Here is a 55,986-nt window from a genome sequence, read left to right on the forward strand (position 1 = left end):
ATCCGGCGACGACCGCACCCCCGGCGGATTTGTTCTGCTGGATGCGGATTCGAATCCGGTCGCGCGCACGATGGATCAGGATCCGCCCGTGCTTGCCTTTCCGAAAGACGGCAACCGTCGGCGGATTGCAACCGCGCCCGCGTTCCGGTCGGCTGACGGTCAGGCGATGGTCGCCTTCCGTGCACCGGTGATGCCATCCGAGGGCGTTACCTCCGACCCGATCGGATATGTCGTCGGCATCCGCGCGCTGGACGCGCGGTTCTTCGATCTGCTGCGCCAGCCCGGCGACCTCGCCGGTGATGCCGCCGTGCTTCTGCTGCAGGGGATCGGCGACAGCGTCGTACAGGTCGATACCGGCCTGAGCGAGATCGGCACGCCGCGCAAGTCGGTCACGCAACTCGCCGGACGTGCGGGCGGATTCGGAGAATTCACCGGGCCTGCGGGCAAGCGTGTGCTTGCCGTCAGCCGTGTTCTGAATGACCCGGAGTGGACGCTGATTCGGATGATCGGGCGCAATGAAGCGCTTTCCGGCGGCGAGCGGCGGATCTGGCTGATGGCTGGCGTGCTTCTGCTCGCTGTCCTGCTGGGTGCCGCAGCCGTCGTCGCGGTCTGGAAGCATGCGATCAGCGACCGACTGGCCAGTGCGGCCTCCGACCTGTCGGTCGCGCTGCGGGAATCCGACCGGCTGAGTCATCTGCTGCAGCGTCTGACCGATGCGGTGCCCAACGGTATTCTCGCCGTCGACCCGTCCGACCGCATTCTGTTCGGAAACCGGGCGGCCCTGAAGGCAACCGGTCTGGACGCTGACGAGGCGGAGGGAAAGGACCTGATCGGCGTGTTCGGGCCCGGACGCGCCGGCCCGTTGCTGACCGCCAACGACGAGGCCCGCCAGACCCGCGAGACCATCAAGCACCTGGACGACCGTCATGAAACGGACGGCCGCCATGTCGTGCTCAGATCGCATGTACCACTGGATGGCGATAGCGTGCTGCTGGTCTCCGAAGACATGACCGAGGTGGTCGTCGAGCGTGAGGCGCGCTCGGCCCAGCTTGATTCGCTGGTGAATGTGCTGGTCGACCTGATCGACGCCCGCGACACCTATGCGGCCCATCACTCCCGCCGTGTCGCGACGCTGTCGCGCGCCATGGCGGAGCAGATGCGACTCGATTCAACCGAGGTCATGGCCGCCGAGACCGCGGCGCGGCTGATGAACCTCGGCAAGCTTCGGATCGATCCGGAGTTGCTGACCAAGACCGGGAACCTGACCGTCGAAGAGCGCGCGCTGATCCGCGACAGCATACTGGTTTCGGCGGATCTGGTGGATGCCGTCAGTTTCGACGGGCCTGTGGTCCAGACCCTGCGACAGATGCAGGAGAGACTGGACGGATCGGGACGACCGCAGGGGCTGAAGGGAGCGGAATTCATCGTCACCGCGCAGATCGTGTCGCTCGCCAACGCCTACATCGCACTGATCAGCGAACGGGCGCACCGTGCGGCCTTTTCCAGCGAGGATGCCATCGAACAGCTCTGGTCGCAGGCGGGCACCGTCTGGGATCGCAGTGTCGTTGCCGCGCTTGTGCAGGCCGTCGAACAAAGCGATGGCCATGAAGCCTGATCGCTTCTGCTGGGCCCTGATCGGCGCGCTCTGTGCGCCGGGTGCCGGGTTGGCCGCGGAGGTCTTCGATCCGCATCAGAACCCGCCCACCGTCCCGCGCGAGGTGGAGGACTGGCTGACGCCGCTGACCAGGAAGGAACTGCGGGAACTGCCCGAGGACGGTTCGGTTCAATTGGAGAACCCGCCGGTCTTCGGCTGGAAGTCCAACCGTTTCCGCTATTCCTTCGAGGTCCGCATCGACCGCAACGGCGAGCCGTTTCTGAATTTCGTCACCACCAGCAACCTGTTTCGCCCCGACAAGCCGATGCCGTCCGGTACCTTCAACTGGCGGGTCAGGCAACTGGACCAGGTGGGCCGTCCGCGCAATGCGGAACAGAACGAAGGCTGGTCGACACCCCGGCGTTTCGAGGTGCGCAAGGACGCGATTCCGCTGGTTGTGCCGGACGTCTGGACCGCCTTCGCGACCGCCGAGGAAGGCAGCCGGCCACGCTCACTGGCGCAGGGGTTCCGCAACCTCAACCGCGCGCAGAAGGACGTCTTTGCCGTGGTCGAGCGGCGCTTCGGCAAGGAAGCGGGCGCGGCGGCGAAGTTCGCTGATCTGCGCAAACAGGTCTCCGCCACCGGGGACGGCATCGCGCGCAGCCGCAAGGTGCGCAGTCACATGCGTCAGCTGATGCGCAGGCTGAACGATGCGCTGGCGGTCTATTTGCTGCATCGTGACGAACGCACCCGGAAACGCGCCGCCGACATCGGCCTGACCTATCTGAGAGGTGTGGTTTCCTTCGACGCGTTCGGCCGCACCGGTCACGCGGGCGATGATCTGCTGAACATCCGCGTCGCCAAGACCGTCGCCCGTGCGTTCGATATCCTGTATCGCGAGATGGACGGGGGCCTGCGCGCCGAGGTGCGCCGGCATGTGGAATTCCGGACCCAGGCCGCCTTCGACTTCTTCCTGCTGAACGACCGGGGCAACCTCGGCCAGTTCACGCTCAGCAGCCACGGTTTCCAGATCGCGACACACGTGCTGGCGATCTCGGCGATGATGGCGGGTGACTCGGACCGTGCCATTCTCTGGTTCCGCGAGACCTACCCTCTGGTCTCGACCATCGTGACGCCGTGGGGCGGCGGCGACGGGGGCTATTCCAACGGCGTGAACTACGGCGTCTGGGAATTCGTCAACCATGTCGACAGCTGGGACATCATCCAGAACGCCGTCGGGTTCCGCTATTTCGAGACCGCATGGGTGCGCAACTTCGCGGAGTTTCTCACCTATTTCACGCCGCCGGGAATCGCTCAGGCGGGGTTTGGCGACGGTGGCGAGAAGCTGCGGCCGGAACTCTGGGCCGAGATCGCGCGGCTCTACGTCGAACGGGGCCGGAGCGAGTTCGCACAACCGCTGCTGGCCGCATGGCAGAACCACGCAGGCGGCCCGGACGACGACACCGAGGATCTGTCCAATGCGCTGCTCTGGCCGCGCCTGTTCGGCGGTACGCTGGACGCACCGGACCAGCCACGTGCCGCGGAGACCATACCCTCGGCGGCCATCTTCCCCGACATCGGCTGGGCGGCGATCCACAGCAGCGTCATGGACGAGGACCGCTATTCCGTGCTGTTCAAGTCCAGCCAGTTCGGTTCGTTCAGCCACAGTCACGCGGACCAGAATTCGTTCGTGGTCATGGGGCGGGGCAAGCCGCTGCTGATCGACAGCGGATATTATGACGGGTACCGGTCGGCGCACCACAACGGCTGGACCCGCCAGACCAGAGCACACAACGCCATCACCTACGACGGTGGCCAGGGCCAGCCGATCGACGATCCGGGCGCTGCCGGACGGTTGACAGACTACTGGCGCTGCGCGGGTGCGGTGAAGCTGACCGGGCAGGCCGCGAAGGCCTACGGTGACGAGATGCGCAAGGCGGAGCGGACCCTGCTGTATCTGCCGAACGGTCACCTGCTGGTGTTCGATCACATGGAATCCGCTCAGCCGCGACGCTGGGAATGGAACTTTCACGCCGCCGTCCCGATTGTCTCACCCGGACATCATCGGGCGCTCATCCGCAATGGCGATGCGGAAGCGGAAATCCGGATCCTGGACGGTCCGGACATGAAACTGAACCTGTCATCCGGCTTCGCTGAAAAGCCGGACACGCGGCTGATGGGCAAGGCGGCCGACCAGTATCACGGCACCTTCAGCACGGAAAAGAAGTCCCGAACGCTGACGATGCTGACGGCGATCCGGATGGGGCAGGCGGCCTCCGGCGAGGTGCGTGCGACACCGCGGGACAATGGGTACCATGCTTTCGAGGCCGGTGACTTCTCCGGCTCCATTGGCGAGGGCCATCTGCATCTGCGTCTGAACGGCAATCCCCTGACCCCCGAGCAGTGTGCCGTGCCGCCGCGAACATTGACGGCGGGCCGGGCGCTCAGACTGGGTGCGCGTTGAGCCGCTCAACCGCCTTCCTTGCTGTCTTTGGAACCGGCATCCTCTTCGGCGTCGTCTGACGAGGCTTCTTCGTATTTCTCCCGCAGTTCCCTGATCCTGTCCTCCTCGCCCACGACCAGCATTTCATCGTCCTTTTTCAGCTTTGTGTCCTCGGTAACGATGCCGGAGGTGTCGTTGCGCGAGAATGCCACCGCGCGGACCCCGTCGGGCAGATCGAGTTCGCTTGCCGGTCCTGCATCCTCCTTGCCGATGGAGAACGTGAAGAAACGCAGACCGCCGCGCAGAACGCCGGCCAGGCCCGCGGTCTCGATTCCCTCCACCATGTCCGAAAGGCGTTGGGAGATCGCGGTGTCGAGGAAGATCGGACTCTCCAGGCCCAGTTCGGAACAGATCGTTTCGTACTCCACGTCCCGAATGCTCGTGACGACGCGCCCGAAACCCATGTTCCGGCCAATCAACGAAGCGATGATATTGAACTGATCCACCTCGGTCAGGCAGAAAAGAAAATCGGTGTTCTTCGGCCCGACTTCCTTCAGGATCGAGGGGCGGCTGCCGTCTCCGACAACGAAACTGCAATCCAGTTCCTCGTCGTATTCCTTCACCTTGTCTTCGTCGCGCTCGATGATCACCACCTCGTGGCCCCGCTCGATAAAGAGCCTTGCCGCAGAGATGGAAAGGGAACTGGCCCCCAGGATCACGATTCTCATTGCTTGTACCTCTTGCCAATCCAGGTGCCGGGAAACAGCAGAACGATCAGGGCCACCGTTTCGACGCGGCCCATCAGCATGTCAACGCAAAGTACCGCCTTCAGGACGCCGGGCAGCTCCGGCCCTGAAAGGCCGCTGCTCAGCCCCGCCGTGCCAACTGCGGATGCCACGTCGAAGATCGAATCCAGCGGCTCGTATCCATAGGCCAGAAACACGATCACCGAAATGAAGGCGATCGTGAAATAGCCGAGCACGATGGCGGCGGCTGACTCTATCTCGCCACCTTCCAGCCGGCGCCCGCCGAGGGTCGTTGAAACATGTGCCGATTCAGGTACCGAACACCGCAGAACCAGCAGGTGCATGAACTTCACGACGATCATCAGCCGCAGGATCTTGATGCCGCCGGCCGTGGATCCCAGGCCGCCGCCGATCAACATTGCCGCGATCAGCATGCCGACGGTCGCGGTCTGCAACTGGTCATAGGGGATCACGGAAAATCCGGCGGTGCTCTGTGCCGAGATGGCGGTCAATGCGGCGATTTCGAGCTTCGCCAGCGGATCGCCCGGATCGCCGCGCCACTGGAACAGATAGATCGCGGCTGTCGTCAGCACCACCATGACGAACAACCCCTGAAGCTGCGGGTTTCCGAACACGGAGCCGAACCGCCGCATCAGAACCGCGTAGAACAGGAAGAATGGGATGGCACCCAGCAGGCAGATCACGATGACCGTGATGCGTGATGCCGAATTCGGCAGCGCTGCGAGACTGGTATCGTAATTCGAGAACCCGCCTGTGGAGATGGCGGCGAAGGTATGCAGGACGGAATCGCCGATCGTCAGTCCGGTCAGCATCAGGGCCAGAATGCCGAGCAGTGTGACCAGCGCGTAGACGATCAGGACCCGTTGCGCATGGGCCCGCATCCCGCCGACCACATCGTCGACTTCGGCGCGATCGAATCCGAGATGACGCGTCGCGGTGCCGGGCTGAAGCAGAAATGCCACGCTGAGCACGATGACGCCCAGTCCGCCGATCCATTGCAGCCAGGCACGGGCAAAATGAAAGGGGAACGGCAGTTGCTCGACACTGCCGAGGACGCTGAGCCCGGTCGTGGTGATACCCGAGATCACTTCGAATATGGCATCACCATAGCTCAGGCCGTAGCTCATCAGCGGGATTGCGAGCGCAAACGGCGGCAACACGAAGACCAGCCCCGAGATGGCCAGCGCCTCGTTGCGTTGCAGGTGCCGTCCGACGGACAGTCGGGAACAGGGCACTGATACGGCCAGAAGTCCGGCAATGACGATGCCGTAGCGAAGCACGGTGTCGTATCTGCCGTGGAACAGCGATACCAGCAGCGGCACCAGACTCAGCAGCGCGATGACCGTCAGCACCTGCCCCAGATGCTTGGCGATCACAGCGGGTCGAACCGCAAAGTGAACGGGCTTCAGTTTGGCCGGTACGAACATTACCGGATCTGCTTTGTCCGCTGTGGGCGACTCATGGCCGGAACCCCTCGAAGATCATGTTCGACGCGTGAAGCTCGGCGCGGCGCCGGTCGGACGCCGTGCGGACCGTCCATGTCAGGACGGGAAGGCGTTCGGATACGGCGGCGGGTGCCGGAAGGTCCTTCACGTTCCAGGCCGCGAAATGCGGGTCGCAATACTGCAGGAACTCCGGTCGGTAGCGCGGTTCCCGCGCGCTGAGGCTGAACTTGAGACTTTCGTAGGCGATCAGCCCTCTGGGCCATTCCGGCCTGTGTCGCGCGAACCATCGCACCAGATCCGGATCGAAGCTCTGCACCGCAAAGGGGCCGGTATGTGTGTCCAGAATGGCCGCGACGGCGGGGGCGAGATCGGGATTGCCCATCTTCAGTTCGATCAGGAACGGCAGATCGGGAAAACGCTGCAGCGCATCGGTGAGCAGGGGCGGATGCTGCATCCCGCCCTTCAGCCGCAACCGTGCCATGTCCGTCCAGCGTCGTTCCGCGACGCGGCCGGGCTGTCCCGTCAGCCGCTTGAGACTGTAGTCGTGAAAGATCACGACCTCACCGTCGGCGGTCAGCTGGACGTCGATCTCGGTGGCATAGCCCCCGGCACATGCAGCCGCGAGCGCCGCCAGGCTGTTCTCGGGACAGCCGGGTCCGGGATGGTGCAGGCCCCGATGTGCGATGGGCCTGCCGGTCATCCAGTGCGGCAGCGTCACGCGATCTCGGCGACCGCGTCGATTTCCACTGCGACGCCCATGGGCAGCACATTCACACCCACGGCAAAGCGTGCGTGACGCCCGGCATCGCCGAAGATTTCCACCATCAGATCCGATGCCCCGTTGGCGACCACGGGATGCTGCGTGAAATCGGCCGTGCAGTTGACAAAGCAGCCCAGCTTGACGATGCGCTTGATCCGGTCCAGGTCGCCGTCGCAGGCTTGCCGCAACTGGGCGATGATGTTCAGCGCGCAGGTCCGGGCCGCCTTCTGGCCGTCTTCGACCGAGAAATCGTCGCCCAGCCGTCCGATGGACATCAGTTCGCCGTTCCAGAAAGGCACCTGACCGGCGACGAAGACCTGATGGCCCGTCACCGCATAGGGCACATAGTTGGCGGCGGGTGATGACGCCTTGGGCAGTTCGATTCCAAGTTCCTTGAGACGTGTTTCGATCTTTCCGGCCATGATGTCCTCCCTCGGCAGATCAGATGGGTCATCTTATCGCCCATCCGCCGGTTGGCGGCAATCACGCTTCATCGCATAGTGCGGGCATGAGCCCTGTCAGCCAGGCCCGGTCGGCAGACGATGTCATCGCAGGGGCGACGTCTGCCGCGGCATGCTTGACCGTCACCTGCGGATTTCGGAGGCTTTCGTCCGTGAACCGGGTGATCTGGAAGTGTATGAGAATCCGGGCGAACATGGACTGCGCGGCATACTCCGCGCAGTCACTCTTTTCGGACTGAAACAAGATGCCTGAGCCCAACCCCTCGTTTGACGGTTATTTCTCGGTGCCTGACTGGGCACCGCACCGGCGTACCTGGATGTCCTGGCCCACGGACCCGACCGAGATGCCCGGCGGGCTGCTGGAGTCGCGGGTGGCGTTTGCCAACGTGGCCCGGACCATCGCCCGGCATGAACCGGTTCGGATGATCGTACCGTCGGATGTGGCGCGCGAGGCCGCCCTGACCCTGGGGCCCAAGGTCGAGGTGCTGGAACGTCCGTCCGCGCACGGCTGGATTCGCGATCTGGCCCCGACCTTTCTGACCACGGACGATGGCCACATCAAGACCGTCGCCTGGAAGTTCAACGGCTGGGGCGGACGTCACATTGTCCACGACGAGGACCATGGCTTTGCCGAGGAACTGGTGCGGCTGATGGGGCTGCCGCACTATCGCGGTCCGATCGTGCTGGAAGGCGGTGCCGTGCAGACCGATGGTCTGGGTACCGCGGTGGTCACCGAGCAGACGCTGATGAGCCCGAATCGCAACCCGCTGATCGGCCATGCCGAGGCCGAGGAAATGCTGATGCGGTTCTTCGGGATCGTCCGGGTGATCTGGCTGGGTGAGGGACTGACGGGCCTGAAGGGCGGCGGTGGTCACGTGGGCCGGTTCTGCCGCTTCATCCGCCCGGGCCTGCTGGCGATACACTCGCCACAGGATCCCGAACATCCCGACTTCCGCGCCATGCAGGACAATCTCGACCGACTGCGGAAGTGGAAAAGCCCGTTCGGCGGCGAGATCGAGGTCATCGAGATGGTGGTGCCTGACGCGATCACGCCCGCTTCAGCCAGTTACCTCGGGTTCTATCTGGCGAAAGGCGTCGTCATCGTGCCCCGCCTGGACGATCCGCAGGATGACGCCGCGCTGGCCCGGATTGCGGAGCTGTTTCCCGACAGGACAGCGGTTCAGGTGGACGGCACGGCGGTTGGCGGCGCGCTGCATCACATGGCGCTCGGCGAACCGGAGCCCGCGCCCCTGGGGTGATCTGACGGGCGTTGCCGGGTCAGGTCGCGATCGGGATCAGTTCAGGCTTGCGCATGCGCTTCTGCGCATACATGGCGCTGTCGGCCCGATCCAGCACCTCGGCCACCGAAGTCTTGCCGTCGTAGGCCTGGATCCCCAGCGAGACGGAGAGGCGTACGGTGTGCTGTCCGGTCCGGATCGTGGTTGCATTCAGGCGAGACTGCAGCGCGCGGGCCTTGCGGAACCCGTCGTGCACCGATGCCGCGGTCAGGACGACGACGAACTCGTCACCGCCGATACGCGCCGCGATGTCATCGGCACGGGTGTTGTCGGCCAGGGTGGATGCCACGGCGACCAGCGCTTCATCACCGGCGGCGTGGCCGTGGGTGTCGTTCACGCCCTTGAAATCATCAATGTCGATATAGCAGATCACGCCGTGGTCCTGATGACGCGCCGCGCTGGCGATGGTGCGCGTCAGTTCGGCTTCCAGCCCGCGGCGGTTCAGCAACCCTGTCAGATCGTCGGTGCGGGTCATCGTCTCCAGCTGGGCGATGCGCTGTTGCTGTTCGGCCAATTGCTGTTCCGCATGGATCGCGAAATCCAGAACCCTTTCCAGCAGGACCAGCCGTTCGCCGTCGTAGTTCGCTTCGGCGGCGAAGAACCGTTCGTTGATCTCGCTGGCGAGGCGGTCCAGGGCGGGGGTGGCGATGTTGTCCGGCGTGATGGCGAGGCTCATGGGGGTCTCTCCGGTTCGTTTGCAGTTGCTACCGGAGAGAGAAGCAATCCGTGTGCCGAACCATCGGATTATTAATTTCGTTATAAATCAGTTAGTTACATAATATCACTGCTGCGATGATCCGGCTCCGGGCAGTTTGTGCCGCACGTCAGAGCGCCGTTGGGCAAGGTTTTCCGGCGAAGAATGCATCCAGATTGTCCAGACAGCAGAACCCCATGGCGTTGCGCGTGTTCACGGTCGCGCTGCCCAGATGCGGCAGCAGGAACACATTGGGCAGGTCGCGATAGCGTGCGTCCAGCGCGGGCTCGCCCCTGAAGACGTCCAGACCGGCTGCGAACAGCCTGCTCGATGTCAGCGCGGCGATCACGGCATCATCGTCGACGATGTCACCGCGCGCCGTGTTCACCAGCACGGCGTCGGGCGGCATCCGGGCGATCAGATCGTCGTTGATCATGCCGCGGGTCTCCTCGGTCGAAGGGCAACTGATCGACAGGAAGTCGGAAACCGACGCCAGACTCTCGGCGCTTTCGTGGAAGGTCGCGCCCTCTTCCTGGTCCTCCGGCAGGCGCGAGCGGTTGTGATAGTGGATCTCAAGTCCGAACCCGCGCGCGCGCCGCGCGACGGCACGGCCGATGCCGCCCATGCCGAGGATTCCCAGCCGGGCACCGGTCAGATCCTTGCCCAGCAGCATGGTGGCGTGCCAGCCGACCCACGCGCCGTTCCGCACCAGCGTCTGCCCCTCGTAACTGCGCCGCGCGGCGCCCAGCAGGCAGAGCATGGCGATATCGGCCACGGCTTCGTTGAGCACGTCCGGCGTGTTGGTGACGATACGGCCACTCGCCTTGACCGCGGCCACATCGATATGTTCGTAGCCGACGGAGTAGGTGGCGATCATCCTGACCGAACCGGGAAGGCGATCGACCACGTCCGACGTGATCTTCTCGGAACTGGCGATCATCAGCGCATCCTTGCCCTCCGCCGCAGCCAGCCACTCGGCTTCCGGCATGATGCGGTCGTCGGGATTGATCACGGCGTCATAATCCGACTGCGCCCGCCTGGTGACGGCATCGGGCATGCGTCGTGTGATCAGCAGTCTGTGCCGCTCTGACATGCTTTGGCCCCAATCCTTGTAAATGCTGGTCGATGGCCTCAGGTTAGGTCTGTTCAACAGGGAGTGCGAGCACACGATGCGACTTTTTGCGGCCGTTCTGACGACCTTTTGCCTTTCGTTCCCGGCTTTCGCGGGCCTGGATCTGACGCCGCACCGCGCGGTCTACGATATGGAGCGGCTGAAACGGGACAATGGATCCGCGTTCGCACAGGTGGGCGGGCGCATGGTCTATCACTACGACCGGACCTGCGAGGGCACGACCTACAACCACCGGATGCTGCTCGACCTGGTCAGCGCGCAGGGGGCACCGATCCGCTCGGAAACCATCCTGAGCTTCTACGAGACGGCCGACGGGCTGAACCTGAGGTTCCAGATTCGCGAGCTTCTCAACGACACACCGGTCGTCGAACTTGAGGGTCGGGTCACGCGCCCGTCGCTGACGGAGACCGCTGTCGTCAGCTACGCCAAGCGCGAAGGGGCCGAGGGCGAACCGACGCTGACCCTGCCGGGCCGGGTCCTGTTCCCGCTGCAGCATACCGACGACCTGATCCGCGCGGCGCTGGACGGCGACATCACCCACAACGTCAAGACGTTCGACGGCGATGAGCTTTCGCTGGTCGACAGCTTCATCCAGCCGGCCACGGCGGGCCGCCGCGACGACAGCGTGGTGCCCGAAGCCATGGCGGGCATGAAGTCCTGGCTGACGCGGGTCTCGTTCTTCCGGACCGACAACACCGATGGCGCGCCCTACTACGAGACCCAGATGCGTTTCTGGGAGAACGGTCTGTCAGGTGACTTCACGATGGAGACGGATGACCTGGCCGTGGTCGCGCGGCTGCGGGAAGTCCAGCTCTATTCAAAGCCCGACTGCGACTGATCCCGCGAGATCGTCAGTTCTGACATTGGATCAGGAACACCGACTTCCGGTAACGCGCGACGAGCTGTTCTGTACCAAGCGCAGGCCGTTCGTCGGTCGCGGGGCGGTGCAGCGGTGCACCGAGGGAGGCCACGAATATCTCGGCGATGGATGATTTGATGCCGAAGTTGACGTTCTGGGCGAAGTCCCCGGTTGCCGCCGCCGCGTAGAGCGAGTTGAGCTTCGAGACGACGATACCGATCACCTCGCCCTTTCCGTTGATCACCGGACCCCCGCTGTTGCCTGGGTTCACGGGCGCCGAAAGCTGGAACTGCGAGACATCGTTGTCCAGGCCGGACTGCGCACTGACGACGCCGGTCGTCACGGTCATCGATTCCGAAACCAGGCCGTTCAGCGGAAACCCGATGACGGTCACGGCCGAGCCGAGTACCGGCAGCGCCTGTGACGAGAGCGGCATCGGATTGGAAACCCGGAAGTCGGCCCGGAGCAGCGCCAGGTCATTCGCCCGGTCCACCCCGACCACGGTTGCGGCATAGCGGACACCGTCTCTGACGATGTTCACGGACTTGCAGTCGCCGGCGACATGCTCGTTCGTCAGAATGTGCCCGTTTCGCGAGATAGCAAAGCCGGTCCCCGTCCCGGATTTCTTCTTGGCTACCTTCCGGCCGCCGGGCTCGGAACGTTCCAGACTGCTGTAGATATAGCTGACATCGCCATTGCTGTTCCAGTCGAGGAACTTGCCGTCCACGAAGAAGACGAAATACTTGCCCTTGAAAGTATCGGGACCGACCTGGGCATCCCATTTCTCGTACATCCAGGTCTCAAGCTGATACCCGTTGACCTCGGTCTTGCGGACGACTTCGTACTTGGCATCGATCTTTTCCTTGACCTGCGCCATCGTCTCGCCGGGTGTCAGCCGGAACACATCGACCTTCTTGTAGTTCTTTCCGTATCCGGTGAAGTCCTGGACAAGAAAGTTGGCACCGTCACCGGTCTGGCAGGCGCTCAGGAAGACAGCCAGCGCCATAACAGCGCATATTCTAAGACTGGTCATGGGCATATTCGTCTCTGCTTGGTGGTTCTGATCGTGCTCGGATCCATTCTGTGATGTACAAGTTAAGCGCAAGCCACCTCCGATTGTCGATAGTCCAGATGAGATATCCACATTGACCGGGCCGTCGGAACTGGCTAGTAACCCCACCATCAACCGGAGAGCGTGAGTTTTCCGTGTCGCCCGGTCTCCGGGAGATGCACATCAGCCGACGAGTGTCGTCCGCTGGTGCTTTTGTCGTTGTGCGTACCTTCGAGGATGCCTGCGGCAGGCGACGGGTTGAACGGTATTTGGAGGCGAGGTCGAGATGTTCGATAGCCTGAGTGACAGACTGGGTGATGTGTTCGGCAAGCTGCGGAAACGCGGCGCGCTGAACGAGAAGGACGTCAGCGAGGCGCTGCGCGAGGTGCGCGTGGCGCTGCTGGAAGCCGATGTCGCACTGCCGGTCGTCAAGGATTTCATCGACGAAGTGCGCAAGCGTGCCATCGGTCAGGAAGTCATTCGCTCGGTCGCGCCGGGCCAGATGGTCATCAAGATCGTCAACGATCATCTCATCGAAGTGCTCGGTAGCGAGTCGGAAGATCTGAACCTGAATGCGGTGCCGCCCGTGCCGATCCTGATGGTTGGTCTGCAGGGTTCGGGCAAGACGACCTCGACGGCCAAGATCGCGCTGCGCCTGAAGAACCGCGAGAAGAAGAAGGTCCTGATGGCCTCGCTGGACGTGCGCCGCCCCGCAGCGCAGGAACAGCTGAAGGTTCTGGGCGAGCAGGCGGATGTGGCGACCCTGCCCATCGTGCCGGGGCAGGGGCCTGTCGAGATTGCCAAACGCGCCCTGCAGTCGGCGAAGCTGCAGGGCTTCGATGTGGTCATGCTGGATACCGCCGGCCGCCTGCATGTCGATGAACAGCTGATGGCCGAAGTCGCGGCCGTCCGCGACTCCGTCGGTCCGCACGAGACCCTGCTGGTGGCCGATGCGCTGACCGGTCAGGATGCAGTCAACGTCGCAAAGCAGTTCGATGAGCGGATCGGCCTGACCGGCATCATGCTGACCCGCGTCGATGGCGACGGACGCGGTGGTGCCGCGCTGTCGATGCGTGCCGTGACGGGCCGCCCGATCAAGCTGATCGGTGTCGGTGAGAAGCTGGACGCGCTGGAGGGGTTCCACCCCGACCGGATCGCGAACCGCATTCTGGGCATGGGCGATGTGGTCGGCCTGGTCGAGAAGGCACAGGAATCCATCGACGAGGCCGAAGCCCAGAAGATGGCCGAGAAGATGAAGAAGGGTCAGTTCGACCTGGAAGATCTGCGTGGCCAACTGCAGCAGATGCAGAAGATGGGCGGCCTGGAAGGTCTCGCCGGCATGCTGCCGGGTGCCAAGCAGGTGAAGAAACAGCTCGCCGACGCCAATATCGATACGAAGATGCTGAAGCGGCAGGAAGCGATCATCGGATCGATGACGCCCAAGGAACGCCGCAATCCGAAGCTGATCAATTCATCGCGCAAGAAGCGCATCGCCGCCGGTTCCGGCGTCGACGTGCCCGAGGTCAACCGCGTCCTGAAACAGTGGAAGCAGATGTCGGTGATGATGAAGAAGGTCAAGAAAATGGGGAAGGCCGGCATGATGCGTGCCGGGCTCCCGGGAATCCTGCCGCGCATGTAGCGGCGAACGAAACCGAACATCCAAGGAGAGAACAAGAATGGCTGTCAAGATCAGATTGTCCCGTGGCGGCGCCAAGAAGCGTCCGTTCTACCGTGTCGTCGTTGCCGATGCCCGCGCCATGCGCGATGGCGGCTTCATCGAGAAGATCGGCACCTACAACCCGATGCTGCCGAAGGACGACGAGAACCGCGTCCAGATCGACCTGGATCGCGCCAAACATTGGCTGGGTCACGGCGCGCAGCCGACGGACCGCGTGTCCAAGTTCCTTGAGAAGGCCGGCGTGATTGAGGCCAAGACCCGCAACAATCCGAAGAAGGCGAAGCCGGGTGCCAAGGCCCAGGAACGCCTGGATGAAGCGAAGATGAAGGAAGAAGAGGCCGCCCAGGCGAAGGCCGATGCCGAAGCGGCACCCGCTGAGGAAGCCCCGGCAGAGGAAGCCCCTGCCGAGGAAGCACCGGCGGAAGAAGCTGCGGCTGAAGAGAGTGCCGAGGAGAAGGCGTAGGCTCGATGGCCTGCGCGTCCTTTCATGGCTGAGAACCGGGTTCTTCTGGCTGCGATCACTGGCGCCCACGGCGTCAGCGGTCGCGTGCGCCTGAAGACCTTTACCGAGGAGCCCCGGTCGGTCGGCAGCTATGGCCCGCTGAGCGATGAATCCGGCGAACGCCGGTTCGAGATCAGGATCACCGGTTCGACGAAGGACGGGGTGATCGCAGAGATCGAGGGTGTCCGGAAGCGCGAAGCCGCCGAAGCGCTGAAGGGAACCGGCCTGTATGCCGAGCGGTCGGCGCTGCCGGAGCTTGAAGCCGAGGAAGACTTCTACCATGCCGACCTGATCGGCCTCACGGCAGAGACGACCGAAGGTCAGCGGCTTGGGACCGTGCGTGCGATCTATGATTTCGGGGCCGGCGATGTGCTGGATGTGAAGCCGTCGAAGGGCAAGGGGTACCTGCTGCCGTTCACCCGCGAGGTCGTGCCCGTCGTCGATCTGGAGAACGGGCGGCTGCAGATCGTCCTGCCCGACGAGATGGACGTGATGGACAGCGAAGAGGAGGCGGAAGAGCACTCTGAATGACCCACGCCGGGTTCGACGCGACGGTCCTGACGCTCTACCCGGACCTGTTTCCGGGGCCGCTGGGCATCGCCCTGTCGGGAAAAGCGCTGGAAACCGGGCTCTGGACGCTGAAAGTGGTGGACATCAGGGACCATGCTCATGATAAACACCGCTCGGTCGATGATACCCCGACGGGCGGTGGCGCGGGCATGGTCATGCGGCCCGATGTTCTGGCCTCTGCGATCGATGCCCACCATGTGGCCGGCAGGCCGCTGATCTATTTCAGCCCGCGCGGGCGGCGGATGGATCAGGCGCTGGTCGGGGAACTGAAGGCAGGGGGCGGCGCAACGCTGATCTGCGGACGGTTCGAAGGGGTCGATGAACGGGTGCTGGAAGCCCGTCCGGTGATGGAAGTCAGCCTGGGCGACTTCGTGCTGTCGGGTGGCGAATTCGCGGCCTTTGCGCTGCTGGATGCGGTGGTGAGGCTGTTGCCGGGGGTTGTCGGGAACGCCGACACGCTGGCGGAAGAGAGTTTTACGGACGGGCTGCTGGAATATCCGCAGTACACCCGGCCAAGGGAATGGGAGGGGAAAACCCCTCCGGACGTATTGTTGAGCGGCGACCATGCCCGCATCCGGAACTGGCGCAAGGCGGAAGCCGAGCGGATCACCAGGGAGCGGAGACCGGACCTCTGGCGGCGTTACAAAAAGGAAGAAGGACAGACCAATGAATCTGATTGACGAGATCGACCAGGCCGAAATCGCCCGTGTCACCGAAGGCAAGGAAATCCCGAGCTTTCAGCCCGGCGACAACGTGCGTGTGAACGTGCGCGTCACGGAAGGCAACCGCCAGCGCGTGCAGGCCTTCGAAGGCGTCTGCATCGCCCGGCGCAATCGTGGCCTGAACTCGGCCTTCACGGTGCGCAAGATCTCCTACGGTGAAGGTGTTGAGCGTGTGTTCCCGCTCTACTCGCCGATCATCGAGAGCATCGACGTGGTGCGCTATGGCAAGGTCCGCCGCGCGAAGCTGTATTACCTGCGTGGCCGCCGCGGCAAGTCCGCGCGTATCGCGGAACGTCGTGTGGAACGCGCCGCCAAGAAATAAGTGGAACGCGTCGTCTGGAAGCAGGCGGCATACAGCGCAAGAGTTTGACGGGGCCAGTGGTTCAGACCGCTGGCCCTTTCAGTTCAACGGTGTTGCCGTCGGGATCGGTGATGTAGATCGACGGACCTTCGCCCTCGGCACCGTAGCGCAGGCCCGCCTGATCCACGGCGACCGAATGCTTTTCCAGATGCGCCCGCACGGCGGCCTCATCCCACGGTTCTACGCGGACGCAGAAGTGATCCATGTTGGGACCGCTGACCTTTCTGTCGGCGGGCACCAGGTCGATCATGCAGGCCCCGGCCCGCATCTGCACCAGCCCGATGCTCTCGACTTCCCGCTCCACGTTGCAGCCCAGCACATCCCGGTAAAACGAAAGTGCGCGATCCATGTCCTGAACGTTCAGGACAACGTGGTCGATGTTTGCGATGCTGATGCCCATGGCGAAACTGTCCTCACTTCTGTTGATCGGTCTGATCTGGGTCGCTTCAGGATATTCGGCAATGGCCGAACCGCCCGATCCTCCCATCTCCGGCCTGCAATGGGCGACGCCCGCGATCCAGGAGATGCAGGCGGACGATTTCGCCAATCCGGGCATGTTCTGGCTCGAGCGGGGCGAAACAGCGTTTGCGACACCGGCAGGGCAGGCGGGCAAATCCTGTGCGAACTGCCACGCGGACGGCGATCTGGACGGCAAGGCCGCCGATTTCCCGAAGGTCGAAGGTGGCCGTGTGGTCAATCTGGCGGCGCGGATCAACCGCTGCCGGACGGATCAGATGGCCGCCGAGCCGTTGTCCCTCGAATCCGATCCGCTGCTGTCCTTGACCCTGTATGTGCGCAGCCTGTCGGCAGGCGATCCGATCTCCATCGCGATTGATGGCGACGCGGAACCGTTCTTCCGGAAGGGCGAGGCGCTCTATCACCAGCGCCGCGGGCAGATGAATCTGGCCTGTACGCAGTGCCACGACGACCGGCCCGGCGAATGGCTGCGCGGCGAACAGCTCAGCCAGGGGCAGATCAACGGTTTTCCGGCGTACCTGCTGCGCTGGTCCGGTGTCGGCTCTGCGCACCGCCGGTTCCGGTTCTGCGACGATCAGCGTATCGCCGAACCCCTGCCGCTGGGATCGGATGCGTATCTCGCGCTGGAACTCTACGTCGCGTGGCGGGGTAATGGCCTGCCGGTGGAGGTGCCTGCCGTGCGCCGATGAGGGAAACCTTGAGCAATCCCGTCTTTGACTCAAAGGGTCAAACGCACTGCGTGTCACCCCCGGTTTATCCGGGGGCCTTCCTGAATACCTGATACGCGCGGCGTTCGCTGAACCGCCCGTTGCCCCCGCACGGAGGCGGGGCTGACACCCTGTGTTGTTCGGTCTTTTCAATCCAACGCTGGACTGCCTTACCCGAACATGTCCTGCGTGATCGCCTGGTACCAGCCTTCGGCGTAGGCGGCCTCGGCGGCGCGGAAGTCCGCGTTGGCGTCCATGGGGCTCAACCCGCCCGATCCGTCGACGCCGACGATCCCGTCGGAGGTCGACCGGTACACCTTGGCGACCGAGATTCCGTAGTCCGGTGCGATCAGGCTGTAGCAGGTGTTGGCGAACGACCCTTCCGTGGGCGCGCGGCCTGTCAGGGCCGCGACGACATTGATCGCTGCGATCTTGCCCTGGCTGTTCGCCGAGAATCCCGACTTCGGCATTTCACCGGCGATGGCGGCGTCGCCGATGATGTGGACATCTGCGGCGACGGTGCTTTCGAAGGTGACCGGATCGACCGGACACCAGCCGTCCTTGTTGGTCAGGCCCGAGTTTCCGGCGATGACACCGGCGATGTTCGGCGGAATGAAATTGACGACATCGCCCCTGTGGATTTCGCCGAACGCGCTTTCCAGTTCCAGCGTATTGGCGTCGACGCGCACCACTTCGCCGTCATCGGCGGCGGAAAGATGCTCGATCATGCCGGGATAAAGCGCGTCCCAGGCCTGCTTGAACAGGGCCTCCTTCGAGAATTTCGGCTTGGGATCGAGGATCAGGATCTTCGACTTCGGCTTGTTGGTCTTCAGGTAGTGCGCGATCATGGAGGCGCGCTCGTAGGGCCCCGGCGGGCAGCGGAACGGGTTGGTCGGCGGCGAGATGATCACCAGTCCGCCATCGTCCATGGCCAGCAGCCGCTCGCGCAGGTCCCGCGTCTGCGGCCCCGCCTTCCAGCCGTGCGGCATCAGCCCCAGCGCGGCCTTGTCATAGCCCGGAATCGCATCCAGGCGAAGATCGATACCCGGCGACAGGATGGCCTTGTCATAGGTCAGGATCTGTCCGCCTGCGAGGCGGATGCGCTTGTTCGCGACATTGATCCGGCTCGCGCGCTTGTGGATGACCTCCACGCCCCATTTCTGCGTCAGCGTCTTGTAGCCGTGGCCGATCTCGTCCATCGACTTCAGACCGCCAAGCACCAGATTGCTGAACGGGCAGCTGTAGAAGACCCGCTTCTGCTCGACCAGCGCGACCGACAGGCTGGGGTCGATCCGCCGGATGTATTTGGCTGCGGTCGCACCGCCGAAGCCGCCGCCGACAACGACCACGTCGAAATGATCCTCGGCCCGTGCCTCGCCCGACACCATGATGGTGACGCCGGCCGCCAGCGCGCCCTTGCCCAGTTGCCTGCGTGAAATGCCGCTCATGGATCCGTCGGCTTCAGGCTTGAGAGATATCTGGCCATCGCAATGATCTCCTCTTCGCTGTAGCCCGTCGCGATCCGGCCCATGACGGTCGCCTGCCGCTCGCCGGACTTGAAGGCCAGCATCCGGTTGCGGATGTAGGCGAGGCTCTGGCCCTGCAGCGCCGGAATCGCGCCCGCGCCCTTCGCCTCCGGCCCATGGCAGGCCGCGCAGGACAGCGACAGCATCTCGCCGCGATCCATCTCCTGCGCATGTGGCATTGCAGCAGGCAGCATCAGCAGCGCGCCGATAATCAGCGCGGCCCTCACAGGCCCAGTCCCCGATAGACCGCATCCCGGAAGGCGCGGCGGATCGGATAGGCTTTCGACGGCATGTACTGCGTCATCAGGATCGCGGTCACATCCAGCTCCGGATTGTTGAAGAAGAAGGTCCCCGCCGCGCCCGACCAGCCGTATTCACCTGCCGGCCCACGGCTGCCTGCGGCCCCGGCATCAACCATCGTGCTCATGGTCAGGCCGAACCCGAAACCGCTCCATCGGTCGCCGCTGAACTCGGTGACGCCCATCGCCGCCATGTCGGCGCCCTCCGGCAGGTGGTTCGAGCGCATCTCGGCGATGGTCTCCGGCGCCAGAATGCCCTTGCCGCCTTCGGCCAGCATCCGCGCAAAGGCGAGATAATCGTCGACGGTCGAGACCAGGCCGCCACCGCCGGAGGGGAAATCGGGCGGGCTGAGAAAGCGGCTGCTGTCCCAGCGGTCCAGCGGCGGGTTCTCACCCTTGTCGGGTGCGGGATAGACCGAGCAGAAGCGGTTCACCTTGTCTGCGGGGACGTGGAATCCGGTATCGGCCATGCCCAGCGGTTCGAAGATTCGCTGCCGCAGGAACTGATCGAAGGGTTGGCCGCTCACGACCTCGACCAGGCGGCCCAGAACTTCCTGTCCCATGGAATAGTTCCAGCGTGTGCCGGGTTCGAACGCGATCGGCATGCTGGCCAGCTTGCCGATGACTTCTTCCATGGTGCCGCTGGAGCGCATGCCTTCCAGACCGTTGGCCTTGTAATGCTCGGTCAGCGGTCCGTCATAGGACAGCGGCAGGGTCAGGCCCGACGTATGGGTCAGCAGGTGCCGGATCGTGATCGGTGTGGTTGCCTCCGACAGCGCGCCGTCGTCGTCCATGATCTGCATCCGCGCAAACCCGGGGATGAAACCGGAAATCGGATCGTCCAGCGTCAAATGCCCCTCATCGCGCAGCATCATCACCGCGACACCGGTCATCGGCTTGGTCATGGAGAAGATGCGGAAGATCGTATCGCGCCGGGTCGGACGCCCCGTCTCACGATCCTGTACGCCATCCATGACCAGATGCCGGACGCCCGAACTGTCGGCGACGCAGGCCATGGCACCGGCCAGCCGTCCGTCGGAGACGTACTGGCCGATCAGATCGTCGAGTGCGTTGAATGAGCCTTGCAGCATTGCTTCTCCCCTCGTTGCGGCAATCATGGGACAATCCCGCGCACAACGAAAGGGAGGGGCACCATGAACATGGTCAGCAACGATCACAGGGTCGCGAGTGGACGGGAAGGTCTGAATGTCTTTCTGCGCAACAAGCACGTCGGCGATGGCGGGCAGACCCTGCTGATGGTGCATGGGGCCACCTATCCGGGGACGGTCATGTTCGATTATCCGGTCGAAGGTGTGTCCTGGATGGACTGGATGGCCGAACGCGGGTTCGATGTCTGGTGCATCGATCTGCTGGGCTACGGCAAGGCGGATCGGCCTGCGGAGATGGACGCGCCAGCCGGTGCCAGCGGGCCGATCGTCGATACTGGGGAGGCTGTGCGGGACGTGAAGCTGGCCATCGAATTCATTCTGAAGGAACGCGGGATCAGCCAGCTTGATCTGCTGGGTTATTCGTGGGGTACGGCCATCGGGGGTCAGGTTGCCGGCGAGGTGCCGGAGAAGATCAGGCGGCTGGTGCTGTCGGGCGCGCTCTGGCTGCGATCGGGCAATGTGCAGATCCAGGTGGACGGCGAGCTGGGCGCCTACCGGACCGTCACCGCGGATGCCGTCGTGAAACGCTGGACCATCAATCTGGATGAGGATCAGAAGGCCGCCATCGCGCCGGCGGCGCGGCTGCGCCAGTGGGCGGCGGATGCCGTTGCGACCGATCCCGATTCATCGCGCCATGATCCGCCGATGCTGCGCGCGCCGACCGGTGTGGTGAAGGACGTGATGCAGCACTGGCTGAAGGAGAATCCGACCTATGATCCCGCAGCGATTCGCTGCCCAACACAGGTTGTGGTCGGTGAATGGGATCATGAAACGACGCCGGAACAGGGGCGCGCGGTCTTCGACCGTCTGACCGGCACCGATACCCGTCGCTACACCGTGATCGGCGGGGGCACGCACTCGCTGCTGCTGGAGAACCAGCGACACCAGCTCTATGAGGTCACACGCTCGTTCCTGAGCGCGGACCTGACGGGCTGAGGCGGAACCCGTCAGACCGCGTCCGGTTGCTTCGACGGATGCGCGTCGGCGAAGGCTTTCATCTCGTTGCAGGCGGCCTCGATGCGCAGGAGCGTGGGGTAGGCGGACAGGTCCAGGTCGAACCGTCGCGCGAAGAACATCTGCGGGATCAGGCAGCTATCGGCGATGCCGGGGCTGTCGCCATGCATGAACCGGCCGGTCTCCGGCTCCCGGCTCAGGCGCTGTTCCAGACCGTCGAAACAGGCGCGGCACCAGTGTTCGATCCAGCGGGCGCGGCCATCCTTGCCGGCGCCCATCTCGTTCTCGACGAAGTTCAGCACGCGCACATTGGTCAGCGGATGCGTGTCCGCCGCCACGGCAAGCGCCAGACCCAGCACGCGCGCCCGGCCTGCCGCATCCGAAGGCACCATGGGCGGTTCGGGGTGCCTGGCGTCCAGATAGTCGATGATCGCCAGTGACTGGTACAACGTGGTGTCGCCGTCATGCAGGACAGGCATCAGCCCCGACGGGCTGAGTTCGCGAAAGGCTGGATCCCGCTGCTCGCCCTTTGTCAGATTGACGAAGCTGCGGGTCACCTCGATACCCTTCAGGTTCAGCACGATGCGCACCCGGTAGGCGGCGGACGAGCGATAGAAATCGATCAGATGCATCCTCAGATCATCCTCTGTTCGGGCGGCCAGACCACGGGAAACACGGGGCTGTCCATCAGGTCGCCGGGCTGGTGCGGGACGTCCTTGAAGGGCGGGGACATCTGGCCCTTGCGGCGGGCGAAGCGGGCGTCGTCCCCGGTCCAGCGAAAGGCCACGGCGCGGCGGCGGTGCTGGCCCCGGTTGCCCGGCGCGGCATGCAGCGTGCGGGCGTGGAAGACCACGCAATCGCCGGGTTCCAGCGCCCAGTTGAGGATACGGTATTTCGAGCGGTCGGCATCGATGTCGGGGACCGACGGCCCGTCGTGGTCTTCATAGTCGCGATGATCCAGGAAGTAGCGCGGCTTGAAATGTCCGCCGTCAATTTGGGATCCGGCAACGAATTCCATCGCCACGTCGGCGGGGACCGGATCCAGCGCGACCCAGGTCGAACCGACCTGATCGCCATCGACCACCCAGTAGGGCTGATCGTGGTGCCAGGGCGTCGGGTTCTCGGTGCCGGGATCCTTCACCAGGACATGCTCGTGAAACAGGTTCACCTTCGATGAACCGAACAGCATGGCCACCTTCTCGGCGATGCCGCTGTCGGTGACGAAGTCGCGATAGCCGTCGAACCGGTCCCAGTTGCAGTAGTCGCCGAAATAGAAGCCGCCCTCGCCTTCCTTCGTGTAGACCTTTCCCGTGGGGCCGGGATCGGCAATGTTCTGGTCCAGCGCCTCACGCAGGCGATCCAGCCAGCGGGCGTCGGCAACCTTCGGCAGCAGGATCGCGCCATCGCGCTGGAAGTCGTCGATCATCTGTTGCGTGGGCATCATCGGTCTGTCTCCTCAATCTGCCAGAACACTAGCTTCTGTCCGCGAGATGGGCAAAACCGAAGTTCGGTTTCGCCAAACCAGATCGGGTATCGGGAAACCGCAATGACGAACGGATGTTAACGCGGCATTAGGGCGCCGGCGGATAGTTTCGCCCCATTCTGTAACGAGTTTGCCGTGAGTGCCGTCGATGGTCACCGATGATGCGTCCATATTCTGGAGCCTTTCGAAGGCGTTCCTGCAAAATCTGACGCTGCTGATCGTCCTGGCCTATGCACTCAGCCTGATCTGGGCGCGTCTCGGACAGGCTGACAGCATCGTCCGGCAGAGCGTGCTGGGTCTCATTTTTTCTGTTGCATCAGTGGCCTGCATGAACATGCCGCTTGAGCCGCAGCCGGGCCTGCTGCTCGACCAGCGCGGGCTGATCCTGCTTTTCGCCGCGCCGTTCGGCGGCCCCTGGGCGGCGCTGATCGCGGGAGGCGTCACGGCGCTCTACAGAATTCATCTGGGTGGTGTCGGCATGTGGGCAGGGCTCGGCGCCATCGCGCTGACCGTGCCGCTGGGCATGCTGATCGCGCGCTACGGCGGCGGCTTGAAAACCGTGCGCAGCGCCGCGCTCGGGGGACTGCTGCTGGCGGCGGTGACGATTCCCTGGTTCCTGGCCGTCAGCGGTATCGGACCCGGCCTTCAGATGATCCAGAGCTATGGTCCGGTGTATCTGATCTTCTATCTGGTAGGCGCGATCGTGCTTTCCAGCATCCTGATGGTCGATCACCGCCGGAGGGAGTCGGAGCGCCGTCTGTTCGAAAGCGAGACCAAGCTGCGCGATGTGCTGGACGTCTCGACGGACTGGTTCTGGGAAGTGGATGCCGACCTGCGTTTCACCTTCTTCAGCGAAAGCTGCCGGCGCGTGTTCAGCAGGGATCCGTCCGCCTATCTGGGCAAGCGGCGGTCCGAGATCGCCTTGCCCGAACAACGTGCGGCGGTGCTCGAATATGAGGCGATGCTGCAACGCCGCGAACCGTTCGCCGACTTTACCTACGCCATGCTGCGTGCGGACGGCCGGATCCGCTATGTCAGCGTGTGCGGCAAGCCGGTCTACGACGCGGACGGCAACTTTGCCGGATACCGCGGCAGCGGCAGGGAAGTGACCGATGTTGTCCTCGCCAAGCAGGAGCTTGAGGCCGCGCTGAACGATGCCGAGGCCGCCAACAAGGCCAAGTCGCGCTTCCTGTCCCAGATGAGCCACGAACTCCGCACGCCGCTGAACGCCGTCATCGGTTTCGCCGATCTGATCCGCAACGAGGTTCGCGGTCCCGTCGGCAATCCCGGGTACCGCCAGGACGCCACCGATATCTACGAGAGCGGTCACCACCTGCTTGGACTGATCAATGACATTCTGGACCTGGCCAAGGTCGAGGCGGGCATGCTGGTGCTGGACAGGCAGGATCATGACGTGACCCGGATCGTCGATTCCTCGGTACGCATGATGCGCCAGCGCGCGCAGGAAGCCGGTATCTCCGTGACTGTTGCATCGCATGTCGATGACGCGACGGGGCGGGTCGACCAACGCGCGGCGAAGCAGATCGTGCTGAATCTGCTGACGAACGCGATCAAGTTCACCGAGCGCGGCGGTGTCATCGCAATCGCGGTGGAGGAGGCCGCCGCCGGAATGCTGCAGATCAAGATATCCGATACCGGCTGTGGCATCGCCCCGGACGAGATGGAGAAGGTCTTCCGTCCGTTCGAGCAGGCCGAGAACACCCGCACGCGGGCGATCGAGGGCACCGGTCTGGGGCTGCCGATCTGCAACGCGCTGGCCGAGGCGCATGGCGGCACCCTGCGCCTGGAAAGCCGGTTGGGGCAGGGGACGACGGTGCGGGTCACGCTGCCCCGCGCGAGGGCCCGTTTGGACGTCTCCGAAGCCCGCGTCGCCTGATCAGGTCCTGGCGTTCTTCTGCGTTTCCCGCCGGGTCGTGTAGACCGCCGCGGCAAAGATGATCGCCGCGCCGGCCCACATCCATTTGTCCGGCACTTCCGAGAATGCCCACCAGGCGGCCAGCGCCGAGACGGGCAGCCTGACGAAGTCGAAGACCTGGGTCAGGCTGGCCTCTCCGACGGAGACCGCGCGCTGGATGCCGTACATGTTCACGTTGGCCGCGATGCCGAGACCGATCAGCCAGAGCCACTGGTCTCCGGACGGCGACTCCCAGACGAACAGGGCCGGGATCAGGGACAGCGGCAGGTTGATCACGGACAGCAACAGGATGACCAGTTCGGGGCTTTCCGAGCTGGAAAGCTGCTTGCCCAGAATCACGACATAGGCAAACAGCACCGACGCCCCGATGGCAAGAAGGGCGCCGGGGCTGATGGCCTCGACGCCCGGTCTCAGGATGATCAGCATGCCTGCGAAACCGGTCGCCAGCGCCAGCCCTCTACGCCAGCCGATCTTCTCCTTCAACACGAACACGGCCAGCACCGTAGCGAACAGAGGCGATGTGAAGGTGATCGCCGTGGCTTCCCCGATGGGGATCAAGACCGCCGCGTAGAACAGCATGATCGACGAGGCGACCATGAACAGCGAGCGCAGCGTGAACATCGGCAGGCGGTCGGTCTTCAGACCGCTGATACCGACACGCAGGATCCAGGGTACGAACAGCAGAACCGCGAACATGTTGCGCCAGAAACTCAGGACGAAGATCGGCAGGTCGTCAGCCAGTTCCCTGATGATGACCATGATCGCGGCGAAACCGATGGCCGATACCAGCATCCAGAATGCAATGGCCAGCACGCTCGACGCTGCGGGGCGTATCATCCCCACAGGTCCCGGCTCGCGGGGCGGACAATCGATCCGTCGAAGGTCAGGCCGGGTTCGCGATCCTGTTTCAGCATCAGCGGGCCATCCACATCGACGAAGTCTGCGCCCTGGGCCACCAGCAGCGCGGGCGCCATGGCCAGGCTGGTCGCGACCATGCAGCCGACCATGACCTGAAACCCTTCGGCACGGGCCTTCTCGCGCAGCCGCAGCGCCTCCGTCAGACCGCCGGTCTTGTCCAGCTTGATGTTCACGATGTCGTACCGCCCCTTCAGGTCGGCGAGGCTGGCGCTGTCGTGGCAGCTCTCGTCGGCGCACACGGGTACCTTCCGGTCGACGTCGGCCAGGACTGCATCCTTGCCGGCGGGCAGGGGCTGTTCGACCATGCGCACATCCAGTTCCGCGAAGGCTTCGAACAGGCTCTCCAACTGCTCGGCCTTCCAGCCTTCGTTGGCGTCCACAACCAGCATGGAGTCGGGTGCAGCCTCGCGCACCGCGCGGGCACGGGCGATGTCGGCATCACCTTCGCCCAGCTTCAGCTTCAGCAGCGGCCGGTGTGCGTTGCGGCGGGCCTCCTCCGCCATCTTTTCCGGTGTCTCCAGCGTCACCGTGAATGCGGTGGTGACCGGTCCCGGTGCCGGCAGGCCGGCCAGTTCATGCACCGGCGTGCCGCTGAGGCGCGATTCCAGATCCCACATGGCACAGTCGACGGCATTGCGTGCCGCACCTGCCGTCATCATCGACAGCAGATCGGCCCGGCGCGCGCCGTCCTGGATGGCAGCGGTGGCGTCGTCGATCTGCTTCTCGACCTTCTCGAAGGTTTCACCGTAGCGGCGATAGGGGACGCATTCGCCGCGTCCGGTCGCGCCATCCTGCGTCAGCGACACCACCAGCACTTCGGCACGGGTCTTGGTGCCGCGCGAAATCCGGAATGTGCCGCGTATGGGCCATTCCTGCCGCTCGACGGTCAACCGCTTCAAGACAGCGCGTCCACCAGTCGCACGACACCGGTACGGACCGGATCCACGGTGGGCAGGCCGGTCTGTTTCTCGATATCCTCAAGGCACTTGCGAGCCGCTGCCTCATCCAGGGCGCTGGTGTTCACGGCGACCCCGATGCAGCGCGCGTCGGGGTTGGTCAGGGTTGCGGCCCTGACGTGCAGGTCGATACACGCCTGCAGATCGGGAATCGGGTGCTCGACGTTCCGCATTTTCGTGCGGGTCGGTTCATGGCACATCACCAGCGCGTCCGGCTGGCTGCCATGGATCAGGCCGATGGTGACTCCGGCGAACGAGGGGTGGAACAGCGATCCCTGGCCCTCGACGACGTCCCAGTGGTCCGGATCGGCGGTGGGGCTGAGGGTTTCGGTGGCACCCGAGATGAAGTCGGAAATCACGGCGTCGATGGACACGCCGCTGCCGACGATCAGGATGCCGGTCTGGCCCGTGGCGCGGAAGTCGGCGGCCATGGCGCGCTTCTGCATCTCGGCGTGGATCGCCAGCGAGGTGTACATCTTGCCGACCGAACAGTCCGTGCCGACGGTCAGCAGCCGCTTGCCCGAGCGCTTCGTGCCCTTGCCCGTCGGGAATGTGCCGTCGGCGTGACGCACATCGAACAGCTTGCGATCGAGGCGCTCCGCCGTCTCGACGATGCGGGAGCTGCTGGTCAGGCGCTGATGCAGGCCGGACGCGACATCCATGCCGGCTTCCAGCGCCTCCACAATGGCATCGATCCAGTGGTCCGGCAGCACACCGCCCGGATTGACGGCACCGATCACCAGCGTCCGTGCCCCGGCCTGCGCGCCCTCGGCGATGGTCATGTCGGGCAGGCGCAGATCGGCGTGGCAGTCTTCGAAACGGACCTGACCGATGCAGTCGTCCTTGCGCCAGTGCACCACACCGGTTGCGGTCTTGGCCGCCAGCTGATCGTGCACGTCGCCCAGAAACATCAGATATGGGGCAAGAATATCGATATCTGACATCAGTCGCTGCCCTCCGATCTGGCGATTTCGGCCTTCAGCCGGTCCATCTCGTCCGCCGAAAGCTGCAGGAAGCTTTCCTCGCTCCAGCGGCGGTAGTTGCCCTGTGCGTAGGCGATCGCATTCTCGTAGTACAGAAACGCGTTCATGCGGTTCGGCAGTTCGTTGTTGCGGGTCGCCTTGATCGCGGCGGGCACGCCGACGACGATGGAATTGGCCGGGATCTTCTGACCTTCGCGGACGAAGGCGTTCTGGCCGACGATGCAGTTGTCGCCGATCACCGCACCATCCGCGACCACGGCATTGATTCCGATCAGGCAGGCATCGCCGACGGTGCAGCCGTGGATCGTGCAGTGGTGGGTGACCGAGCAGTCCTCGCCGATGATCGAGTCCGAACCGGACCCGACATGGACCATCGTGAAGTCCTGGATGTTGGTACGGCGGCCGATGACGATCTGCTGGCTCTCGGCGCGCATCACGACGTTGGGCCAGACCGACACGCCTTCCTCGATACGGACCTTGCCGTAGATCTGGACGGTGTCGTGGATATAGGCGGGGTTGTTGAGCACAACATCGGGACCGTGGATCGGCATCATGTCTCCTCAGCGCAGGGGAATTTTCGACAGTCGCAGCAGCGTCGCATGACAGTACGGTTTTGCAAAGCGAATGGCATCTATTCGACGGGGCCTGTCACGACTTCCGGCGTGAACGCATTGGCGGCTGTGAAAGCCCTGTCCAGTTGCTCGATCGACAGCGGCCCCTTCAGTTCCGTTGCCAGGTCGCGCGCCTCTGGATGTCCCGCCCGGACCGCCAGTATGGCATAGGTCATGGCGCCCACCGGATCAGGCTTGATGCTTTCGCCCAGATGGATGCGACGCGCCAGATGCTCCAGCCCGCCCGGGTGCCCCTGCAGCGCGGCACGGCGGAACCATTCGGTGGATTTCACCTCGTCCGGTTCGACGCCGTCACCATCGCGATAGCGTTTGCCCATGTTGTACTGGGCCTTGGCAAAACCCGATTCTGCCGCGCTTCGGATGTGTTCGACCGCGGTTTCGGGGTCTGCATCGACACCCAGCCCGTATTCATACATCTTGCCAAGCGTGAAGCGGGCTTTCACCAGACCTGAGTCCGCGGCGCGGTTCAGATGGAACAAGGCCGTCTCAAGGTCGCCGGACCCGCTGCCGTCGCCGGCCAGTTCGATCTCCAGCAGGGCCAGCGCGTGGTCGGCCTCGCTCAGGCCCTGATCGGCGGCCATCCGCCACCAGCGGCGGGCCTCGTCGCGGTCGGGTGCCGTGCCGAGACCCTCGTCATGCAGCAGTCCGACGTTGAACTGTGCATGCAGATCGCCCTCCTCGGCCAGTTCGGTCCAGATTTCGAGCGCGCGTTCGAAGTCACCCGTGGCGAAGGCCGCGCGACCGGGATCGACGGTCTGGGCCTGCGCTGCCAGAGGCAGGCAGACGGCACATGCCAGAACCGCCTGCCTCATCCGAGACAGGCCTTTTCCGGCCAGATCCGTGAAACTGCAGAAAACCATCGATCCCTCCGCCACGCAGAGGGGAAACTGTCATGAAGATCAGCTTGCGTGCAACTGGTGTATGTTGTCGCCCGATTCCAGCGACGGGGCTTCCAGACCCCAGTCGGAGGTCGCGAGCCACTCGGTCAGTTCGTCGGCGGGCACCGGGCGGGACATGTAATAACCCTGTGCGACGTCGCAGCCGATCTCGGTCAGCGCGGAAAGGGTGCGCAGATCCTCGACGCCTTCGGCCACCACCTTCAGGCCAAGGTTGTGACCCAGTTCGATCAGCGACGAAACGATCACCCAGTCATCGGGCGACTGCGACATGCCCAGTACAAAGGACTTGTCGACCTTGATTTCCTGCACGGGCAGCCGCCGGATGTAGGACAGGCAGGTGTAGCCGGTGCCGAAGTCGTCGATCGAGATGCCGACTCCCAGCGCGTCCAGGCCTTCGAGAGTCGTCGTGGCGCGCCCGACGTCCAGGATGATCGCGCTTTCGGTGATCTCGATCATGACCCGGGAGGGTTCGGCGGACCATTTCTCCAGCATGCGGGCGACGTGGCCGGGCAGCCTGGGGTTCTGAAGGGTCTTGGCGGACACATTGACCGCGACGGACAGATCGATGCCCTCGGCGCGCCAGGCCGCCTGCTGCGCCAGCGTATGGTTGAGCACGTGAACCGTGAGCCGGTCGATCAGGCCCGCGTCCTCGGCCAGCGGAATGAATGCATCCGGGAAGACCATGCCGCGTGTCGGATGCCGCCAGCGCACCAGCGCCTCGACGCCGTCGATGCGGCCCTTTTCCAGGTCGATCTTGGGCTGGAAGGTGACGAAAAGCTGCCGGTCGCCGTCGTTGAGGGCGCGCCGCAGATCCTCGACCAGCGGACGCCGCGTGCTCTCGTCGCTCGCGCCGCCCGCGAAGTGAATGGCGAAGCGCAGGTCCGTGCGGCGGCCGTCGCGCATCGCGTTCTCGGCGCGGACCATCAGGTGCGATGCCCGCGTGGCATGCTGCGGATAGAAGGCGATGCCGATGCGGACGCCGATGGTGAAGCTGTGATCGCCGATCTCGAACGGAGATTCCAGCGCCTTGATCAACTTCTGAGCGGCCTGTTCGGCACCCTCCATCGTTGCGCCGGTGGGCAGGACGGCCGCGAATTCATCGTCGCCGATGCGCGCCAGCGTGTCGGAGCGGCGCAGGGTTTCGCTCATACGCTGCGCCAGCTGCTGCAGCAGCACGTCGCCGATTTCGTGCCCCATCTCGCCGTTGATGCGGTTGAAGCCGTTGATGTTCAGGGTCAGCAGGGCGACCGGGTCGCGCTGGCGTTCGGACATCGACAGGGCCTGCTCCAGTCGGTCGAAGAACAGCGAGCGGTTCGGCAGCCCCGTCAGGTGATCGTGCAGCGCATTGAAGGCGCGCTGGTTCTCGGCCAGCGACAGCGCGCGTTCGGTGCGTGCGGTGCGCGTCGCGTTCCAGATCGCGCGCACCACCTTGTCGATGCGCAGGTCGTCGGAGTTGATGCAGTCGGCAATGTCAGAACGCAGCAGGCCGACCATGTCGTTGGAGGAGAGCCTGTCGGCGACCACGATGATCGGGACCGTCATTTTCTGGTCGTTCAGCGTGTTCTTGAGTTCGAGCGCGGATTGCGCGTCTTCCTGAACATCGAAGAGAATGCAGTCATATTCACCGACGTCCAGCGCCATCACGGCTTCGGACGCGTTCATGACCCGCTCGGCGACGACGCTCGCTCCGGAAACGCTCAGGCGCGGTGCGATGTTGTCCAGAATACTGGGTCCGTCGGCGATGGTCAGAACCTGAAAACGGCCTTTGTGCATGCCCGGTCTCGACTTTGTTTCCACCTCATTACCTGCGCCGTTCTGCGCGGTCCGGGCTTCTGAGAGGCGAATTTTTCGACCTCGGAAATGGAACCTCGTCCCGAAGGAGCAAGGAACTACGCTCCGGTTGTAGCCGTGCGGCGTAAACAAGTGCTTAACCGGGTAGCAACCCGGCCTTCATCCGCGAAGTCCCGAAATCAGAAGGTCTTGTCGAGCTTCATGTAGGCGTAGCGGTCCGCGGAGATAACCTTGACGCGCGCGACATGGTCCTGCCTGCCGAGGGTGAGCGGCACCTCGACGCCGGGCAAACCCTGACTCCAGACGGTTTCCAGAAACTCGGCCATCGTGCGGATGCGCTGACCGCCGACCTCCAGTACCACGTCACCGCGACGCACCCCGGATGCGGCGGCGGGGCCGTCGGGGGCGACGTATGTCACTACCACATAGCCCCTATGATCGGAGGTGAAGATCCCCAGCCACGGTCGGTTGGACGCGGCGGAGCGGCCTTCGGTCAGCAGTTCCGCCAGGATCGGCTTCAGGGCATTGACGGGCACGAACATGGTGCCGGGCAGCCTCTTTGGCCGCCGCTGCGCATCTTCCGCAAACAGCGAGCCGATCCCGAGCAGTTCGCCTTCGGCTCCGATCAGCGCCGCGCCTTGCCAGGCCGCATGCGGCGGGGAAACGAACAGCGCATCCTCCAGCAGATATTCCCAGTAGCCGGTGAAGCGCCGCACATCGACGACGGCGCCGGGCTGCGCGCTTTCGATGCCGGGTTCCGTTGCGACCAGGACCGGATCGCCTTTCACGACGGCGGCGGAATCGCCCAGCCGGATGGGCGGTCGGCCCAGCGCCTGCTGCGCGCGTACCAGTCCGAGACCCGTATCGTAGTCATAGGCAATGATCTCGGCGGCGACGGGCGCACCGTCGGCGTTGGTCACGGTCACGGCCATGGCCTCCAGCACCAGATAGCCGATGGTGAGAACCAGCCCGGAGTCGTCGATGACCACGCCGCTGCCCGTGCGCTGTGTGCCCAGAAACCCGGCTGTCCGGGCGTCGCCCGGTACTTCCGCATCGATCCGGACGACCGCCTCGATCGCGCGTTCGACGGGGTTCCTTTCCTGTGCCTGTACCAGGTGTCCGGTACAGATCATGACCACTGCTGCCACGATCACGGCGGCTGAGGGAAAAGATCGTACGATCAGGTTGGTGCTTGTCATGGGAATGCCTCCACGTTCAGGATCGTAGCCTGCGAACCTGCCGAGCGCCATTGTGCGTCGATCACGCTTCAGAGACGGGGAAACATCGATGACCGTGCCACAACCCGCCAAGGTCGGGGACCGGATCAAGGAGATCGATACGCCGGCGCTTCTGCTGGATCTGGAGGTCCTGGAACGCAACATCGTGCGCATGCAGAAGCTGGCGGATGCTGCCGGTGTCGCGCTCAGGCCGCATGCGAAGTCGCACAAATCCGCGGACATCGCGCTGAAACAGATCGCCGCCGGTGCCGTGGGGCTGTGTGCGCAGAAGGTCTCCGAGGCGGCCCTGCTGGTGGCCAACGGCGTGGGCGACGTTCTGGTCTCCAACCAGGTGGTGGGCGCGCGCAAGATCGGGCAGCTGGCGTCGCTGGCGACCCGTGCCCGCATCGGGGTCTGCGTCGACGATCCGGGCAATGTTGAACAGATCGCGCAGGCGGCACGCCACTTCGGCGGGCATATCGAGATGCTGGTGGAAGTCGATGTGGGCATGGGGCGGTGTGGCGTCGATCCGGCGGACGCGCCGGGACTGTGCCAGAAGATCATCGCGACCGAGGGTGTCGGTTTCGGCGGCCTGCAGGCCTACAACGGGCGGGCGCAGCACGTCCGTTCTCACGCGGATCGGGGCGCGGCGATCGAAGCCAGCGCCACCGCAGTGCGCAGGGTTCTGTCCGATCTGGAGGCCAGCGGCGTTGCCTGTCCGCGTGTCACTGGCGCGGGAACCGGGACGTTCGAGTTCGAGGCTGCCAGCGGACTCTGGAACGAACTGCAGTGCGGCTCGTATGTCTTCATGGATGCCGACTACTCCCGGAACCTTGACGAGCGGGGCACGGAGATCGACACTTTCGGACACAGCCTGTTCATCCTCGCGGGGGTGCTGAGCATTGCGCAGCCGGGCCGCGCGGTCGTGGACGCAGGTCTGAAATGTCTCTCCGTCGATTCAGGTCTGCCGGTCGTGTCCGGTCTCGCGGGGGCCGTCTATGCCGGTGCATCGGACGAGCACGGCACCCTGACGACCGGTGACGGCAACGGGCCGGCGCTGGGCGATCAGGTGCGGCTGATACCGGGTCATTGCGATCCGACGGTCAATCTTCATGACTGGTATGTTGGCGTGCGCGGTGACACAGTCGAGGCTGTCTGGCCGGTCACGGCCCGGGGCGCGATGTTCTAGCGGCGGACGTTCTTGGGGAAATCACGATGACACATGTTTTCAGGCGTCAGATCGGACATGAACCGCCGGTGGCGAGTCACGGCGACGGGGTCTTCATCGTCGCGAAGGATGGCCGCCGCTATCTGGATGCGTCGGGCGGCGCGGCGGTTTCCTGTCTTGGCCACAGCGATCAGTCGGTGATCGCGGCGATCAGGGACCAGCTCGACAGCATTCCTTTCGCGCACACGGGATTCTTCACCACCGATGCCGCCGAGAAACTGTGCACGCGTCTGGCCGAGGCCGCACCGGGGGATCTGAACCGTGTCTACCTGCTGTCTGGCGGGTCGGAAGCGACCGAGGCAGCGCTGAAGCTGGCGCGGCAGTATTATCTGGAGAAGGGCGAACCGGACCGGGCTCACTTCATCGCCCGGCATCAGAGCTATCACGGCAATACGGTCGGTGCGCTGTCGATCGGCGGCAACATGGCCCGGCGCGCGCCATATCAGCCGATCCTGAAGGACTGGAGCCATGTCAGCCCCTGCTTCGCCTATCGCGGTCAGCACGTCGGAGAGAGCGACGAGGCCTACACGGACCGGCTCGCCGACGAACTCGACCGCGAGATCGAACGCATCGGCAGCGGCAGGGTGGCCGGGTTTCTCGCCGAACCGGTTGTCGGCGCGTCTCTGGGCGCAGCACCGGCGGTCGCGGGCTATTTCAAGAAGATCAGGGCGGTGCTGGACCGGCACGGCGTGCTGATGATCCTGGACGAGGTGATGTGCGGCATGGGCCGGGTCGGCACCCTGTACGCCTGCGAGCAGGAAGGCGTTGTGCCCGACATCCTCACCTGTGCGAAGGGTTTGGGTGCCGGATATCAGCCCATCGGCGCGATGATCGTTTCCGAGGCGCTGTACCAGACCATTGCAGAAGGTTCCGGGGCCTTCCAGCACGGCCACACGTATATGGGGCACCCGGCAGCCGCAGCCTGCGCGCTGGCCGTCAACCGCCGGCTGGTGGACGATGGGCTGGTTGCGGGCGTGCACGCGAAGGGCGCCTATCTGGAGAACCGGCTGACCGAGCGACTGGGCAACTCCCCGCACATCGGCGACATCCGCGGGCGCGGGCTGTTTCTGGGTATCGAACTGGTGAAGGATCGCGAGACGAAATCTCCCTTCGATCCGAAGTCGAAGCTGAATGCGAGAATCCGGGAGGAGGCGCTGCGCCGTGACATGATCTGCTATCCTGGCGGCGGAACGGTGGATGGCACGGCAGGGGACCATGTGCTGCTGGCGCCGCCCTACATCATCTCGGAAGTGGAGATGGATGAGATCGCAGGGCGGCTGGGCGATGCCATCGAGGCCGCGATCGAAGCCGTGGGCGGCGCAGCATCGTGACAGTGACAGCGGTACAGAAGCGCACGGCAGGGAGAGGCTGAGCATGCAGGATCGTCCGACCATCGACGAACTTCTCGACGCGGTTCAGGGTTTTCTGCGCGATGACGTCGTGCCGCGTCTGGAAGGGCAGCCCCGGTTCCATGCCAGGGTCGCGGCGAACGCCATCGCCATCGTCCGTCGCGAGTTGCAGAATGATTGTGCGCTGTCCGGCCAGGAGACAGAACGGCTGGCCGCGATTCTCGATCGGCGTGGGTCGCGGGAGGCGCTGAACGCGGCGCTGGTGGACGAGATTCGCAGCGAGGGCATGGGCGACCCTGCGGCGGTGCTGGCGCATCTGCGTCAGACCGCACTGGAAAAGCTGTCCGTCGCGAATCCGCGATACGAGGCGGAGCGATGACCGGTTCGTTTCTTGCTTCTGTAGCAGCGGGTTTGCGGTAATGCGTCGAGGACAGTCTTGAAGAAGCTTGGTGTTGCCATCATTGCGGTTGCGGTCGTGCTGGGTCTGGCATTCGTCACCCTTGGCGACAGCGCGCCCGAACCGATCAGGGGCATGTGGCAGTCCGCATTCGGTGCGGGAGGGGCCGCCGTCCGTCCGAACCAGGGTTTTGCCGATTTCCGGAACGAGAGCGTGCGCATCGAGGACGGCTTCGCCTGCGCGCGGTTTGTCGAAAGGGCGGGCGATGAGTTCAGCGATCTCCGACGTCATTGCCTGATCGGCGAGCATCGCTCGGTGCGGGTGACGATCTACGAACCCGTCGGCTATGACGGGCTGACCAAGAAGGTCAAGCTGACCTGGCTGGACAATCAGCGCCCGAACGCGCGTGGCCGCAATGCGCCGCGCCATGCCGACCGTGAGGAGGCCCGCGCCGCCGCGCGCAAGCTGGCCCAGCTGTATCTGCCCGGACACGAAGACGAACTGATGGCCCTGTTCACGCGCCAGCAGAGCGGCGTGGTGAGCGAAGGTCCGTTCATCGCGGTGCTGAGCTTCAACGACCGTGGCGGCTACAAGCAGGCCGTGATCGAGGTGCGCGACGGCAACTTTCAGGCGCTTGCGGGATCCGAGGAGCGGCAGGGACGGCCCGGATACCAGAAATGCCTCTATATCCTGTCGAACATTCCGCAGCTTGATGGCTCGCAGATTCAGGGCGAACCGGTGCCCGAGCGGAACGATCTGTACGTCACCTATTTCCTCAATTCGGACAAGGGGGAGAAGTTCCTCTGCGAGATCCACAGCTCGGGCTACTATCGCATCCGGGTCAGCCAGAAGCAGGGGCAGTCCTTCGAGGTTCTGGCGCATGGCAACCTTGGCGGCAATTGACCTGAGCGGCGGGCTTACCTAGGTTCCGCCCGGTCCGGGGAACGCCGGACGCCCATCCTCTCTGAAACGGAAATCCGATGTCCGATCTTCGCGAAGCCGCTCTTGAATCGAATGCCTGGCCTTTCAAGGAGGCCCGCGAACTGGTCAAGCGCATGGAGAAATCGGGCAACGCCAAGGATCACGTGCTGTTCGAAACGGGCTACGGGCCCTCCGGCCTGCCGCACATCGGCACCTTCGGCGAGGTCGCGCGCACCACCATGGTGCGCCGCGCGTTCGAGACCATCGCGCCGGATGTGCCGACGAAGCTGATCGCGTTCTCCGACGACATGGACGGCCTGCGCAAGGTGCCCGGCAACATCCCGAACGGCGAGGCGATGGAAGCGCATCTGGGCAAGCCGCTGACGCAGGTGCCCGATCCTTTCGGCACGCATGAGAGCTTCGGCCATCACAACAATGCCCGGCTGCGGGCCTTCCTCGACCAGTTCGGCTTCGACTACGAGTTCCGCTCGGCGACCGACTGCTACAAGGCCGGCGAATTCGACGAGGTCCTCAAGCTGTTCCTGGTGCACTATGACGCCGTGCTGAACACGATCCTGCCGACACTGGGGCCAGAGCGCCGCGCCACCTACAGCCCGTTTCTGCCCATCTGCCCGGAGACCGGACAGGTATTGATGGTGCCCGTCATCGAGCGCGACGTGGACGCCGGCACGATCGTCTATCAGCGCGAGGACGGCCGAAAGGTCGAGACGCCGGTCACCGGCGGCGCGGTCAAGATGCAGTGGAAGGCCGACTGGGCCATGCGCTGGCGGGCGCTGGGCGTCGACTACGAGATGTCGGGCAAGGACCTGATCGACTCGGTGAAGCTGTCGACACAGATCTGCCGCATCCTGCGCGGGCAGCCGCCGCTCGGCTTCACCTATGAACTTTTTCTGGATCAGAACGGCGAGAAGATCTCGAAGACCAAGGGCAACGGGCTGTCGATCGAGGAATGGCTGACGTACGCCAGTCCCGAAAGCCTGTCGCTCTACATGTTTCAGCAGCCGAAACGCGCCAAGCGCCTGCATTTCGACGTGATCCCGAAGGCGGTGGACGAGTATCTGACGTTCAACGCGAAGTACCGTCAGGAAGACACCGCAAAACAGCTCGCCAACCCGGTCTGGCACATCCATGGCAGTGAACCGCCGGTGCTGGACAGCCCGGTGAGTTTTGGGATGCTGCTGAACTTGGCCAGTGTCTGCAACACCGAGGACAAGGCGGTGCTGTGGGGGTTCATCACGCGGTATGCGCCGGATGCGACGCCGGAGACCAACCCGATGCTGGATGAACTGGTGGGCTATGCGCTCGCCTACTACCGCGACTTCGTGAAGCCGCAGAAATCCTACCGCGTGCCCACTGATCAGGAGCGGGAGGCCATGCTCGACCTGGCGACGCGGCTGAGGGAAATCGATCCCGCGTCCAGCGCCGAGGATATCCAGAACCTGATCTACGAGGTCGGCAAGGCCCACGAATTCGAGAACCTGCGCGACTGGTTCAAGGCGCTCTACGAGGTGCTGTTCGGCCAGTCCCAGGGGCCGCGCTTCGGCAGCTTTGTGGCGCTCTACGGGATCGATGAGAGCGTCGAACTGATCGAGGTCGGCCTGTCCGGCAAATGGCACTGACCTGACGGGAAGCTAAAGTTCCTCGCTGACCTGCGCGTAGGCCAGGATGGCGAAGAGGCCGGTGCCGCCGACGATGTTGCCGATACCGGTGACCACGATCTGCAACGCCAGGTCCGTGATCGTCATCTCGCCGTGCAGCAGCACGGTGAACAGTTCGGTCGAACCGACGATGACGTGCGACGTGTCCGCAACCGCGATGACATAGGTGATCACGATGATCGTCCAGATCTCGAAGCCCTTGGAACTGGGCATCATCCACACCATTGCGGCGACCAGAAACCCGGCCGGGATGGCGGAGAAGAACGAGTGCGACAGCGATCGGTCGGCGAAATGCCGTGATATGTCGAGGACGGCGGCCATCTGTACGTCGCTGGCGACGGGGAAGATGACCGGCAGGGCGGCGGCGCAGAATGTCCCCACGAGGTTGCCGGCGAACACCACGGTCCAGAGGCGTGCCACGCAGTAGAAGGCGTCGAAGGTGCGCTCGCGCAAGGCCGGTAGCACCGGCGTGATCGTGTTCTCGGTGAAAAGCTGCAGCCGGCCCAGCATCACGATCAGGAACCCGACGCAATAGCCCAGCTTCTCGATCGCCGCGGCTCCGGCGACACCGTCAAGCGAAACCCGCAGCGCCCCCATGGCATAGAGTGAGATGCTGATCCCCAGCCCTGCGGCAACGGCCGAGCACCACAGCGACCATACCGGTCGATGCATCTCTTCCTGGCCGTCCTGCGCGATGACCTCATAGACCGTCGGCGCGCTGGGCCGGGCCATGTCGTCGGCTTCCAGCTCGCGCTCCTCGCGCTCGTGTTCCTTTTCAGGATCGTCGGGCGTCCGGGTGTGATTCTCAGACATGCGGCCCGCTCGGATGGCAGGTCATCCGCCGGAACCGAGACCGCCGCCGAGCAGGCTGTTGAACAGTTGCTCGAAGAAACCCAGTTTCGCGCCCTGCGTCGGTGTCTCGCGGCTGACGTAGGAAATGTCGCGCGCGTCATCCAGATTGTAGTTCTTCATTTCCTCGACCCGGCCCTGAGGGTCGAAGGTGATGGCGACCACCTGCTGATCGACGGTGCTTTCGTCCAGCTCGGTGTAGCGCTCCGATTTCTTGGAGATGTAGTACCAGATATCGGCGTGGCTCTTGAATGTCGCCACACTGGAGGGGCTGCCGAGAATATCCGAAACCTGTTGCTGGGTGGTCACGCCGGGCTGGATGCGGGCCAGGTCCTCGGGTTCCAGGTGATGCCCGCGCGTGATTTTCGTCGGCGTGCAGGCCTGGGCCGTCAAAACGCAGAGCAGGGAAATCAGAATGAGAACTGAACGGATCATGGTTTCCTGTCGCTGGTTCCGCGCGCCATTGACGGCACGCATCGGGAAGCATAGCTGTGTTCTTCGATTGCCCGTCGGGGCATCGCTTGTCAACTGGTAGGCATATCGTGGCTTTGCTGAGTCTGTTCAAATCCGATCCGCTGAAAGATGCGGCGTTCGCCATGTACGGAGTGGCCGCCACACAGGCGCGTTCGCCCGGATTCTATACCGATATGGCGGTGGCGGATGATTTTGACGGGCGGTTCGATCTGCTGGTCATCCATGTCCATTTGCTGATCCGTCGGCTGCGCGGCCTGTCGGGCGACAGCAAGAAGGCGCAGCAGCGGCTGTTCGACGTGTTCATGCGGGATCTGGACCAGGGCCTGCGCCTTCAGGGGGTCGGAGACATCGGCATCGGCCACAGGGTCAAGAAGATGACGCATGCCTATTACGGTCGTGCCGTCGCCTATGACGCGGCACTGGATGAAGGCGACGGGGATGCCCTGGCGGCCGCGATCCGCCGCAACCTCTATCGGGAAGGGCCTGTGTCCGAGCCGGTGCTTGAAGCGATGACAGCCTATGTGACCGCTCAGGACGTCCGCCTGGGTGAACTCGGCGAGGACGCCGTGCTGGCGGGCGATCTGGCGTTTCCGCCGCCGCCCGAAGGAGGCGTACATGAATGAAGGACGCGAGGATCCGGCTGTGTCGCACTGGCTTGATGTCAGCGCACTGAGCCCCAGGGGGACGCATTTCTCGCACGTCTTCGACGATGCGGCCCGCGCGGCGCTGCAACAGCGGCTGGATGTGATCTCGGTCGATCGGGTGAAGGCCGAGGGCCGGGTCTGGCCTGCCGAGGACGGGGTTTTCGTTGATTTCCAGCTGACCGGTCATGTCGTGCAATCCTGCGTGGTCACCCTCGAACCGGTGGGCTCGGATGTTGACGAGCGGGTCAGCTTGCATTACACGCCAGCATCCTCTGTGCCTGCCGAGCCAAACGTCGTCGATATCAATGACGAAGACGATCCGCCAGAACCGATGGTGGATGACCGGATTGATATTGGTGCCGCCATGGCGGAGCATCTGGCGCTGGGCCTGGATCCATGGCCCCGGCGACCGGATGCCGAACTGCCCGGAAGCGTGACAGCGGAGCCGCGTCAGAACCCGTTTGCGGTGCTGGCAAAGCTGAAGAAGAAATTGGAAGACGACGAAACCGAGGACAACGGTTCCGGCAACTGACCGGATAACCAGGGAACGAAGACAATGGCTGTACCCAAGAGCAAGATTTCCAGTTCGCGCCGTGGCATGCGACGTTCGCATGATAAGCTGTCGGCGGCGGCAACGAACGAGTGCCCGAACTGTGGCGAAATCAAGCGTCCGCATCATGTCTGTGCATCGTGCGGACACTACAAGGATCGCGAAGTGACCGAAGGCAGCGACGTAGCCTGAAGTCCACCGGTCCCGGGGGGCTGAGATGGAAACTTCGATGGTGATATCGCTGGATGCGATGGGAGGCGATCATGCGCCTCGCGTCGTGGTCGAAGCCCTACGTCCCGCCCGCCTGCAATATCCGGGTATCCGGTTCATCCTGTTCGGGGACAAGGACAGGATCGCGCGCCATCTCGATTCCGAGATGAAGAACTATGTCGAGGTCCGCCACACCGATGATGTCGTGGCGGCGGACGCGAAACCGTCGCAGGCGCTGCGCCGCGGCAAGAACACCAGCATGCGGCTGGCGATCGACGCCGTCCGGGACGGCGAGGCGCAGGGGGCCGTTTCCGGCGGCAATACCGGCGCGCTGATGGCCATGTCCCTGTTTTCCCTCAGACCTGTCAGTGGCATAGACCGGCCCGCGATCGCCGGTTTCATGCCGACCATGCGCGGCGAAAGCGTCATGCTGGACCTGGGTGCCAACGTGAACTGCGACGAAACCAACCTGACCCAGTTCGCGATCCTGGGGGCGGACTTCTGCCGGGCTGTCCTGGGGCGTTCGACGCCGACGGTCGGCCTGCTGAACATCGGCGAGGAAGAGCTGAAGGGGAACGAGGTCGTCCGCGCCGCCGCGGAGAAGCTGCGGGCGCTGGAGGGTGCGGATTTCCGCTATCACGGCTTCATCGAAGGCAATGACATCACCAAGGGCACCGTGGATGTGATCGTCACCGACGGTTTCAGCGGCAATGTCGCCCTGAAGAGCCACGAAGGTGCGGCACGCATGGTCGCCTACACGCTGCGGCAGGCGATGACGGCGACCTGGGCCGGAAGGGCGGGTGCCTGGATCGCGCGCGGGTCTTTCCGGCGTCTGAAGGACCGGCTTGACCCGAACGGATACAATGGCGGCGTGTTCCTGGGGCTGAACGGTGTCGTGGTCAAGAGCCACGGCAGCGCGAACACCACCGGCTTCGCGTCGGCACTCAGACTTGCCGCCGACATGGTTCAGGATGGTATGATCGACCGAATCACGAAAGACTTCCAGGACAAGGGCTTTGACGCCCAGGGCCTGAAACAGGTGGAGAGCGCATGATCCGATCCGTGATCACCGGTTGTGCCGGGCATTTGCCCGAGCGTGTCCTGACGAACGCGGAACTGGCGGATATGGTCGATACGTCCGACGAATGGATCACGGCCCGTACCGGCATAAAGCAGCGCCATATCGCGGCGGAGGGGGAAACGACCTCCGATCTGGCTGTCGGGGCCGCGCGGAAGGCGATGGACGCCGCCGGCGTCGATGCGTCCGATATCGATCTGATCATCGTCGCGACGGCGACGCCCGACCACACATTTCCGGCCACGGCAACGACCGTGCAGTCACGGCTGGGCGTCCGGAAAGGTGCCGCGTTCGACATTCAGGCGGTCTGCAGCGGCTTCATCTATGGCCTGGCCACAGCCGACAACTTCCTGAAGGCGGGACAGTTCAGGCGCGCGCTGCTGATCGGCGCGGAAACCTTCTCGCGGATTCTCGACTGGGACGACCGCACGACCTGCGTCCTGTTCGGCGACGGCGCGGGTGCCGTGGTGCTGGAAGGCCAGCAGGGTGCCGGGGGGAACGGGGACCGCGGTGTCCTGACCACGCACATCCATGCGGACGGACGGCACCATGATCTGCTGTACGTGGATGGCGGACCTTCCAAGACCCAGACCGTCGGTCACCTGCGCATGTCGGGCAAGGAAGTGTTCCGGCACGCCGTGACCAATCTGTCCGCTGTGATCCATGAGGCGCTGGATGCCACGGGCATGCAGCCCGGCGACATCGACTGGGTCGTGCCGCATCAGGCGAACAAGCGTATCCTGGACGGCACCGCCCGGAAGTTCGGCCTCGATGCCGCCAAGGTCGTCGTGACCGTCGATCAGCACGGCAATACCTCCGCCGCGTCGGTGCCTCTCGCGCTCAGCGCCGCTGTGGCGGACGGACGCATCCGTCGCGGGGACGTGCTGCTGCTGGAAGCGATGGGCGGCGGTTTCACCTGGGGATCGGCTCTGGTCCGCTGGTAGGCAAGTTGCCACGGCAATCAAGAATCCCGACGGATTTGTGACGCAACCCTTTGACTCTGCCGACCGTTTCGCGCGTAATGTGTTTTGGTCACGTCCGCATGAGCAAGCGACGTGAGGGAGGGTGCGATGGAAGGCTCCACGGTAACGCGGGCGCAGCTTGCCGAAGCGATCTATCAACAGGTTGGTCTGTCGCGGAACGAATCCGCGGAACTGGTGGAATCCATTCTGGCCGAGATTTCTGATTGTCTTGCCGCCGGGGAAACCGTGAAGCTGTCCTCGTTCGGCAGCTTTCAGGTGCGCCAGAAGGGCGGTCGTGTCGGTCGTAACCCGAAGACCGGCGAGGAAGTGCCCATCGAGCCGCGCCGCGTCCTGGTGTTTCGCGCCAGCCATGTGCTGAAGGACGCCATCAACGAAGGCATGCTGGGCCGCCCCGCGCGCGGCTGAAGCCCGAACCTGACAGGACACCGCATTCTTGGCCAAGTCACCCAACGCGTTCCGCACCATCAGCGAAGTTGCCGAAGAACTGGACGTGCAGCAGCACGTGCTGCGATTCTGGGAGACCAAGTTTCCGCAGATCAAGCCGCTGAAACGCGGCGGCGGCCGACGCTACTACCGGCCCGAAGACGTCGATTTCCTGAAGCATATCCAGAAGCTGCTGTACGAAGACAAATACACCATCAAGGGCGTGCAGCAGCTGTTCAAGGAACAGGGCACGTCGAAGGCCGTTGCCAAACCGGTCGAGGAACTGTCAGCGCTCCGTCTGCGCGCGATCGACGAACTGCGGACCGAACTGGAAGGCCTGAAGGCCGGTCTGCTGGCGCTTGCGAGCCGCTCGAATGACGGTCAGTCCAGTTCAGCCTGAGGCCTGCCGCGCGACTCCCGCGGCCCCGAAAACGGTTGCATGCCATGGCGATTGAAACGCGACCTGTTTGCGACTATGGTCCGCCGCGTCGGAGCGTAGCGCAGCCTGGTAGCGCACCATACTGGGGGTGTGGGGGTCGTGGGTTCGAATCCCGCCGCTCCGACCATTTTTCCTGAAATATCAATCATTTGTATCCGTGCCCTTTTTGGGTGGTGCCGGTTCCATCCTCGATCACCGCTTGATGCCACTGATGTCCGCTTCGACTGCCGCGCCTCGCAGGCATGTCTGAGCTTCTCGTCGTATTTTTTGCCAGGCCCCCCGCCCAAGGCGGGGGTGACCCGCTGTGGCGAGAGGAAGTCTTGTGTGCATCCGCCGAAGTCGGTGTCTCAAGAAGGATCACCGCCGCAACCCGATCTCCCAGACCGTCCTGCCATCCTCCCGCGTCACCGCCACATCCATCAGGTCGCGGCAGGAATGTACCGCACCGACCCAGATCTCGTTCCAGCAGGCGAGCAGCACGTCGGCTTCCGCGTCGGGCAGGTCGCGCGCGATGCGGTGGCCGGTCTGTGTGACGCGTGCCGAGGTGCCGTCGGCGGCGACCTCGACATCGGCCTCGTCGCCCATGCCGCGGAACATCTTCGCCAGAAAGTCTGCGGCCTCGCCCGGTCCGGCATCCCTGTTGCCGACGGCGGCGGCCATGCGTGGGAACTGCTGCAGTCCGGTCAGGCGCGCGGCGAGCGAGGCCCGTTCGACAGCCCGTTCCCGGCCCAGCACGGCGGTCAGTTCGCGGATGCCGTTGCGGATGTATTCACAGGCGTAGTTGCGTTCGGCCTTGGCCAGCCTGACGGGGTTCCAGTCGGTGGCGGGCGGTGCCGGCTGTGCGTCCGGATCGAACGGCGGCGGCAGTTCGTCGGGGCGGAACTGCAGGCGTTCGTCCTCGGTCAGATCGTGATCGTATTCCCTGAAATAGCCGCAGAAACCGAACTGTGCGGTCATGTCCTCGGACACGCAGACGAACCCCAGTCGCGGGTTCTTCAGGCTGACCCCGTTCTGGGCGTACCAGCCGCGCAGGAACCCCCGGCTGGCCTCCACCGGCACGCCGCAGATGGCGGCACCGTCATACATCCAGCGCGGATAACGGAACCGGACCCAGGCCTTCCGGTCGGATTCCTCCATATACTCGACACCGACGCCGCCGATCCCGTTCGACAGCACGTGGTATCTGGCACACGCCACCGCGTCCGGCTGACCCTCCAGCCCCAGCTTGCGGAAGCTGGAGAGGAATTTCGCCTCGTGCTGGCTGCGGAACAGGCAGAACATCCATTCGCCGATGACCTCCGGTCCCTCGCGTGACGCGACCATCAGTTCGAGGCCCAGCAGATACTGGTGATGCAGGTCGGCCTGCGCGGCGGCGGCGTCCAGAAATGCCTGATCCTCACGTGCACTCATCTGGGAACTACCTCCTGTTGCGTCCCGCTCCGGTATTGGGAAGGATAACGGCAGATTATGTCGAAGGGGAGACAAGCATGTTCGGAGAGACGAAGCGCGGCCACTGCCTGTGCGGCGCGGTGAAGTTCGAGATCACTGTCTCGACGCCGCATTTCCACGCCTGCCATTGCGGCATGTGCCGCCGCTGGGCCGGCGGGCCGTGGATGGCGGTGCAGTGCGAAGGCGCACCGACCTATACCGCGGGCGCGGATGCCGTCGGCTGGTACCAGGGATCGAAATGGGCCGAGCGCGGGTTCTGCACAAAATGCGGTTCCAGCCTGTTCTTCCGGATGGCGAGCGATCCGGATCTGCTGACGGCTGTCGCGGTCGAGGCCTTCGACGACGCGTCCGAAATGGAACTGCACCAGCATATCTACATCGACGCGAAGCCCGACCGCTATGACTTCGCCGACAGCGTGCCCCGCCTGACGGGCGAGCAGTTCATGGCGCAGATCAGCGGCAAGTAGACGGACGTCCCCGATAAGGCGTCTCTTTTCCGACAGGCGGTGTCCGATTTGGGATAGTCAGCCGGTGCGGGGTTGGCGCACTCTGGGCGGAGAAATCTCTGGCGGAGCGGCCCCATGCGCTATTCGGCGCTGCAGATCCTGAAACAGACGCTGACCGGCAACAGGAACTGGAAGCCGGTATGGCGTCACCCGGACCCGAAGCCGTCCTATGACGTCATCATCATCGGCGCGGGCGGGCACGGGCTGGCGACGGCCTACTATCTGGCCAAGGAACATGGCGTCACGAACGTTGCCGTGATCGAGAAGGGCTGGCTCGGGTCGGGCAACATCGGCCGCAACACGACGATCATCCGCTCCAACTACCTGCTGCCCGGTAACGAACCCTTCTACGAATGGTCGATGAAGCTCTGGGAGGGGCTGGAGCAGGACTTCAACTACAATGCGATGGTCAGTCAGCGCGGGATCGTGAACCTGTATCACTCGGACGCCCAGCGGGACGCCTACGCGCGGCGTGGCAATGCCATGCTGATGGCGGGGGCGGATGCGGTGCTGCTGGACCGGGATGCGTTGCGCGAGATGCTGCCGTTCCTGGATCATGAGAACGGCCGCTTTCCGATCATGGGCGGACTGTATCAGCCGCGCGCCGGGACGGCCCGCCACGACGCGGTGGCCTGGGGCTATGCCCGCGGTGCCGACAGCCGGGGCGTGGATATCATCCAGAACTGCGAGGTGACCGGCCTGCTGATCGAGAACGGCGTCTGTACCGGCGTGGAGACCAGCCGGGGCACCATCCGGGCGAACAAGGTGGCCGCGTGCGTCGCCGGATCGTCCAGCCGGGTGATGGCCATGGCGGGCCTGCGGCTGCCCATCGAAAGCCACGTGCTGCAGGCCTTCGTGTCCGAGGGTTTGAAGCCCATCGTGCCGGGCGTGATCACCTATGGTGCCGGGCATTTCTACATTTCGCAGTCCGACAAGGGCGGGCTTGTCTTCGGCGGCGACATCGACGGCTACAACACCTATGCCCAGCGCGGCAACCTGCCGACGGTGGAGCATGTCTGCGAAGGCGGCATGACCATGATGCCGGCCATCGGGCGGGCGCGGATGCTGCGCATGTGGGGCGGGGTCATGGACATGTCGATGGACGGCTCCCCCATCATCGACAGGACTCCGGTCGAGGGCCTCTATTTCAACGGTGGCTGGTGCTATGGCGGGTTCAAGGCGACGCCCGCCAGCGGCTGGTGCTACGCGCATCTGCTTGCCACAGGGCGACCGCATGCGGTGGCCGAAAAGATGCGGCTGGACCGCTTCCGCACCGGCCATCTGATCGACGAGACCGGGCGCGGCGCACAGCCGAACCTGCATTGAGGGAGTGGTAAGTGAATCCGGCTCGGAAACACCAGCCCGCTCCGGGACTTGATCCCGGAGCCCAGCACTGGATCGATGCCGTACTGGGTTGCGGGATCAAGTCCCGCAACGGGTATGTGTTTGGGATGAGCTTGTCGAGGCAGCAATCATGATCATCGATCATCCTCTTCTTGGCCCGCGCGATGCCTCGGAGTTCACCTACCTCGGGGATGCGTCGTTGATCCATCGCCCCGAGCACGGTGCCGAGGACGCGCAGGCCCGCTTTCATGCCTATGTCTATCTGCGCGACAACCCGGCGGGCGCGCACCGCGAGCTCTGGTTCCATGAGCAGGGCGACCGGTCGTGGCTGGTGGTCACGCGCAACACCCTGACGCACGAGATCCTGAACGTCGAACTGGCCCGCGATGTCGCGAAGGCGCGGGGGCGGTGATTTCCCTCTGCCGCGAATATCTCTCCTTCGGGTCATCCCCGCCCTGCGCGGGGATCCGGGCAGGCGGTGAAGCGCTTTCGTCCGGTGAGCAAGCGGTCGCGGGCGCTCAGGCCGACCGGATCCCCGCGCGAGGCGGGATTGACCCTGTGTGCCCGGGGCCGCGCTCGTTCGCATTCCGGGATACCGGGGTCAGGCCATGACCCAGCCGTTTCGCATCGATGGCGGCCTGATCGACCGCAGCCGGGCACTGTCGTTCAGCTTCAACGGCAACCGGCTGACCGGTCATCCTGGCGACACGGTGGCGTCGGCCCTGCTGGCCAATGGCGTGCGGCTGGTGGGACGGTCGTTCAAGTATCATCGCCCGCGAGGCATCTTCTCCGCCGGATCGGAAGAGCCGAACGCGCTGCTGACCCTGCACAGCGGCGCGCGTACCGAGCCGAACACGCGGGCGACCGTGGCGGAACTGTTCGACGGGCTGGAAGCGCGCAGCCAGAACCATCGCGGGTCGCTGAAGTACGATCTGCTGTCGGTGAACGACCTGGTCGCCCCGTTCCTCTCGGCGGGTTTCTATTACAAGACCTTCATGTGGCCGAAGAGCTTCTGGGAGAAGGTCTACGAGCCGGCCATCCGCAGTGCTGCCGGGCTGGGTGCCCTTTCCGGCGAGGCGGACCCGGACACCTATGACAAGGGGTACCTGCACTGCGATCTGCTGGTCATCGGTGGCGGGCCTGCCGGGCTGATGGCTGCGCTGGCGGCGGGGCGCAAGAGGCAGAGAGTCATTCTGGCCGACGAGGATTTCCGATTCGGCGGCCGTCTGAACGCCGAGACGCTGGAGGTCGACGGGATGGCGGGCAGCGACTGGGCCGCCCGGACCGAGGCGGAACTGGCCAGCATGCCGAACGTGCGCCTGCTCGGCCGGACGACGGTCTACGGCGTCTACGACCATGGCATCCATGGGGCGCTGCAGCGCATGACCGACCATCTGCCGGACGACGGGGGCCAGCCGCGTCAGGTGCTCTGGCGCATCACGGCGCAACGGTCCGTGCTGGCAGCGGGCGCGACCGAGCGGTCCATCGCCTTCGGCAAGAACGACCGGCCCGGCATCATGCTGGCCGGGGCCGTGCGCACCTACGTGAACCGTTTTGGCGTCGCGCCCGGCAGACGGGTGGCGATCTTCACCAACAATGACGACGGCTGGCGCACGGCAAACGACCTGTCGGCAAAGGGTATCGGGATCGCCGCCGTGATCGACAGCCGTGAAGGCAGGCCGCTGGCCGGACCGAAGGACGCGGTGATCGTCATGGGCGGTCGCATCGTCGAAACCCGGGGCTGGCGTGAACTGAACGCCATCGTTCTGGGCAACGGGCAGGTCATCAAGACCGATTGCCTGGCGGTCTCGGGCGGCTGGAACCCCAACGTGCATCTGACCTGCCATCATCGCGGCAAACCGGTCTGGGACGACGGGATCGCCGCCTTCGTGCCGGGCACCGATCTGCCGCCGGGCATGACCGTCGCCGGCGCGGCAAACGGCGCGCTCGGTCTGGCGGCGGCCCTGCGTGAAGGCGCGGCGGCGGGCGGTGGCGCGGAGGTGCCGGAAGCCGAAGACGAGCGCATGTCGATCTCTGCCTTCTGGCATGTCGCCGACAGCAAGGGCCGCGCATGGCTGGACCTGCAGAACGATGTGACGGTCAAGGACGTGAAACAGGCCCACCTTGAAGGCTTCCGTTCGGTCGAGCACGTGAAACGCTATACCACGCTGGGCATGGCCACCGATCAGGGGCGCACGGCGAACGTCGGCGGTCTGGCCGTTCTCGCGGAAGCCTCCGGCAAGAGCATCGCCGAGACCGGCACGACGATCTTTCGTCCCCCCTATACGCCGGTGCCGATTGCCGCGATGGCCGGTCGGGCGCGGGGCAGACATTTCCAGCCGGTCCGCAGGACACCCAGTCACAGATGGGCCGAGGAGCAGGGCGCTGTCTTCGTGGAGGCCGGGCTCTGGCTTCGGGCGCAATGGTTTCCGCAGCCCGGCGAAACCCATTGGCGGCAGAGTGTCGATCGCGAGGTGACGCAGACCCGCCGATCGGTGGGCGTCTGCGACGTGACAACGCTGGGCAAGATCGAGATCCAGGGCCGGGACGCGACGGACTTCATCAACCGCATCTATGCGAATCCCTTCGCCAGGCTGCCGGTCGGCAAGGTGCGCTATGGCCTGATGTTGCGCGAGGACGGCTTCGTCTACGACGATGGCACGACCGCCCGGCTGGCCGAGCATCACTATGTGATGACGACAACCACAGCCAACGCGGTGCTGGTCCATCGCAATCTGGAATTCTACCGCCAGTGCATCTGGCCCGATCTGGACGTCCATCTGATTTCGGCGACCGAGCAGTGGGCGCAGTTTTCGGTCGCGGGCCCCAACGCGCGGAGGCTGCTGCGGAAGATCGTGGATGAGCAACACGACATCTCGGACGATGCCTTTCCGTTCATGGCCTGCGGCGAGGTTTCGGTCTGCGGCGGCACGCCGGCGCGTCTGTTCCGAATCTCCTTCTCCGGTGAACTGGCCTATGAAATCGCGGTGCCGACCCGTTATGGCGACTCCCTGATCCGCCGTCTGATGGAGGCCGGTGCGGCGTTCGACGTCGTGCCCTACGGCATCGAAGCGCTCGGCGTGATGCGTGTCGAGAAAGGCCATCCAGCGGGCAACGAACTGAACGGGCAGACGACGGCGCGTCATCTGGGCATGGACGGCATGGTGTCCCGCCGGAAGGACGCGGTCGGCAACGTGCTGTGCGACCGCGCGGCGCTGACGGCGGAGGATGATCTTCGGATGATGGGCTTCCGGCCCGTGGATCGCGCGCGGGAACTGAAGGCCGGCGCGCATTTCGTCGGCAAGGGGATCGAGCCGGTCATGGCCAATGACGAAGGCTGGATGAGTTCGGTCGCCTTTTCGCCGGAACTCGGTCACTCCATCGGCCTCGGCTTCATCCGCAACGGCGCGGCGCGCGAAGGCGAGATCGTCATGGCCATCGACCCGCTGCGGAAGGCGGACATGGAGGTGGAGATCGTCTCTCCGCACTTCATCGATCCCGAAGGGGAGCGGATGCGTGGCTGATCGGGGGCTCATGGCGACAACACCGCTTGGCGGATACTCGACAACCATCGGCGGTATATCCATCACCGAACCGACGGGTCTGTCGCTGGTCGCGATTGCACCGTCTCAGGGTGAGGAAGCCGCGCTGGCCCAATGTCTGGGGGACGGTTTCGGTCTGGACTGGCCGGAAACCGGTCAATCCACTGTCGATGGCGACACGCGTCTGCTGGGTATGGCGCGCGATCAGGCGTTCATGCTGTTCGATCACGACGGACCGGATGCCGTTGCCGCAGTTCGGGCGAAGCTGGGACAGGCCGGCTGGCTGACCGATCAGTCGGACGGCTGGGCCATTTTGCGCATCGCCGGCGCACGATCGCGCGATGCGCTGGAACGTATCTGTCTGCTGGACCTGCATCCGGAAGTCTTCACCGTCGGCAGCGCGACCCGGACGGTGATGGAACATCTTTCGGTTATCATCGTGCGCGAAGAGGCGGATACATTCCTGCTGATGTCGCCCACATCATCTGCGGAGTCGTTCCTTGACGCTGTGGAAACGTCGGTGAGGAACATATTGCCAGTGGCGTGACGGGCGCATAGACCCGAGAGCGAACCTCAGTGGCGGAGAATGTCCCGTGAATGTCGGTGTCGAACGCAAGGGCGTCTGGAAATCCGGGAAGGGCAAGGGCCGCCGCACGCCGAAAGGCCGCCAGCTTGACGAGGCGGCGCTGGAAGAAGTGCAGGCGCTGCTGGGCGACCGTCCGCGCCGCCGCGATCTGCTGATCGAGCATCTGCATCTGATCCAGGACCGCTACGGGCATCTGTCGGCGGCACATCTGCGTGCCCTTGGTGAAGAGATGCGCCTGTCCATGGCCGAAGTGCATGAGGTCGCGACCTTCTACGCGCATTTCGATGTCGTGAAGGAGGGTGAGACCCCGCCGCCGCCGCTGACCATTCGCGTCTGTGACAGCCTGTCGTGCGAACTGGCGGGTGCGCAGGATCTGCTGAAGCAGCTTGCCGGCGGCATGAATCCCGATGACGTCCGCGTTCTGCGCGCGCCCTGCATGGGGCGTTGCGATACCGCGCCGACGCTGGAGATCGGCCACAATCACATCGACCATGCGACCGCCGGCAAGGTCGAGGCCGCCATCGACGCGGACGATACCCATGCGCATGTGCCCGACTACGAGACTTTTGCGGCCTATTCGGCGGCGGGCGGATATACGCGGCTGGTGGAACTTCGCAACGGACCGGAGACGCCGGATCAGGTGCAGGAGACGGTGCTGTCGTCCGGTCTGCGCGGGCTGGGCGGAGCGGGCTTTCCGTCGGGCAGGAAATGGTCCTTCGTGCGCGGCTACGAAGGGCCGCGCTACCTGGCGGTGAATGGCGACGAAGGCGAGCCGGGCACCTTCAAGGACCGCTACTATCTGGAACGCACGCCGCATCTGTTTCTGGAAGGTATGCTGATCGCTGCCTGGGCGGTCGAGGCCGCGCAGGTATTCATCTACATGCGTGACGAATATCCGGCGGTGCTGGCGATTCTGGGCCGGGAGATCATGGCGCTGGAAGAAGCCGGGATCGTCGCGCCCGGTTATATCGATCTGCGCCGCGGGGCAGGGGCCTATATCTGCGGCGAGGAAAGCGCGATGATCGAGAGCATCGAGGGCAAACGAGGCCTGCCCCGGCACCGTCCGCCCTATGTCGCCGAGGTCGGCGTCTTCGGACGTCCGACGCTGGTTCACAATGTGGAAACGCTGCACTGGATCGCGCGTATCGTGCGCGAAGGACCGGAGGTGCTGTCGTCGGTCGAGAAGAACGGGCGGAAGGGGCTGCGGTCCTATTCGGTCTCGGGGCGGGTGAAGGAACCGGGCGTGAAACTGTTGCCCGCCGGATCGACGATTCTGGATATCATCGAAGCGTCCGGCGGCATGCTGGATGGCCACACCTTCAAGGCCTATCAGCCGGGCGGTCCGTCCTCGGGACTTCTGCCCGCTTCCATCGATGACGTGCCGCTCGATTTCGACACGTTGCAGCCGCATGGCAGCTTCATCGGGTCGGCGGCGGTGGTCGTGCTGTCGGACAAGGACAGTGCGAAGGCGGCGGCGCTGAACATGCTGCGCTTTTTCGAGGACGAGAGTTGCGGCCAGTGCACACCCTGCCGCGTCGGCTGCGAGAAGGCCGTGAAGCTGATGGAACAGGACCGCTGGGACACCGGCCTGCTGGAAGACCTTTGCCAGGTGATGGAAGACGCCTCCATCTGCGGTCTGGGACAGGCCGCGCCGAACCCGATCCGACTCACCGCGAAACACTTCCCGGAGGAGATCTGAGCATGGCCGAGAGGATCGCTTTCGAACTGGACGGGCGTACGGTCACTGCTGATGCCGACGAGAGCATCTGGGACGTGGCGAAGCGCGAGGGCATCCTGATCCCGCATCTCTGCCACGCGGATCAGCCGGGCTACCGCGCGGATGGCAACTGCCGTGCCTGCATGGTGGAGATCGACGGCGAGCGCACGCTGGCCGCTTCCTGCATCCGTACCCCGTCCGAGGGTATGGTGGTCAACACGGCTTCTGACCGGGCCGAGAGCGCGCGCAAGGGCGTCATCGAGCTGCTGATGGCGGACCAGCCGGAACGCGCCGACGCGCACGACCGGTCGTCCCACTTCTGGTCCATGGCCGACATGCAGCATGTCTCTGACAGCCGGTATCCAGCCCTGGAACAGGATCGTGTCCCCTTGCTGGACGACAGCCACGTCGCCATGCGGGTCAACCTGGACGCCTGTATCCACTGCAACCTGTGTGTCCGGGCCTGCCGCGAGGTTCAGGTGAACGACGTGATCGGCATGTCCTTCCGGGGGCATGGATCCGAGATTACCTTCGATTTCCACGATCCGATGGGCAACAGCACCTGCGTCGCCTGCGGTGAATGCGTGCAGGCCTGTCCGACGGGTGCGCTGATGCCCGCGACGGCTCTGGATGCCGGGGAGCGGGGTGACAGTGCCGACTATGACCGCGAAGTGAAGTCGGTCTGCCCCTATTGCGGCGTCGGCTGCCAGCTCAGCTTCAAGATCAGGGATGACAGGATCGCCTGGGTCGACGGCGTCGATGGTCCGGCGAACGAGCAGCGTCTTTGCGTGAAGGGTCGTTTCGGCTTCGATTATGTCGATCACCCGCACCGTCTGACCACGCCGCTGATCCGCCGCGACGACGCACCGCCCAAGGGGCTGAACGTCGATCCGAACGACCTCTCCACGCACTTCCGCCCGGCGACATGGGAAGAGGCCCTCGACAAGGCCGCCGGCGGCATGCGGCAGTTGCAGCAGGAGACTGACGGGCGGGCGATTGCCGGGTTCGGTTCGGCCAAATGTTCCAACGAGGAAGCCTACCTGTTCCAGAAGCTGATCCGGCAGGGCTTCGGGCACAACAATGTCGATCACTGCACGCGGCTGTGCCATGCCTCGTCCGTTGCCGCGCTGATGGAGAACGTCGGCTCCGGTGCCGTGACCGCAACCTTCAACGAGATCGAGAACGCGGACTGCGCCATCGTCATCGGCGCCAATCCGGTCGAGAACCATCCCGTCGCCGCGACCTACTTCAAGCAGTTCGCCAAGCGCGGCGGCAAGTTGATCGTCATGGACCCGCGCGGTGTCGGCCTGGGCCGTCACGCCACGCACATGCTGCGGTTCCGGCCAGGTACGGACGTGTCGATGCTGAACGCGATCATGCATGTGATCGTCGAGGAGGAACTCTACGACCAACAGTACATCCAGGCCTTCACCGAGAACTGGGACGCGCAGAAGGCGCACCTGAAGGATTTCAGCCCGGAGAAGATGGCACCGGTGTGCGGCGTCGATGCCGAGGTGCTGCGTGACGTGGCGCGGACCTTCGCCAGCGCCAGGGCGGGCATGATCTTCTGGGGCATGGGCATCAGCCAGCACATTCACGGCACGGACAACTCGCGCTGCCTGATCTCGCTGGCGCTGATGTGCGGCCATATCGGACGACCGGGCGCGGGCCTGCATCCCCTGCGCGGGCAGAACAATGTGCAGGGGGCCTCTGACGCCGGTCTGATCCCGATGTTCCTGCCCGACTATCAGCCCGTGGGCGATGACGGCGTGCGGTCGATGTTCGCCGACATCTGGCAGTCGGCGGAATTCTCACGCGAGAAGGGCCTGACGGTGGTCGAGATCATGGACGCCGTGCATGCGGGCGACATCCGCGGCATGTACATCATGGGCGAGAACCCGGCCATGTCCGATCCTGACGTCGAGCACGCCCGCGATGCGCTGGCGAAGCTGAAGCATCTGGTGGTGCAGGACATCTTCCTGACCGAGACGGCGAACTATGCCGACGTGATCCTGCCCGCGACCGCGTGGGCGGAAAAGGCCGGGACCGTGACCAACACCAACCGCCAGGTGCAGATGGGCCGGCCCGCCGTCGCGCCGCCGGGTGACGCGAAGCCGGACTGGTGGATCACCATCGAGATCGCCAAGCGGCTGGGGCTGGACTGGACCTACACCCACCCGAAAGAGGTCTTCGCCGAGATGAAACGGTCGATGAAATCGTTCGACAACATCACCTGGGACCGGCTGGAAGCGCAGTCCGCGGTCACCTACCCGTCGCTGTCGCCCGAAGACCCGGGGCAGCCGATCGTGTTCGGTGACGGGTTCCCGCGCCCGGATCGTCGGGCCAGGTTCACGCCCGCCAGCATCGTCGCACCGGACGAAGTGCCCGACGCCGAATATCCGATGGTGCTGATCACCGGGCGGCAGCTTGAGCACTGGCACACCGGGTCGATGACGCGCCGCGCGACCGTTCTGGACGGGCTGGAGCCGGAGGCGACCTGTTCCATGAACCCGAAGACCCTGAAGGATCTGGACCTCTGGCCGGGTGACATGGTGCGTCTGTCGACGCGTCGCGGCTCGGTCGAAGTGATGGTGCGCGCGGACCGTGCGGTGTCCGAAGACAATATCTTCATGCCTTTCGCCTTCGTCGAGGCCGCGGCCAACGTGTTGACCAATCCGGCGCTGGATCCGTATGGCAAGATCCCCGAATTCAAGTTTTCCGCCGTCCGCGTCGAGAAAGCGTCAAGCCCTGTCGCGGCTGAGTAAGCCCGGAACATCACAGACACATTAACTGCGCGCCACAGGCGGCGGAGATTGAGGGAACACGATCATCATGGCCCACAAGAGCGATATCGAGATTGCCCGCGAGGCGAACAAGAAGCCCATTCAGGAAGTCGGCGCGAAGCTGGACATTCCGTCGGAGGCCCTGCTGCCCTACGGCCATGACAAGGCCAAGATCAGTCAGGAATTCATCGAGGCCAATCGCAGCAAACAGGACGGCAAGCTGATCCTGGTCACTGCCGTCAATCCGACCCCGGCGGGCGAGGGCAAGACCACGACGACGGTCGGCCTGGGCGACGGGCTGAACGCCATCGGCAAGCGCGCGGCGATCTGTATCCGCGAGGCTTCGCTGGGTCCGTGCTTCGGCATGAAGGGCGGCGCGGCGGGCGGCGGCTACGCGCAGGTCATCCCGATGGAGGACATCAACCTTCATTTCACCGGCGATTTCCACGCCATCACCTCGGCGCACAATCTGCTGTCGGCGATGATCGACAACCACATTCACTGGGGCAACGATCTGGGCATCGATGCCCGGCGCGTGGCCTGGCGGCGGG

The 55,986-nt window shown here is 64.4% G+C and carries 54 protein-coding genes, 1 tRNA gene and 1 pseudogene (2 of these 56 running past the window's edge); 33 read left to right on the forward strand and 23 right to left on the reverse strand.

Going from position 1 to position 55,986, the window contains the following annotated elements; translation table 11 throughout:
* A protein-coding gene (locus tag ACN0X7_RS01485; RefSeq protein ID WP_417513356.1) for an HD-GYP domain-containing protein crosses the window boundary here: on the forward strand, positions 1-1,615 show its 3' portion. It extends 395 nt beyond the left edge of the window; only the last 1,615 of its 2,010 coding nucleotides appear in the window; its start codon lies off the left edge, out of view; it ends in the stop codon at positions 1,613-1,615.
* On the forward strand, positions 1,599-4,058 hold the full coding sequence (locus ACN0X7_RS01490) for a heparinase II/III domain-containing protein (protein ID WP_417513358.1): 2,460 nt from the start codon (positions 1,599-1,601) through the stop codon (positions 4,056-4,058). Before ACN0X7_RS01485 ends, ACN0X7_RS01490 begins: the two co-directional genes overlap by 17 nt.
* Positions 4,059-4,063: 5 nt before the next feature.
* Here ACN0X7_RS01490 and ACN0X7_RS01495 read toward each other — a convergent pair whose 3' ends face one another.
* Genes ACN0X7_RS01495 through ACN0X7_RS01510 form a run of 4 tightly spaced genes read right to left on the reverse strand, consistent with a single transcriptional unit; the run spans position 4,064 to position 7,431 of the window.
* Complete coding sequence (locus ACN0X7_RS01495) at positions 4,064-4,765, reverse strand: potassium channel family protein (RefSeq protein WP_417513360.1); 702 nt, start codon at positions 4,763-4,765, stop codon at positions 4,064-4,066.
* A complete protein-coding gene (locus ACN0X7_RS01500; RefSeq protein WP_417513362.1) occupies positions 4,762-6,231 on the reverse strand; it encodes a TrkH family potassium uptake protein in 1,470 nt (489 codons plus the stop codon). Before ACN0X7_RS01500 ends, ACN0X7_RS01495 begins: the two co-directional genes overlap by 4 nt.
* 31 nt (positions 6,232-6,262) lie before the next feature.
* Positions 6,263-6,967 (reverse strand): glycerophosphodiester phosphodiesterase family protein, encoded by a 705-nt coding sequence (locus ACN0X7_RS01505; protein ID WP_417513364.1) that lies wholly within the window; start codon positions 6,965-6,967, stop codon positions 6,263-6,265.
* Entirely contained in the window at positions 6,964-7,431 is a 468-nt protein-coding gene (locus tag ACN0X7_RS01510) for a RidA family protein (protein ID WP_417513366.1), read from the reverse strand. The genes ACN0X7_RS01505 and ACN0X7_RS01510 overlap by 4 nt, the downstream gene beginning before the upstream one ends.
* Positions 7,432-7,715: 284 nt before the next feature.
* On the opposite strand from ACN0X7_RS01510, the gene ACN0X7_RS01515 reads away from it, so the two are divergent.
* Complete coding sequence (locus tag ACN0X7_RS01515) at positions 7,716-8,729, forward strand: agmatine deiminase family protein (RefSeq protein WP_417513368.1); 1,014 nt, start codon at positions 7,716-7,718, stop codon at positions 8,727-8,729.
* Between the two features lie 19 nt (positions 8,730-8,748).
* Here the strand turns inward: ACN0X7_RS01515 and ACN0X7_RS01520 are convergent, their stop codons facing one another.
* Together ACN0X7_RS01520 and ACN0X7_RS01525 are read right to left on the reverse strand one after the other, a co-directional pair.
* Positions 8,749-9,444 (reverse strand): GGDEF domain-containing protein, encoded by a 696-nt coding sequence (locus ACN0X7_RS01520; protein ID WP_417513370.1) that lies wholly within the window; start codon positions 9,442-9,444, stop codon positions 8,749-8,751.
* Between the two features lie 148 nt (positions 9,445-9,592).
* A complete protein-coding gene (locus tag ACN0X7_RS01525) occupies positions 9,593-10,555 on the reverse strand; it encodes a 2-hydroxyacid dehydrogenase (protein ID WP_417513372.1) in 963 nt (320 codons plus the stop codon).
* Positions 10,556-10,631: 76 nt separating this feature from the next.
* Between ACN0X7_RS01525 and ACN0X7_RS01530 the strand changes: the two genes are divergently transcribed.
* Entirely contained in the window at positions 10,632-11,432 is an 801-nt protein-coding gene (locus ACN0X7_RS01530) for an EipB family protein (protein ID WP_417513374.1), read from the forward strand.
* A gap of 13 nt (positions 11,433-11,445) precedes the next feature.
* Here ACN0X7_RS01530 and ACN0X7_RS01535 read toward each other — a convergent pair whose 3' ends face one another.
* Positions 11,446-12,459 (reverse strand): S1C family serine protease, encoded by a 1,014-nt coding sequence (locus ACN0X7_RS01535; RefSeq protein ID WP_417513376.1) that lies wholly within the window; start codon positions 12,457-12,459, stop codon positions 11,446-11,448.
* Between the two features lie 331 nt (positions 12,460-12,790).
* Here ACN0X7_RS01535 and ffh point away from each other — a divergent pair, with 331 nt between their 5' ends.
* The 5 genes from ffh to rplS are packed head-to-tail and all read left to right on the forward strand — an operon-like array spanning position 12,791 to position 16,298.
* On the forward strand, positions 12,791-14,143 hold the full coding sequence (gene ffh / locus ACN0X7_RS01540) for a signal recognition particle protein (protein WP_417513378.1): 1,353 nt from the start codon (positions 12,791-12,793) through the stop codon (positions 14,141-14,143).
* 37 nt (positions 14,144-14,180) lie between these two features.
* The gene (gene rpsP, locus ACN0X7_RS01545) at positions 14,181-14,645 is read left to right on the forward strand and encodes a 30S ribosomal protein S16 (RefSeq protein WP_417513380.1); all 465 of its coding nucleotides are present in this window, start codon (positions 14,181-14,183) and stop codon (positions 14,643-14,645) included.
* A 24-nt stretch (positions 14,646-14,669) separates the two neighbouring features.
* Complete coding sequence (rimM, locus tag ACN0X7_RS01550; RefSeq protein WP_417513382.1) at positions 14,670-15,215, forward strand: ribosome maturation factor RimM; 546 nt, start codon at positions 14,670-14,672, stop codon at positions 15,213-15,215.
* Positions 15,212-15,934, forward strand: a complete 723-nt coding sequence (trmD, locus tag ACN0X7_RS01555) for a tRNA (guanosine(37)-N1)-methyltransferase TrmD (protein WP_417513384.1) — start codon at positions 15,212-15,214, stop codon at positions 15,932-15,934. The genes rimM and trmD overlap by 4 nt, the downstream gene beginning before the upstream one ends.
* Entirely contained in the window at positions 15,921-16,298 is a 378-nt protein-coding gene (gene rplS / locus ACN0X7_RS01560; protein WP_417513386.1) for a 50S ribosomal protein L19, read from the forward strand. Before trmD ends, rplS begins: the two co-directional genes overlap by 14 nt.
* Before the next feature lie 61 nt (positions 16,299-16,359).
* Here the strand turns inward: rplS and ACN0X7_RS01565 are convergent, their stop codons facing one another.
* On the reverse strand, positions 16,360-16,737 hold the full coding sequence (locus ACN0X7_RS01565) for a VOC family protein (protein WP_417513388.1): 378 nt from the start codon (positions 16,735-16,737) through the stop codon (positions 16,360-16,362).
* 61 nt (positions 16,738-16,798) lie between these two features.
* Between ACN0X7_RS01565 and soxA the strand changes: the two genes are divergently transcribed.
* Positions 16,799-17,503, forward strand: coding sequence for a sulfur oxidation c-type cytochrome SoxA (gene soxA, locus ACN0X7_RS01570; RefSeq protein ID WP_417513390.1), 705 nt, complete (start codon positions 16,799-16,801; stop codon positions 17,501-17,503).
* Between the two features lie 188 nt (positions 17,504-17,691).
* On the opposite strand, the gene ACN0X7_RS01575 is transcribed toward soxA, so the two are convergent.
* The 3 genes from ACN0X7_RS01575 to ACN0X7_RS01585 are packed head-to-tail and all read right to left on the reverse strand — an operon-like array spanning position 17,692 to position 20,437.
* Positions 17,692-18,969 carry an FCSD flavin-binding domain-containing protein gene (locus ACN0X7_RS01575; RefSeq protein WP_417513392.1) on the reverse strand — a complete coding sequence of 426 codons (1,278 nt, stop codon included), beginning with the start codon at positions 18,967-18,969 and terminating at the stop codon, positions 17,692-17,694.
* Complete coding sequence (locus ACN0X7_RS01580) at positions 18,966-19,274, reverse strand: c-type cytochrome (protein WP_417513394.1); 309 nt, start codon at positions 19,272-19,274, stop codon at positions 18,966-18,968. The genes ACN0X7_RS01575 and ACN0X7_RS01580 overlap by 4 nt, the downstream gene beginning before the upstream one ends.
* The gene (locus tag ACN0X7_RS01585; protein ID WP_417513396.1) at positions 19,271-20,437 is read right to left on the reverse strand and encodes a serine hydrolase domain-containing protein; all 1,167 of its coding nucleotides are present in this window, start codon (positions 20,435-20,437) and stop codon (positions 19,271-19,273) included. Before ACN0X7_RS01585 ends, ACN0X7_RS01580 begins: the two co-directional genes overlap by 4 nt.
* Positions 20,438-20,500: 63 nt before the next feature.
* Between ACN0X7_RS01585 and ACN0X7_RS01590 the strand changes: the two genes are divergently transcribed.
* Positions 20,501-21,451: an alpha/beta hydrolase gene (locus ACN0X7_RS01590; RefSeq protein WP_417513398.1), complete on the forward strand. Its 951-nt coding sequence runs from the start codon at positions 20,501-20,503 to the stop codon at positions 21,449-21,451.
* Between the two features lie 11 nt (positions 21,452-21,462).
* Here the strand turns inward: ACN0X7_RS01590 and maiA are convergent, their stop codons facing one another.
* Together maiA and ACN0X7_RS01600 are read right to left on the reverse strand one after the other, a co-directional pair.
* On the reverse strand, positions 21,463-22,101 hold the full coding sequence (maiA, locus tag ACN0X7_RS01595) for a maleylacetoacetate isomerase (protein WP_417513400.1): 639 nt from the start codon (positions 22,099-22,101) through the stop codon (positions 21,463-21,465).
* A 2-nt stretch (positions 22,102-22,103) separates the two neighbouring features.
* Entirely contained in the window at positions 22,104-22,913 is an 810-nt protein-coding gene (locus ACN0X7_RS01600) for a phytanoyl-CoA dioxygenase family protein (RefSeq protein ID WP_417513402.1), read from the reverse strand.
* Positions 22,914-23,100: 187 nt separating this feature from the next.
* On the opposite strand from ACN0X7_RS01600, the gene ACN0X7_RS01605 reads away from it, so the two are divergent.
* A complete protein-coding gene (locus ACN0X7_RS01605; RefSeq protein WP_417513404.1) occupies positions 23,101-24,849 on the forward strand; it encodes an ATP-binding protein in 1,749 nt (582 codons plus the stop codon).
* Here the strand turns inward: ACN0X7_RS01605 and ACN0X7_RS01610 are convergent, their stop codons facing one another.
* The 7 genes from ACN0X7_RS01610 to ACN0X7_RS01640 form a co-directional block, all read right to left on the reverse strand.
* Positions 24,850-25,725, reverse strand: a complete 876-nt coding sequence (locus ACN0X7_RS01610) for a DMT family transporter (RefSeq protein ID WP_417513406.1) — start codon at positions 25,723-25,725, stop codon at positions 24,850-24,852.
* Positions 25,722-26,705, reverse strand: a complete 984-nt coding sequence (dgcA, locus tag ACN0X7_RS01615) for an N-acetyl-D-Glu racemase DgcA (RefSeq protein WP_417513408.1) — start codon at positions 26,703-26,705, stop codon at positions 25,722-25,724. Before dgcA ends, ACN0X7_RS01610 begins: the two co-directional genes overlap by 4 nt.
* Complete coding sequence (dgcN, locus tag ACN0X7_RS01620; RefSeq protein ID WP_417513713.1) at positions 26,702-27,697, reverse strand: N-acetyltransferase DgcN; 996 nt, start codon at positions 27,695-27,697, stop codon at positions 26,702-26,704. Before dgcN ends, dgcA begins: the two co-directional genes overlap by 4 nt.
* 8 nt (positions 27,698-27,705) lie before the next feature.
* Complete coding sequence (locus ACN0X7_RS01625) at positions 27,706-28,296, reverse strand: gamma carbonic anhydrase family protein (RefSeq protein ID WP_417513410.1); 591 nt, start codon at positions 28,294-28,296, stop codon at positions 27,706-27,708.
* A gap of 80 nt (positions 28,297-28,376) precedes the next feature.
* Positions 28,377-29,237, reverse strand: a complete 861-nt coding sequence (locus ACN0X7_RS01630; RefSeq protein WP_417513412.1) for a tetratricopeptide repeat protein — start codon at positions 29,235-29,237, stop codon at positions 28,377-28,379.
* A gap of 39 nt (positions 29,238-29,276) precedes the next feature.
* Positions 29,277-31,049 (reverse strand): putative bifunctional diguanylate cyclase/phosphodiesterase, encoded by a 1,773-nt coding sequence (locus tag ACN0X7_RS01635; protein ID WP_417513415.1) that lies wholly within the window; start codon positions 31,047-31,049, stop codon positions 29,277-29,279.
* A 197-nt stretch (positions 31,050-31,246) separates the two neighbouring features.
* On the reverse strand, positions 31,247-32,266 hold the full coding sequence (locus ACN0X7_RS01640; RefSeq protein WP_417513417.1) for a S1C family serine protease: 1,020 nt from the start codon (positions 32,264-32,266) through the stop codon (positions 31,247-31,249).
* Positions 32,267-32,354: 88 nt separating this feature from the next.
* On the opposite strand from ACN0X7_RS01640, the gene ACN0X7_RS01645 reads away from it, so the two are divergent.
* The 5 genes from ACN0X7_RS01645 (at position 32,355) to ACN0X7_RS01665 (ending at position 37,819) form a co-directional block, all read left to right on the forward strand.
* A complete protein-coding gene (locus tag ACN0X7_RS01645; RefSeq protein ID WP_417513419.1) occupies positions 32,355-33,473 on the forward strand; it encodes a DSD1 family PLP-dependent enzyme in 1,119 nt (372 codons plus the stop codon).
* A gap of 26 nt (positions 33,474-33,499) precedes the next feature.
* Positions 33,500-34,843: an aspartate aminotransferase family protein gene (locus ACN0X7_RS01650; protein ID WP_417513421.1), complete on the forward strand. Its 1,344-nt coding sequence runs from the start codon at positions 33,500-33,502 to the stop codon at positions 34,841-34,843.
* A 43-nt stretch (positions 34,844-34,886) separates the two neighbouring features.
* Positions 34,887-35,240, forward strand: coding sequence for a DUF6285 domain-containing protein (locus ACN0X7_RS01655; RefSeq protein ID WP_417513423.1), 354 nt, complete (start codon positions 34,887-34,889; stop codon positions 35,238-35,240).
* A gap of 57 nt (positions 35,241-35,297) precedes the next feature.
* A complete protein-coding gene (locus tag ACN0X7_RS01660) occupies positions 35,298-36,161 on the forward strand; it encodes a hypothetical protein (protein WP_417513425.1) in 864 nt (287 codons plus the stop codon).
* A 77-nt stretch (positions 36,162-36,238) separates the two neighbouring features.
* Complete coding sequence (locus ACN0X7_RS01665; RefSeq protein ID WP_417513427.1) at positions 36,239-37,819, forward strand: lysine--tRNA ligase; 1,581 nt, start codon at positions 36,239-36,241, stop codon at positions 37,817-37,819.
* A 12-nt stretch (positions 37,820-37,831) separates the two neighbouring features.
* Here ACN0X7_RS01665 and ACN0X7_RS01670 read toward each other — a convergent pair whose 3' ends face one another.
* Together ACN0X7_RS01670 and ACN0X7_RS01675 are read right to left on the reverse strand one after the other, a co-directional pair.
* Complete coding sequence (locus ACN0X7_RS01670) at positions 37,832-38,671, reverse strand: formate/nitrite transporter family protein (RefSeq protein ID WP_417513429.1); 840 nt, start codon at positions 38,669-38,671, stop codon at positions 37,832-37,834.
* 21 nt (positions 38,672-38,692) lie between these two features.
* A complete protein-coding gene (locus ACN0X7_RS01675; protein WP_417513431.1) occupies positions 38,693-39,142 on the reverse strand; it encodes an outer membrane protein assembly factor BamE in 450 nt (149 codons plus the stop codon).
* A 107-nt stretch (positions 39,143-39,249) separates the two neighbouring features.
* Between ACN0X7_RS01675 and ACN0X7_RS01680 the strand changes: the two genes are divergently transcribed.
* The 8 genes and pseudogenes from ACN0X7_RS01680 to ACN0X7_RS01715 all read left to right on the forward strand — a co-directional run bounded on the left by ACN0X7_RS01680 (position 39,250) and on the right by ACN0X7_RS01715 (position 43,635).
* Entirely contained in the window at positions 39,250-39,804 is a 555-nt protein-coding gene (locus ACN0X7_RS01680; protein WP_417513433.1) for a ubiquinol-cytochrome C chaperone family protein, read from the forward strand.
* Positions 39,797-40,357, forward strand: a complete 561-nt coding sequence (locus tag ACN0X7_RS01685) for a YceD family protein (RefSeq protein WP_417513435.1) — start codon at positions 39,797-39,799, stop codon at positions 40,355-40,357. Before ACN0X7_RS01680 ends, ACN0X7_RS01685 begins: the two co-directional genes overlap by 8 nt.
* Before the next feature lie 24 nt (positions 40,358-40,381).
* Positions 40,382-40,567, forward strand: a complete 186-nt coding sequence (gene rpmF / locus ACN0X7_RS01690; RefSeq protein ID WP_417513437.1) for a 50S ribosomal protein L32 — start codon at positions 40,382-40,384, stop codon at positions 40,565-40,567.
* 25 nt (positions 40,568-40,592) lie between these two features.
* The gene (plsX, locus tag ACN0X7_RS01695) at positions 40,593-41,639 is read left to right on the forward strand and encodes a phosphate acyltransferase PlsX (protein WP_417513439.1); all 1,047 of its coding nucleotides are present in this window, start codon (positions 40,593-40,595) and stop codon (positions 41,637-41,639) included.
* Entirely contained in the window at positions 41,636-42,607 is a 972-nt protein-coding gene (locus tag ACN0X7_RS01700) for a beta-ketoacyl-ACP synthase III (protein WP_417513441.1), read from the forward strand. The genes plsX and ACN0X7_RS01700 overlap by 4 nt, the downstream gene beginning before the upstream one ends.
* 126 nt (positions 42,608-42,733) lie before the next feature.
* On the forward strand, positions 42,734-43,051 hold the full coding sequence (locus ACN0X7_RS01705) for an integration host factor subunit alpha (RefSeq protein WP_417513443.1): 318 nt from the start codon (positions 42,734-42,736) through the stop codon (positions 43,049-43,051).
* 28 nt (positions 43,052-43,079) lie between these two features.
* Positions 43,080-43,376, forward strand: a pseudogene (locus tag ACN0X7_RS01710) (MerR family transcriptional regulator); the annotation flags it as partial.
* Positions 43,377-43,558: 182 nt separating this feature from the next.
* A tRNA-Pro gene (locus ACN0X7_RS01715) sits at positions 43,559-43,635 on the forward strand.
* A gap of 230 nt (positions 43,636-43,865) precedes the next feature.
* On the opposite strand, the gene ACN0X7_RS01720 is transcribed toward ACN0X7_RS01715, so the two are convergent.
* A complete protein-coding gene (locus tag ACN0X7_RS01720) occupies positions 43,866-44,918 on the reverse strand; it encodes a hypothetical protein (protein ID WP_417513445.1) in 1,053 nt (350 codons plus the stop codon).
* Between the two features lie 77 nt (positions 44,919-44,995).
* Between ACN0X7_RS01720 and ACN0X7_RS01725 the strand changes: the two genes are divergently transcribed.
* The 8 genes from ACN0X7_RS01725 to ACN0X7_RS01760 all read left to right on the forward strand — a co-directional run.
* Positions 44,996-45,424, forward strand: coding sequence for a GFA family protein (locus ACN0X7_RS01725; RefSeq protein ID WP_417513447.1), 429 nt, complete (start codon positions 44,996-44,998; stop codon positions 45,422-45,424).
* Positions 45,425-45,538: 114 nt separating this feature from the next.
* Positions 45,539-46,789: a sarcosine oxidase subunit beta family protein gene (locus ACN0X7_RS01730; protein WP_417513449.1), complete on the forward strand. Its 1,251-nt coding sequence runs from the start codon at positions 45,539-45,541 to the stop codon at positions 46,787-46,789.
* A gap of 148 nt (positions 46,790-46,937) precedes the next feature.
* Positions 46,938-47,219 carry a sarcosine oxidase subunit delta gene (locus ACN0X7_RS01735; protein WP_417513451.1) on the forward strand — a complete coding sequence of 94 codons (282 nt, stop codon included), beginning with the start codon at positions 46,938-46,940 and terminating at the stop codon, positions 47,217-47,219.
* A gap of 196 nt (positions 47,220-47,415) precedes the next feature.
* Positions 47,416-50,331, forward strand: coding sequence for a sarcosine oxidase subunit alpha family protein (locus tag ACN0X7_RS01740; RefSeq protein ID WP_417513453.1), 2,916 nt, complete (start codon positions 47,416-47,418; stop codon positions 50,329-50,331).
* Complete coding sequence (locus ACN0X7_RS01745; RefSeq protein WP_417513455.1) at positions 50,324-50,896, forward strand: sarcosine oxidase subunit gamma; 573 nt, start codon at positions 50,324-50,326, stop codon at positions 50,894-50,896. Before ACN0X7_RS01740 ends, ACN0X7_RS01745 begins: the two co-directional genes overlap by 8 nt.
* A gap of 46 nt (positions 50,897-50,942) precedes the next feature.
* On the forward strand, positions 50,943-52,634 hold the full coding sequence (locus ACN0X7_RS01750) for an NAD(P)H-dependent oxidoreductase subunit E (protein ID WP_417513457.1): 1,692 nt from the start codon (positions 50,943-50,945) through the stop codon (positions 52,632-52,634).
* Between the two features lie 2 nt (positions 52,635-52,636).
* Entirely contained in the window at positions 52,637-55,417 is a 2,781-nt protein-coding gene (gene fdhF / locus ACN0X7_RS01755; RefSeq protein ID WP_417513459.1) for a formate dehydrogenase subunit alpha, read from the forward strand.
* Between the two features lie 67 nt (positions 55,418-55,484).
* Positions 55,485-55,986, forward strand: partial view of a formate--tetrahydrofolate ligase gene (locus ACN0X7_RS01760; protein ID WP_417513461.1) — the start only. Its footprint extends 1,175 nt past the window's final position; only the first 502 of its 1,677 coding nucleotides appear in the window; the start codon lies at positions 55,485-55,487; the stop codon falls past the right edge of the window.

This window comes from Minwuia sp. (assembly GCF_048263705.1).
In the GTDB taxonomy this organism is placed as follows: Bacteria; Pseudomonadota; Alphaproteobacteria; order Minwuiales; family Minwuiaceae; genus Minwuia.

Excerpts from the sequence above, each read along its gene's own strand:
- ACN0X7_RS01490 (WP_417513358.1), top strand. The coding sequence starts at position 1,599 with ATGGCCATGAAGCCTGATCGCTTCTGCTGGGCCCTGATCGGCGCGCTC.
- ACN0X7_RS01495 (WP_417513360.1), bottom strand. The coding sequence starts at position 4,765 with ATGAGAATCGTGATCCTGGGGGCCAGTTCCCTTTCCATCTCTGCGGCA.
- ACN0X7_RS01500 (WP_417513362.1), bottom strand. The coding sequence starts at position 6,231 with ATGTTCGTACCGGCCAAACTGAAGCCCGTTCACTTTGCGGTTCGACCC.
- ACN0X7_RS01510 (WP_417513366.1), bottom strand. The coding sequence starts at position 7,431 with ATGGCCGGAAAGATCGAAACACGTCTCAAGGAACTTGGAATCGAACTG.
- ACN0X7_RS01515 (WP_417513368.1), top strand. The coding sequence starts at position 7,716 with ATGCCTGAGCCCAACCCCTCGTTTGACGGTTATTTCTCGGTGCCTGAC.
- ACN0X7_RS01520 (WP_417513370.1), bottom strand. The coding sequence starts at position 9,444 with ATGAGCCTCGCCATCACGCCGGACAACATCGCCACCCCCGCCCTGGAC.
- ACN0X7_RS01525 (WP_417513372.1), bottom strand. The coding sequence starts at position 10,555 with ATGTCAGAGCGGCACAGACTGCTGATCACACGACGCATGCCCGATGCC.
- ACN0X7_RS01530 (WP_417513374.1), top strand. The coding sequence starts at position 10,632 with ATGCGACTTTTTGCGGCCGTTCTGACGACCTTTTGCCTTTCGTTCCCG.
- ACN0X7_RS01535 (WP_417513376.1), bottom strand. The coding sequence starts at position 12,459 with ATGGCGCTGGCTGTCTTCCTGAGCGCCTGCCAGACCGGTGACGGTGCC.
- ffh (WP_417513378.1), top strand. The coding sequence starts at position 12,791 with ATGTTCGATAGCCTGAGTGACAGACTGGGTGATGTGTTCGGCAAGCTG.
- rpsP (WP_417513380.1), top strand. The coding sequence starts at position 14,181 with ATGGCTGTCAAGATCAGATTGTCCCGTGGCGGCGCCAAGAAGCGTCCG.
- rimM (WP_417513382.1), top strand. The coding sequence starts at position 14,670 with ATGGCTGAGAACCGGGTTCTTCTGGCTGCGATCACTGGCGCCCACGGC.
- trmD (WP_417513384.1), top strand. The coding sequence starts at position 15,212 with ATGACCCACGCCGGGTTCGACGCGACGGTCCTGACGCTCTACCCGGAC.
- rplS (WP_417513386.1), top strand. The coding sequence starts at position 15,921 with ATGAATCTGATTGACGAGATCGACCAGGCCGAAATCGCCCGTGTCACC.
- ACN0X7_RS01565 (WP_417513388.1), bottom strand. The coding sequence starts at position 16,737 with ATGGGCATCAGCATCGCAAACATCGACCACGTTGTCCTGAACGTTCAG.
- soxA (WP_417513390.1), top strand. The coding sequence starts at position 16,799 with ATGGCCGAACCGCCCGATCCTCCCATCTCCGGCCTGCAATGGGCGACG.
- ACN0X7_RS01575 (WP_417513392.1), bottom strand. The coding sequence starts at position 18,969 with ATGAGCGGCATTTCACGCAGGCAACTGGGCAAGGGCGCGCTGGCGGCC.
- ACN0X7_RS01585 (WP_417513396.1), bottom strand. The coding sequence starts at position 20,437 with ATGCTGCAAGGCTCATTCAACGCACTCGACGATCTGATCGGCCAGTAC.
- ACN0X7_RS01590 (WP_417513398.1), top strand. The coding sequence starts at position 20,501 with ATGAACATGGTCAGCAACGATCACAGGGTCGCGAGTGGACGGGAAGGT.
- maiA (WP_417513400.1), bottom strand. The coding sequence starts at position 22,101 with ATGCATCTGATCGATTTCTATCGCTCGTCCGCCGCCTACCGGGTGCGC.
- ACN0X7_RS01600 (WP_417513402.1), bottom strand. The coding sequence starts at position 22,913 with ATGATGCCCACGCAACAGATGATCGACGACTTCCAGCGCGATGGCGCG.
- ACN0X7_RS01605 (WP_417513404.1), top strand. The coding sequence starts at position 23,101 with ATGGTCACCGATGATGCGTCCATATTCTGGAGCCTTTCGAAGGCGTTC.
- ACN0X7_RS01610 (WP_417513406.1), bottom strand. The coding sequence starts at position 25,725 with ATGATACGCCCCGCAGCGTCGAGCGTGCTGGCCATTGCATTCTGGATG.
- ACN0X7_RS01625 (WP_417513410.1), bottom strand. The coding sequence starts at position 28,296 with ATGCCGATCCACGGTCCCGATGTTGTGCTCAACAACCCCGCCTATATC.
- ACN0X7_RS01630 (WP_417513412.1), bottom strand. The coding sequence starts at position 29,237 with ATGGTTTTCTGCAGTTTCACGGATCTGGCCGGAAAAGGCCTGTCTCGG.
- ACN0X7_RS01635 (WP_417513415.1), bottom strand. The coding sequence starts at position 31,049 with ATGCACAAAGGCCGTTTTCAGGTTCTGACCATCGCCGACGGACCCAGT.
- ACN0X7_RS01640 (WP_417513417.1), bottom strand. The coding sequence starts at position 32,266 with ATGACAAGCACCAACCTGATCGTACGATCTTTTCCCTCAGCCGCCGTG.
- ACN0X7_RS01645 (WP_417513419.1), top strand. The coding sequence starts at position 32,355 with ATGACCGTGCCACAACCCGCCAAGGTCGGGGACCGGATCAAGGAGATC.
- ACN0X7_RS01650 (WP_417513421.1), top strand. The coding sequence starts at position 33,500 with ATGACACATGTTTTCAGGCGTCAGATCGGACATGAACCGCCGGTGGCG.
- ACN0X7_RS01655 (WP_417513423.1), top strand. The coding sequence starts at position 34,887 with ATGCAGGATCGTCCGACCATCGACGAACTTCTCGACGCGGTTCAGGGT.
- ACN0X7_RS01665 (WP_417513427.1), top strand. The coding sequence starts at position 36,239 with ATGTCCGATCTTCGCGAAGCCGCTCTTGAATCGAATGCCTGGCCTTTC.
- ACN0X7_RS01670 (WP_417513429.1), bottom strand. The coding sequence starts at position 38,671 with ATGTCTGAGAATCACACCCGGACGCCCGACGATCCTGAAAAGGAACAC.
- ACN0X7_RS01675 (WP_417513431.1), bottom strand. The coding sequence starts at position 39,142 with ATGATCCGTTCAGTTCTCATTCTGATTTCCCTGCTCTGCGTTTTGACG.
- ACN0X7_RS01685 (WP_417513435.1), top strand. The coding sequence starts at position 39,797 with ATGAATGAAGGACGCGAGGATCCGGCTGTGTCGCACTGGCTTGATGTC.
- rpmF (WP_417513437.1), top strand. The coding sequence starts at position 40,382 with ATGGCTGTACCCAAGAGCAAGATTTCCAGTTCGCGCCGTGGCATGCGA.
- plsX (WP_417513439.1), top strand. The coding sequence starts at position 40,593 with ATGGAAACTTCGATGGTGATATCGCTGGATGCGATGGGAGGCGATCAT.
- ACN0X7_RS01700 (WP_417513441.1), top strand. The coding sequence starts at position 41,636 with ATGATCCGATCCGTGATCACCGGTTGTGCCGGGCATTTGCCCGAGCGT.
- ACN0X7_RS01705 (WP_417513443.1), top strand. The coding sequence starts at position 42,734 with ATGGAAGGCTCCACGGTAACGCGGGCGCAGCTTGCCGAAGCGATCTAT.
- ACN0X7_RS01720 (WP_417513445.1), bottom strand. The coding sequence starts at position 44,918 with ATGAGTGCACGTGAGGATCAGGCATTTCTGGACGCCGCCGCCGCGCAG.
- ACN0X7_RS01725 (WP_417513447.1), top strand. The coding sequence starts at position 44,996 with ATGTTCGGAGAGACGAAGCGCGGCCACTGCCTGTGCGGCGCGGTGAAG.
- ACN0X7_RS01730 (WP_417513449.1), top strand. The coding sequence starts at position 45,539 with ATGCGCTATTCGGCGCTGCAGATCCTGAAACAGACGCTGACCGGCAAC.
- ACN0X7_RS01735 (WP_417513451.1), top strand. The coding sequence starts at position 46,938 with ATGATCATCGATCATCCTCTTCTTGGCCCGCGCGATGCCTCGGAGTTC.
- ACN0X7_RS01740 (WP_417513453.1), top strand. The coding sequence starts at position 47,416 with ATGACCCAGCCGTTTCGCATCGATGGCGGCCTGATCGACCGCAGCCGG.
- fdhF (WP_417513459.1), top strand. The coding sequence starts at position 52,637 with ATGGCCGAGAGGATCGCTTTCGAACTGGACGGGCGTACGGTCACTGCT.